The sequence below is a fragment of the Rhizobium sp. CCGE 510 genome (genome assembly GCF_000292525.1).
Taxonomy (GTDB): domain Bacteria; phylum Pseudomonadota; class Alphaproteobacteria; order Rhizobiales; family Rhizobiaceae; genus Rhizobium.
The window spans coordinates 1-56841 of the sequence record NZ_AEYF01000022.1 but is presented as its reverse complement, the minus strand read 5'-3'; the positions used below and the strand labels follow the sequence as shown (position 1 = coordinate 56841).

Here is a 56841-nt window from a genome sequence, read left to right as displayed (position 1 = left end):
CCTGGAACCGCGTCAATGTCGGCTTCGAGACGGTCCCCGGCTCGGCCGACAAGGCCTACGGCCTCGATAAGGCTGGTCTGAACTAACGCTCTCAATTCATTGAGAAGATTCAACTTTGACGCTGCCGCATGCCGGCAGCGAACGGAGAACTGTTATGAAAATCGTTATCATCGGCGGAACCGGCCTCATCGGTTCAAAGACTGTCGAACGCCTGCGCAAGCGCGGCCATGACGTGATTGCCGCCTCGCCGAACTCAGGCGTCAACACGATCACCGGAGAAGGACTGGCCGAGGCGTTGCCAGGCGCCGAGGTCGTGCTCGACCTTGCCAATTCGCCCTCCTTCGAGGACAAGGCGGTGCTCGAATTCTTCGAAACCTCGGGGCGCAACCTTCTCGCCGCCGAGAAAGTCGCCGGCGTGAAACACCATATCGCACTCTCCGTCGTCGGCACCGAGCGGCTGCAGGATAGCGGCTATTTCCGCGGCAAACTCGCTCAGGAAAAGCTGATCAAAGCGTCGGGCATTCCCTACACCATCGTGCATTCGACGCAGTTCATGGAATTCCTGAACGGCATAGCCCAATCCGGCACCGTCGGCCAGACAGTCCACCTGTCGCCGGCCTACGTGCAGCCGATCGCCTCCGACGATGTCGCCGACGCGATGGCGGATGTTGCGCTGTCTCCGGCCGTCAACGCCGCGATCGAGATATCAGGGCCGGAACGGGCGCGGCTCAGCGAACTCGTCGGCCGATATCTGAAGGCGATGAAGGACCCAAGAACCGTCGAAGCCGATCCGGAAGCCAAATATTTCGGCGTCCGACTCAACGACCAGTCGCTGGTTTCCGACGACAACCCGCGGCTCGGCTCGATCACCTTCGAACAATGGTTCGCAAAATCCGCCCAGCCCAAGTGATCTGCCCCAGGACGCGACCGCTCAGGCGCGTCCTGCTCATCCAAGCAACATGGAGATTCCAATGATCAGAGCATCAGTCCTCGCCGCCGTGGCCCTCGCCTTTCTGACTGCCACCGGCGCTACCGCCCACGACAGCAGCAACTCTGCCAAGGTCACCCTCGTCTATGAGCACGAGCTTCCAAACGTACCGGGCAAGAGCATAAAAGGCGTGCTGGTCGAATACGACCCAGGCGGCTCTTCGGAAGGCCATACCCATCCGGACTCGGCCTTCATTTATGCCACCGTGCTCGAAGGATCGATCCGCAGTCAGGTCAATGACGGCCCGGTCAAAGTCTATCATACCGGCGAGAGTTTCTCCGAAATGCCGGGCGACCGGCACGGCGTCAGCGCCAACGGCAGCAAAACGAAACCCGCCCGTCTGCTCGCCGTCTTCGTCGTCGACACCAACCAGAAAGAACTGACCTATCCCCTCAAGAAGTGAGCGGGCCGATGCTTGCGCGGGCGGCCGACATGCTGAATCATATGCCGCCCGCCCTCCGGAGACCAGGACAGATGATCTACGACACGCTCTTCGGCAAACCTCTGATATCGCTCATAACAGTCGGCTTTGCCGGGATCGTCGTCTGGCACCTGCTCTCCCGCCAACGGCCGACGACGCGGCTGGTGGTACAGATCCTCTTCTTCGCCGCGATGACTTTGATCCTCGTCGGCAGCGGTATCGAACCGCACCGGTTTCAAGGATATGATTCCGACGATCCGCAGGCCCTGCTCGTCATCGTCGCGAAAACGCTCTGGTGGATTCACCTAGCATGGGCAGTCATCGGTTTCATCAGGCTGTATCTGGTGCTGGAAGGCAGTCCGCGAGAGGCTCGCCTGCTCCAGGATCTCTTCATCGGCGTCGTCTATATCGGCATTGCCCTGTCGGTTCTGGCCTTCGTCTTCGGCGTGCCGATCGGAACCCTGGTTGCGACCTCCGGCGTCGTCGCCATCATCCTCGGCCTTGCATTGCAGAGCACGCTCGCCGACGTCTTCTCCGGCATCGCGCTGACACTCGGCCGGCCATACATCATCGGCGACTGGATTCTTTTGAGCGACGGCACCGAAGGGCGCGTCGTCGAAAGCAATTGGCGCGCGACGCACATCCTGACCAGCGCAAACAATCTCGTCGTTCTGCCGAACAGTTTTCTGGCCAAGCTCGCCCTGACCAATGTCAGCCGGCCGGACGAAAGCCATCTGCTGATCCTCACCATCCGCATCGCCCCGACACGGATGCCGGCATCGGTCCGCCAGGTCATGTTATCGGCGCTCGCGAGCTGCAATTCAATCGTGCGCGAACCGCCCCCGGTCGTCGCACTGAGGGGGCTGGATGCCACGGCGCTGGAGGTCGAGCTGCAATTTCGGGTGACGAGCCCCAGCCAGCGTGTGCCGGCGCGAAACGAAGTGCTCGATCTCGTCTATCGTCACTGCAAATCGGCCGGCCTGCTTTTGGCCGTTCCGGCGGCGGCCTCGATCGTGAAGGGCGATCTGCCGACCGAAGAAAGCGCAAAGCCGCCCCGTGTGACGCCGCTCGAACTGATCGAGGCCATTCCGATCTTTGCGACGCTGACGATCGATGAAAAGCAGAAACTCGCCGAGACCACCACTGTCCGGGAGTTCCGCAAGGGCGACGTGATCGTGCAGGAGGGCGAAATGCTCCCCTCACTGATGATGGTGCGCGCCGGTGTCATCGCGGCGCGGAACGCAGGCGAGGAACGTGGCCGGCTGGCGCCAGGCGATTTCTTCGGGGAAACCGGACTGCTCGCCGGCATGCAGGAAACCTGCACCCTGGAGGCTCTGACACCAGTGACCACCTATGAGATCGACCAGGAGGCCTTCGCGCCGTTGGTTGCCGAACGCGCCGCAATGGCCGAAGAAATAGCCGAACACCTTGCCGGCCGTGCCGAGCGTTTCCGCAACGGCGCCGCCCTGCCCCCGGAACATGCCCGCAGCGCACACGCCATCCTGAAAACCATCCGTACCATCTTCAAGGCGTAGAAATCGGCACGCCCCTCAGCCGGCGCGCTTCAGCACCCATTCGAATGTGGCTCGCCAAATGTCGGCCGGCACTTCCTCGGACAAGGTACCGACCAGGTCGGAAAGCCGGACGCGCCTCAGCGTATCGCGCCAGGCCTCATCGGCTTCCCACATCACGCGCGCAACCGCGCATGGCTTGCTGTCGCAAAAACCCTGCGGCCGGCACGGATTGTTCGCCCGGATGTTGGTGCAGGTGAAGCTGCGCGCCTTCCCCTCGACCGCCTCGACGATCTCGAGAAAATTGATCTCCGACGGGACCCTGGCCAGCCTGTAGCCGCCGCTCGGGCCGAGGGTTGTCTCGACGAGCGAGGCCTGCGAAAGACCCTGGAGCGCCTTGGAGAGATATTCCTTCGGCAGGCCATGAAGCTCTGCGAGCGCCTTGGTGGAGAGATACCTGCCCTCTGGCAGGCCTGCGAGAATGGCGCAGCAATGCAGCGCCCACTCGACCTGGCTTTTCAGGATCATTCAGCAACTCGCATGACGGCTTGTCCCGGAAAGAGAATTAAGGACACATTCTATCCGAAAACCAAGTTGATGTAAATAACGCGATAAAACAGTAGCTTGCTGTAGGTCCGGCGAGCGACTCCTTAACGCTCAGCCCGTACTGGACCCTTCCCCTTCAATCGGCGCCTGGTCGGTTTCAATTCCAGCAATCAGCTTGCGCAGCAGGCCTGCAAGCGCCTCGCGCTCCTTTGCGTCAAGGGGATGCAGAAATGACATTTCGCTCGTCATGTCGGTCCGGAAGGCCTTTTCGGCGAGTGCCGCGCCAGCTTCGGTCAACGCCACCTCGATGCTGCGTCCGTCACGCTGCGACCTCTCCCTTCGGATCAGCCCAGCCTTCTGCAGCCGGTCGAGCCTGTGGGTCAGGCCGCCCGAGGAGATCATCAGCGCAGAATACATGTCGGTCGGCGTCAACCGGTACGGCGGGCCGGACCGGCGAAGCGTTGCAATCACGTCAAATTCGCCACGGTCTAGGCCGAAACCGGCGAAGGTTTGCTCGATGCTCGGACGCACGAGGTTCGACAGCCGGTAGGCCCGACCAAGGATCGCCATCGGCTCCGTATCGAGGTCGGGCAGTTCGAGCGCCCACTGCCGCCGTAGCCGATCGACATGATCCTCTTTTTTGATTCCGTCCGTCATTCTTGCCTCGCGCTGGTGACAGCGCCGACACATACACTTTCCGCCGCAGCCAAGTCACGAAATATCTTGACGGGAAGATAGTTTTGAAAATATATCTTCTCACAAAGATAAATTGGGAACAGCATGAGGGAGGCACGTCATGTTCAGGATTCTTCGCCATCAGGAGCCACGCCTCGATCAGAGCCGCACGGTCCGTTTCGAGGGCCGCGATTATGGCGGCGAGATTTCGCTGTTCATCGTCGAGAACGAACCCGGCCAAGGGCCTGACCTGCATGTTCACCCCTATTCCGAGACATGGGCCATCAGGAAAGGCGAAGCCGAGTTCACCGTGGGTGACGCTAAAACTCGGGCCTTTCCCGGCGATATCGTCGTCGTGGCCGCCAACACGCCCCACCGCTTCCAGAATGTCGGCACCGGACGGCTCGAAATCGTCTGCGTTCATGCCAGCGATACGATCGTGCAGGAATTTGTGTGAGGCGAAGCCGCCGGCGCTAACGCCCCGGAAGGCAAAGGAACAGGAGAGAACAGCAATGCCCAAGATGATTTTCGTGAACCTGCCAGCGAAAGACCTGGCTGCCTCGACCCGCTTCTACGAAGCGATCGGCTGCAGCAAGAACGAACAGTTCAGCGATCACCAGGCCTCGAACATGGTCTGGTCCGAGGCCATTGTCTTCCACCTGCTGACACGGGACTTTTTCGCTACCTTCACACCGAAGCCCGTCGCCGAAGCGCAGAAGGCGAGTGAGGTGCTGATCGCCCTGACAATGGACGACCGCAAAGAGGTGGACGCCATCGTCGAGGCGGCAACAGGCGCCGGCGGCAGGGCCGATCCGCGCGCGCCGACTGATATGGGCTGGCTCTACAACCGCGCCTTCGAGGACCCCGACGGTCATATTTTCGAAGCCGTGTGGGTCGACATGGCGGCAGCCTCCGCCTCGGGGCAGTAGCGCGTTAGGCCCCCGGTGCGGCCGGGTGTGCGGTCGAGGCGGGCTCAGGCCGTACCAGCTACAAAAACTTTTCCCCGTGGGGGAATAAAACCGCCTCGTCTCGTGTCTCATCTCAGGCATCGCAAAATTGCGTGCCCAATTCTCAAGGAGAGACATCATGCAATCCGTGAAATTCCTGTCCGTCGTGGCGGCTGCCGCCCTTGCCGCGACCGCTGCTTTCGCAGCCACTCCTGTCAAGGAAGTCGAATCCGCCAAGGGCAAGGTTCTTGCCGGCGAAAACGGCATGACCCTCTACACCTTCAAAAAGGACGCCAAGGGCGTTTCCAACTGCAACGACGATTGCGCCAAGAACTGGCCGCCGCTGATGGCCGCTGGCGGTGCCAAGGCCGATGGTGCATATTCGATCATCGACCGTAAGGATGGCACGAAGCAATGGGCCAAGGACGGCATGCCGCTTTACTACTGGGTCAAGGACAAGAAGGCGGGCGACATCACCGGCGATGGCGTCGGCGGCAACTGGGATCTCGCCAAGCCCTGATCGCCCAGACCCTGATCGCAAGAAAGCTGCCGGCGTGAAAACACCCGCACCCGAAAGTTTCGAGGGCCAGATCCTGGCCCTCATGCCCTCGCTCAGGCGCTATTCGCGCAGCCTGGCGCGGTCGGATGCCGATGGCGAGGATCTGCTCCAGGATTGTGTCGAGAAGGTTCTCACGCGCCGCGGCCAATGGCGTGGTCTCAACCTGCGCGGCTGGGTCCTGACCATCATGACCAATCTCTATCGCAACGGCCGGCGCGGCAAGGCGCGCGACGGCCTCGTCGAGCTCGACGCCGCAGGCGACATCGCCACCCCAGAACCGCCGGCCGATCCGCTGGAGCGCGCCCGGCTCGACAATGCGTTAAACAGCCTTTCGGAGGAGCATCGCGCCGTGCTGATGCTCGTGGTCATCGAGGGATACACGTATAGCGAGGTTGCCGCAGCCCTCGACATCCCCATCGGCACCGTCATGTCCCGGCTGTCGCGCGCCCGCCAGCGCGTTACCGAGCGGCTGAAAGCCGATAACATCATTACGCTTCGGAGACCGAAATGAACGAGACCAACCCGATCGTCACCGAAGCCGATCTCCACGCCTATGCTGACGGCCAGCTGCCGCAAACGGCGCGCGCCCGCATCGAGGCTTATCTCGCCGATAATCCCGACGAGGCAGCAATGGTCACCGAATGGCAGGCGCAGAATAGCGGCATCCGGTCGCTGTTTTCAGGATATGAGAAGGCGAAGGACACGGACGCCCTGCTCATCACGCCGCCGCGCACAGCCTCGTCCATGCCTAAACGCTGGACGGTCGCTGCGGCGGCCCTCGTCGTCTTCGCGCTCGGCGCCGTCAGCGGCCATTATGGCCCGGCCCTTCTGCAAAAGCCGGAGCTGCAGCTTGCCGGCTCCGAAACTCTGCCGAAGCAGGCTGAGACCGCGTTCACGGTCTACGCCGCCGAGGTTCGCCATCCGGTCGAGGTCTTCGCCGACGAGGAGGCCCATCTCGCCACCTGGCTGGGCAAGCGCCTAGCCATCCAGAATCTGAAGATCCCCAATCTGCAGCCGCTCGGTTTCAAGCTGGTCGGCGGCCGCCTGCTGCCGGTCGACGGCAGGCCGGGCGCCATGTTCATGTACGAGAACCAGGCCGGCGAGCGCCTGACCGTCTTGGTCGGCCGCAACACCGAAAACCGCACGACGAGCTTCCGCTTCGCCTCATCGGGTAATCTCGAGACCTTCTACTGGATCGACGGCGAACTCGGTTATGCCGTCACCGGCGAAATCTCCAGGCAGACGCTGCGTGATGTTGCCGAGGAATGCTACCGGCAGTTTCCGTCCTAGAGCAACTCCAGGAAAAGTGCGAAGCGGTTTTCCTTCCGGAATTGCGTAAAAACAAAAGACTAGAGCGGTTCTGCGCTTCCGTTGAACCGCTCTACAGATCAGCGCAGCGGATCGTTGGTAAGTTCGATCGGCTGCCCGTGCGGCGTCGCCTCGGCGGCCCGCTGCCAGCTCTGCTGCAGGTCGAGGATGACCGATGCATCCGCTATATCGCGGCTGACCAGCAGCTCGGAAAGGGCCACCACCCAGCAGTCGAAATAATCGCTGCCATCTTCGGCACGGCCGGGCTTATGCAACTCCTTGGAGAGGGCTTCAGCCCATTCGCCCCAGGCGAATAACTCCTTCTCATGCAGATGCACGGTCATGGCGAAAGCTTCTGCCGCCCAAGGCTCGGGAAAGACCGGATGCCCCTCCGGCGACCTCGGCAAACCTGGCGATTGCGCCAGTTGAGACGGCATCTCACAAACGCTCAAGATAGCTCTCCCACGCATCGATGGAGACCGTCAGAGATGGATCCGCCCCCTCGCCCCAGATCTCGCGGCCGTCGAAGACGACGGTGTAGAGCCATTGCGGATTTTCGCCTCGGCCGTGTGCATTATCGTCGGGGAAGACGAAAGCCTCTTGCACCGCCTCGACGACGCCCATCTTGGCGCGCGCGTAACGCGGCAGCCGCGTATGCGTCGCCGGATTGAAACTCTTCGTCCTCACCGTCTCGCCGGCAGCAAAGAGCGGCGCGGTTCCGAGCGGACGATCGCAAGGCCCGCCCTTGGCCAGCGCCGCGGGCACCATCTCCGCCTTCAGCACCCGCTTCGGCACCGCGCCGCCCTGCAGCTTTCGCCCGGAGAGCAACTCCTCGCGCATTACAAAGCCGTGCCGTTCGAGCAGGGTCTCGACGCCGCGGATCCAGATCTCGTAATAGCTGGCGGCGAGATAATCGGCCGGGGGAATATTTTCGCGTGCATGCCGGCTTTCATCGATCGTCCATGCGCCGAAAGCGCCGCAGGAAAGCGTGACGCCGAGCGCCCGCTTTTCCCATTCGGCGTGAAAACAGGGTTCGTCTTTCTCAGGCGCGACAGGCCCAAAACCCATCTGCCCACCGAGATCGTGCGGTCCGTTCATGCGAGCGCCTCCGAGCTGCCGGCAGCTGAAATCTTCGAGCTGCCTGCAACCGCCGTGCCGATCATCGCATCACGGCTGACAAAGCCGGCAAGTGCTGCCTCATCCATTCCGTCCGTGCCGTCCGGCCGTTCGGGAATGACGAGATAGCGCAGCTCCGCCGTCGAATCCCAGACGCGGATCGTCTTGTCCTTCGGCAGCGTCAGCCCGAATTCGGCAAGCACACCGCGCGGATCGATCACCGCGCGCGAGCGATAGGCCGGCGCCTTGTACCACACCGGCGGTAACCCGAGCACCGACCAGGGATAACAGGAGCAGAGCGTGCAGACGATGAGGTTATGGGTCTCGGCCGTGTTGAAGACGGCGCGCATATGCTCGCCCTGCCGGCCGGTATAACCGAGACTGGCGATCGCCGCCGTCGCATCACGCTTCAGCCAATCGGCGAAATCGGCATCGCTCCAGGCCTTGGCGACGACATGCGCACCGTTCCTCGGCCCCACCTTGGTCTCATAGGTCTCGACAATCGCATCGATTGCTGCGGGGTCGATCAGACCCTTCTCGGTCAGCAGCGTTTCCAGCGCTTTCACGCGGGCCTGCATATCGGAGTAGTGGTTGTCGTGGTGATGGTCGCCGTGGTCATGATTGTGATGATGGTCGTGATCGTCGTGCAAGGTTATCTCCTCCAAAACGGCGGTCTAAGGATGGCAAGGTGGGCGGCTTGCTCCCTCTTCTCCCCCAGCGGGGAGAAGGTGGCCCGAAGGGTCGGATGAGGGGGCCGCACGGCATGCCCTTCATGTTGCCCTTCGCTTGCGCTACGTGCATTCGCGACCTTGTCGCTCACCCCCTCATCTGCCTGCCGGCATCTTCTCCCCGCTGGGGAGAAGGGGAATCGCAGCAACGTCTCGCCCAATCCAAAACATCAAGCCGTCTCCCTTCTTTCTATCACACCCCACGAGCCCGCCAAGCCCTTCTATCCCACTCAAACTTTTCCGCTAATCTCCCGCCATGAACATTCTGATTCTCGGTGCAACCGGCTTCATAGGCTCCGTCGTCGCAGCCCGGCTCGTCGCCGATGGGCATGCCGTGACCGGGCTCGGCCGCAACCCCATGCGTGCCCGCCTGAAACAGCCGGCGATCGACTGGCGTTGTGCCGACCTCTCCCGTATGACGAAAGCGGACGACTGGGACGAGATCCTCACAGACCAGCAAGTCGTCGTCAATTGCGCCGGCGCGCTCCAGGACGGGCCGGCGGACGATGTGGCCGCTACGCAAGCCGAGGCAATGCTGGCGCTCTATCTCGCCGCCAAACGCGGGTCCCGTCCTCTGATCGTGCAGATATCGGCAAGAACGGCGGGGGCGGCGAGAGCGCTGCCCTTCCTCGCCAGCAAGCGCCGGGCCGACGAGGCGCTGGCGGCAAGCGGCCTGCCTTGCCTCATCCTGCGCCCTGCCCTCGTTCTCGGCCGCAATGCCCATGGCGGTTCGTCGCTGCTCAGGGCGCTTGCCGCCCTCCCCCTGGCGCTGCCGCTCGTCCATGCCGAAAGCCCGATCGAAACGGTGTCGGTGGACGACGTGGCGGAAGCCGTATCACGGGCGGTCGCAGGCGGCCTCCGGGGTGATATCGATCTCGCCGCCGACGAGATCCTGACACTCGCCGATCTCGTCAGTCTTCACCGGCAATGGCTGGGCCTGCCGCCCGCCCGCGTCTTTTCCCTTGCCACGTGGCTTGCAAGGCCCGTGACGTGGCTCGCCGATATGGCCGGTCATCTCGGCTGGCGTTCGCCGCTACGCTCGACGGCGATGACTGTCATGTCGGAAGGCATACGAAGCGCGAAAGGAGAGAGCAGCATCGTCGCGACATCCGCTGCGGCAACCCTTTCGGCCAATCCCTCCGGCGTGCAGGACCTCTGGTTTGCCCGGCTCTATCTCCTGAAGCCGCTCGTCATATCAGGCCTCTCCGCCTTCTGGCTGCTCTCCGGCTTGATCCCGCTGCTTGCGATCGAGAAAACATCCGCCCATTTCCTGCCATTTATGCCGGAGGCAGCCGCAACGATGCTGACACTGGCCACCTGCCTGATCGACATCGCGCTCGGCGCCGCCGTCCTTCTCCGTCCGCTGGCCAAACGCGCTCTTCTCGGCATGCTGGCCGCGTCGCTCGCCTATCTCATTGGCGCCAGCCTCCTCGAACCGGCACTCTGGCTCGATCCGCTCGGGCCGCTCGTCAAGGTGCTGCCGTCGATCCTGCTGACGCTGACAGCGCTCGCCACCCTGGATGAACGCTGATGCTCGAGCAATGGCTGTTGCTTGCCCATGTCCTCGGCGCGACCGTGCTCTTCGGCACTGGCGCCGGCATCGCCTTCTTCATGGTGATGGCACACCGGACACGAGATCCTCGACTGGTCGCTCATGTCGCCGCCACCGTCGTCGTCGCCGACACCGTCTTTACCGCCACCGCCGCCATTCTCCAGCCGGTGACCGGCACTCTGCTGGCCCGCTCGATCGGCTGGGAGCTGTCGGAGGGCTGGATTGCGCTTTCGCTGCTGCTTTACATCGTCACCGGCCTGTTTTGGCTGCCGGTCGTTTGGATCCAGATCCGGTTGCGCGATCTCGCTCGTATCGCCGCGGCGTCGGGAAGCGCCCTGCCGCCGGCTTATTTCCGCCTCTACCGCATCTGGTTCGCCTGCGGTTTTCCGGCCTTCTCAGCCGTCGTCGGCATTCTCTGGCTGATGCTGACGAAGCCGGCAATCGCTCTATTTTAGCATCGGCCAGAGGCTCGCCACCAACAGCACCGCCATGCTGATATTGAACCATTTCAGCCGCACCGGATCGGAAAGCCATTCCCTGAGCGCCGAGCCGAAGCCTGCCCATGTCGAAACGCTCGGGACATTGACCGCCGCAAAGGCGAGGCCGACGAGAAGCACGCTGACCAGATAAAGCTCCGGATTGGTATAGGTCGCCATCGCGGTGACCGCCATCACCCAGGCTTTCGGATTGACCCACTGAAAGGCGGCAGCCGAAAAGAAGGACATCGGCTCGACGCCGCTCCTGCCTTCGGCGAGTGACCGCGAAGAGGCGATTTTCCAGGCAATCCAGACGAGATAGGCGCCGCCGGCAAATTTCAGCGCCGTATAGACGGCCGGCACCGTATGCAGCACCGCGCCCAGCCCGAGGCCGACGCCGATGAGCAGCGAGAAGAAACCGACACCGATGCCGAACATATGCGGTATCGTCCTGCGGAAGCCGAAATTCACGCCCGATGCAAAAAGCATCATATTGTTTGGTCCCGGAGTGATCGACGTCGTGAAGGCGAAGACAACGAGAGCCAGAAATGTGTCCAGCGGCATGAGACCTCCCAAACCGGCCTGTTACCAGCCTGATCATTTAGGTCAGCATAACTGTCCAAAACCACCCATGCCATTGCATCATTGTCATGGTGACAGGATTACTTGAAAGATGGCGATACGGCCCAATCTCTTGCCGAACGGAAGAAAACCCATGCAGGACGATCCGATCCCATCCATTACATTCCCGAATGGCGCACAAGTGCCGGCGCTTGGCCAGGGAAGCTGGGCCATGGGCGAGGATGCCGGGCATGCCAAGGCCGAGGTTGACAGCCTTAGGTCCGGCATCGATCTCGGCATGACGCTGATCGACACCGCCGAAATGTACGGCGATGGCGGCGCCGAAGAGATCGTCGGCCAGGCAATCAGCGGACGGCGTGACGAGGTCTTCATCGTCAGCAAGGTCTATCCCTGGAATGCCAGTCTGAAAGGCACGGTCGAGGCCTGCGAGCGCAGTCTCGAACGGCTCCGCACCGACCGCATCGATCTCTATCTCCTGCACTGGCGCGGCAGCCATCCGCTTGCCGAGACCGTCGCGGCCTTCGAAATACTGAAGGCATCCGGCAAGATCCGCGCCTGGGGCGTCTCCAACTTCGACACCGACGACATGGAGGAACTGCTCGGCGTGCCCGACGGCGCCAATGTCGCCGCCAACCAGGTTCTCTATAATCTCTCCCGCCGCGGCGTCGAATTCGACCTGCTGCCCTGGTGCCAAAGCCGCAAGATTCACGTCATGGCCTATTCGCCGATCGAGCAGGGACATATCCTGCACCATCCCGAGCTGATCCGCATCGCCAAGGCCTATCAGGCAACGCCCGCCCAGCTGGCGCTGGCCTTTCTGCTGGAACGCGACGGCGTCATCGTCATCCCGAAAACCTCGAATGCCGAACGCGCGGCCGAGAATCGCGACTGCGTTTCGCTCGAGATCACCGAAGGCGACTGGGATGCCCTCGACGCCGCCTTCCCGCCGCCCACAAAGAAAAAGCCGCTGGAGATGCTTTGATCTCCAGCGGCTTTCCCAATCACTACAGCGATGGGCTTACATGCCCGGGCTGTAATCTTTACATGCCCTGCGCACCGCGGTTCATCGCGGCGATGCCGGTGCGGCAGACCTCGATGAGGCCAAGCGGCTTCATGATCGCCACGAACTGATCGATCTTCGATGACTTGCCGGTTATCTCGAGAATAAAGTGACCGACCGCCGCATCCACCACCTTGGCATGGAAAGCATCGGCAAGGCGCAGTGTCTCGGCGCGCATTTCGCCCTCGCCGATCACCTTGACCAGCGCCACTTCGCGCTCGATCGGCCGATCCTGGCCGAGTTCGCGGGCGCGCACCGTCAGGTCGACGACGCGGTGCACCGGCACGATGCGCTCGAGCTGCGCCTTGATCTGCTCCAGCACCTGCGGCGTGCCGCGCGTGACGATGGTGATGCGGGACAGATGCGCCTGATGTTCGGTCTCGGAGACCGTCAGGCTCTCGATATTGTAGCCACGGCCGGAAAACAGGCCGATGACCCGGGCAAGAACGCCCGGCTCGTTGTCGACGAGAATGGAAAGCGTGTGGCTTTCGATTGCCGCCGTTTCCGGTGAGATGAAATAGGCAGAGCCCGTGGGCTGTAGATGTGCATTCATGGTCCTAGATTTCCTCTATTTTGTTCTCAGACGAGCGCGCGGCCTTTGGCATCGATCGCGTTGGCGACCGCCTCATCAGTGGCTTCGTCCGGCAACAGCATTTCGTTGTGCGCCTTACCCGAGGGGATCATCGGGAAGCAGTTGGCGAGATTGGCAACGCGGCAATCGAAGATGACCGGCTTTCTGACCTCGATCATCTCCAGAATATTGTCGTCGAGGTGCTCCGGCTTTTCGCAACGCAGGCCGACGGCGCCATAGGCTTCCGCCAGCTTGACGAAATCGGGCATCGCCTCGGTATAGGAATTCGACAGCCGATTGCCGTGCAGCAGTTGCTGCCACTGGCGCACCATGCCCATATACTGGTTGTTCATAATGAAGATCTTGATCGGCGCATCGTGCTGGATCGCCGCCGACATTTCCTGGATGCACATCTGGATCGAGGCATCGCCGGCAATGTCGATGACGAGGCTGTCAGGATGGGCGATCTGCACGCCGAGCGCTGCCGGCAGGCCATATCCCATCGTGCCTAGGCCGCCTGAGGTCATCCAGCGGTTCGGCTGCTCGAAGCCGAAGAACTGCGCCGCCCACATCTGGTGCTGACCAACCTCGGTCGTGATGTAGGTGTCGCGGTCCCTGGTATGCGCGTAGAGCCGCTCCAGCGCATATTGCGGCATGATAACGTCGTTGCTCCTTGTGTAGGCGAAGGAGTTACGCGCCCGCCAGCGAGCGATATCGGCCCACCAGTCCTCAAGGCGGCCCTTTTCCGGCTTCTTCGGCAGCGCCCGCCACAGGCGGACCATGTCTTCGAGGACGTGACCGACATCACCGCGGATGCCGATATCGACACGGACGTTCTTGTTGATCGAAGACGGATCGATATCGATATGGATCTTCTTCGAGTTCGGCGAAAAGGCGTTGAGACGGCCGGTGATGCGGTCGTCGAAACGGGCGCCGATGCAAACCATGACGTCGCAGTCATGCATCGCCAAATTGGCTTCATAGGAGCCGTGCATGCCGAGCATCTTCAACCAGTTCTTGCCCGAAGCAGGATAGGCACCGAGGCCCATCAGCGTCGAGGTGATCGGGAAATCGGTGAGCTCGACCAGCTCGCGCAGCAGCTTGGAAGCCTCGGGTCCGGAATTGACGACGCCGCCGCCGGAATAGATGACCGGACGGCGCGCATTCGCCATGAGCTCGATCGCCGCATGGATCTGGTTAAGGTCGCCTTGGATCTTCGGCTGGTAGCTCTTCTGGATCGCGTAATCGGCGGGCGGCGTGTAGGTGCCGGTCGCAAACTGCACGTCCTTCGGAATATCGACGACGACAGGGCCCGGACGGCCGGACTGGGCGATGCGGAAAGCTTCGTGAATGACGGCAGCGAGCTGGTTGACGTCCTTGACCAGCCAATTGTGCTTGGTGCAGGGCCGGGTGATGCCGACCGTATCGCATTCCTGGAAGGCGTCGGAGCCGATCAGCGGCGTCGGGACCTGACCGGTCAGGCAGACGAGCGGGATCGAATCCATCAGCGCGTCCTGCAGCGGCGTGACCGCATTGGTAGCGCCCGGGCCCGAGGTCACCAGCATGACGCCGACCTTGCCGGTAGAGCGGGCGTAACCTTCGGCCGCATGACCGGCCCCCTGCTCGTGGCGGACGAGGATGTGCTTGACGTCTTCCTGCTGGAATATCTCGTCATAGATCGGCAGAACCGCGCCGCCGGGATAGCCGAAGATATGTTCGACGCCGTTGTCCTTCAGCGCTTTGAGAACGATCTCCGCTCCCGTCATCCGATTGCCTGCCGCCTGATTATCCGTGCTCATCTGTCTGTTCCGTTTATGCTGGGATTTGCGTTTGTGGCCGGAAGCCCGAATTTCGGGCATAAAAAAAGGCCCCGGAGGAGCCTGTCATCTAGCGCATGGGTGGCTACCGCCGGATGGTTACACCATCCTGCCCATGCGCTTTCCCACCACGATAAGAGCCGTTGCGATTTTCATGGTCGGAAGTGATAGACAGAAAATTTCGCAGCGTCAACGCATGCCGCAATAAAAACTGCCCCACGCCTGCATCCCCCGAAAATCGATAGAGTGAAGGATTTGTTAAAGGATCGACTTTATTCTTCTACGCTTCTGCATGGAGTAACCCTTTGCTCAACAACGACTTGCACACGTCTGGCAAGGCAGGCGAGCATGACCGCCGCGATGGCCATGCACCGGGAAATCGCTTTCTCGGCCGCGTCGTTGCGTGCAGCGGCTCGCGGGCGACGGTTGCTGCCGTCGCCGAGCAGGGCGGCACCGATCTGACTGAACTCTGGTCCGTCGGCCGGCTGATTTCGATCAGTGTCGGCCGCAACCGTGTCGTCGCCCTCGTTTACCAGATGAACACCGGCAGCCATGCCTGGGGCGAAGGCGAGGACAATTATTTCAGGATCGAGACCGAGTTGCTCGGCGAAGTCCGTGTCGATGAGGACGGGCGCGAAGAATTCTCGACCGGCATCTCGTGTTATCCCTATCTCGGCGCCATCGCCCACCGCATCCGCGCTGCCGACCTGGTACGCATCTATGATGCCGGAGAGGGTACGACCGCCGTCATCGGCAAGCTGACTCAGGACGAAAGCATCGACGCGGCCATCCACATCCCCTCGATGCTCTCCAAGCATTTCGCCGTCGTCGGCTCCACCGGCGTCGGCAAGTCGACGGCCGTATCGCTGCTCCTGCACAAGGCGATTGCCGCCAACCCGAAGCTGCGGGTGTTGATCCTCGATCCGCATAACGAATTCGCCGCCGCCTTTCCCAACCACGCTGTCACCATCGATACCGACACGCTCGACCTGCCCTTCTGGCTGATGCGGCTGGAGGAATTCGCCGAGGTCGTCTTTCGCGGCCGCCCGCCGGTGCCGGAAGAGCTCGACATGCTGCGCGATATCCTGCCCGAGGCCAAGCGCGCCTTCCGCGGCAGCGACAATTCACTGGTGCGCCGCACGACGGAAAAGAGTTCCATCACCGCCGACACACCGGTGCCTTACCGCATGGCCGATCTGCTGGCGCTGATCGACGAGCGTATCGGCCGCCTGGAAGGCCGTACGGAAAAGCCCTTCCTGCGGTCGCTGAAGATGCGCCTCATCGCCGCGATCAACGATCCGCGCTACCACTTCATGTTCTCCAACAACACGATCAGCGACACGATCACCGAGACCATCGCGCAGATCTTCCGCGTCCCCGGCGAGAACCGGCCGATCTGCACCTTCCAGCTTGCCGGCATCCCCTCCGAGGTCGTCAATTCGGTCGCTTCCGTACTCTGCCGCATGGCCTTCGAGGTGGCGCTGTGGAGCGAAGGCGCCATCCACATGCTGGTCGTTTGCGAAGAAGCCCACCGCTACATCCCCTCCGATCCGAGCCTCGGCTTCGTGCCGACGCGCCAGGCAATCGCCCGCATCGCCAAGGAGGGACGCAAATACGGCGTCTCGCTCGGCATCATCACCCAGCGGCCCGGCGAGCTCGACCAGACAATCCTCTCGCAGTGCTCGACACTGTTTGCCATGCGCCTTGCCAACGACCGAGACCAGGAAATCATCCGCTCGGCCATCCCGAATTCGTCGATCTCGACGACGAGTTTCATCTCGTCGATCGGCAACGGCGAGGCGATCGCCTTCGGCGAGGCGATCAGCGTGCCGATGCGCATGCGCTTTTCGCGCGTCGACGAGAGCCTTCTGCCGAAGGCGAACAGCGCCAACAACAAAAACAGTGAGGAAGATCCGGATACGGTTGATCTGCGCAAGATCGTCACCCGCATGCGGGCGGTCAGTGTCGGACCCGACATCTCGAATTTCCAGGGGAGCTATACTGCGTCCGCCGCGGGCCCCGACGAGGCCGATGCAGCCGACGAGGATCTCGACGCAACGCCCTACGCGCCGCCTTCGCCGTCGTCCGCTCCGCTCGAATCCTACCGGCGCGAACTGCTGCCGCAGACGCCGCGACTGGACCCGGCCGCGCAGCCGGCGATTGATCCCCGGCTGGACGCACTCCGCCGCGAGATGCGCCGCGACGAGCCGGTCTTTCCCCGGCCGGCACCACCGACGGATCAGCCCGTGATCTCCCGCCGGGAGCCCGGCACGTCGCTGCGCGAAAGCATCCTGAAAAAACCGCTGAGCAGCCTCTACAACAAGGATTGACGCTTACGCTCGATCTCCGAAGAATGACCCGAAAAGCGGAGCGGTTTTCGGACTACATATGCCCTACCGTTCTAAGGCGATCAGAGGCTCGACAGCGTCGAGCACACGCTGCCGATCCATCGGCACAAGCGGCAAGAGAGGCCGCGGCAACTGTACCTGGGCGAGCGAAAGAACGTCGACCAGCGTATAGACCACACGGATGCTTCCGAAATCCTTGAACGTTTTCCAGAGCGGCTGCAGGAGCCCATCGAGCCGGTGCGTCTCAGCGCGGTCTCCGGCAATCGCGGCTGTGGTTAGCGCAAGAGCAATACGCGGAAACAAGCCGCCGACGACGCTGTACCAGCCGTCGGCACCGGAGAGGAGCGCCTCGGCAGCGCCCCAGTCGCCGCTGTAGCCGATCTCAAGGTTCGTCTTCTCACGCAATGCCGCCAGTTCGCTTTTGAAGTCGCTGTCAACCGGCAGAGGCATCTTCACCGCCCTGATCGTCTCGATATCGGAGAGCCGCTGCAGCAGGTCCCGGCTGAAGCTGAAGTGGGTCGTGCCGGGATTGTTGTAGATGCATAGCGGCAGCTTCGCCGCCTTGGTGACCGCGAGGAAGTGCTGGTAGGCTTCTTCCTGGGTCAACGGCGTATAGGAGACAGGCGCCAGCAAAAGCGCGTCTGCACCAGCGGCCTCGGCATCCTTGGCGAGATCGACAGCATGGTCCGTCCGGAGGGCACCGGCGCCGACAACGAGGGGAACGCGACCTGCGACGCACTCGACCGCAGCTTGAACGGCCCTCAGCCGCTCCTCACGCGTGAGAAAGGCATAGATTCCGGTGCTGCCCAGAAGGCCGATGGAGGCGACGCCTGCGTCACAAAGGCGATCCAGCAAGCGGCAGAGGGATTCGGTGTCCACGCGGCCATCCATATCGGCGGGGGTCGGCGGAAAGGCGGAGAGGCCATGAAACGGTGAAGCGACAGACATGATGCGATCCTAAAAAGACGGTCGATGGGAGAACAACAGGCACGATCCGGGCAGCGGCGAAGAACACGGGGAGATTTCCCTCGGTCGCCGATACAGCCTTTCGTATCGGCACCGGTATCGACTACCAATGACACTTATCAGATCTCCTACAATCGCGAAGCAGCGCTGATCAGATCGAAGCCGGATGATTCCGTCACATGTGCCTGATCGGATCGACCGGGAGCCGTCGACGAAGGCAGGCTCTCATGGTCACGAACAACCGCACGAATGAAAGAGGATCTTGCCCAATGCCCAACACAAGTGCGGCAGCTGAACGACTTCGCCGCCTTGCCTAGACGCTCAGCCGTTCCCAGCTGTCATCCATCTGGTTGCGGAACCAGGTCATTTGCCGCTTGGCATATTGCCGCGTTGCCGCAGCCCCCTTCTCCAGCACCTCGTCGCGCGTCATCTCGCCCTTCTGCATCGCCGCGATCTGCGACACTCCGATTGCCTTCATCACAGGCGCCTCGGCCGGCAGGCCGAGCGCCAGCAACGTCTTCACCTCGTCCTCCGCGCCTTGGCCCAGCATCTTTTCGAAACGCCCGTTGATGCGCTGATGCAGCACCGCCCTGTCCGGCAGCACGACAATCTTGCGGGCCTGGCCGCCGTCGATCACCACCGGTCCCGCCCGACCCTGGAAATCGGCGATCGACCGCCCCGTCGCCTTCATCACCTCCAGCGCCCGGACGATGCGCTGCCCGTCCTGGCGGTTGAGGCTTGCCGCCATGACGGGATCGGCCTCGGCAAGTTCGGCATAAAGCTCCTCCGGCCCCTCCTCCAGCAGCCGCGTCCTGAATTCCTCCCGCAGTGCCTCGGGTATCTCGGGCATATCGGAGAGGCCCCCAGTCAGCGCCTTGAAATAAAGCCCGGTGCCGCCGACGAAGACCGGCAGCCGGCCTGCGGCCTTGAGCGCCGGCAGCAGCGCGGCGACATCGCGCAGCCAGGCGCCAGTGGAATAGCCGGCACCTGCCGGCACATGACCGTAGAGATGATGCGGCACACCCTGCATTTCCTCCTCCGACGGGCGCGCGGTCAGCACTTGCAGCGTGTCGTAGACCTGCATGCTATCGGCGTTGACGACCGCGCCGCCATGGCGCTTTGCCAGTTCGACGGCGAGCGCGGACTTGCCGCTGGCGGTCGGCCCGGTTATCAGGATCGCGTTCACTGTGCTCAGAAGGTTTTCCATCATGGCTCTCGTTGCCACGCTTGTTGCCAATCCGTCAAATCCCGTGCTGACACCCGCGATCGCCGAACGGGCGGCCGAGGCGGTGAACGCTGCCGGCCTCTACTGGCTGGCCGACGGCATCGCCTGCGACATCGCGCTGCGTGACGGCATGGATGCGCAAGCGGCCGAGGCCGATATTCTTGCCGTCATATCAGGCGCGCCGATCGACCTCGTCATCCAGGAGCAGGATAGCCGCCGCAAGAAGCTGCTGATCGCCGACATGGATTCGACGATGATTGGCCAGGAATGCATCGACGAACTAGCCGCCGAAGTCGGCCTGAAGGAGAAGGTCGCGACCATCACCGCCCGCGCCATGAACGGCGAGATCGCCTTCGAGCCCGCTTTGCGTGAACGCGTCGCCCTCTTGAAGGGCCTGCCGATATCGGTCGTCGACGAAGTGATCGCCAAGCGCATCACGCTGACATCAGGCGGTCCGGAACTGATCGCCACCATGAAGTCGAAAGGTCACTACACCGCCCTCGTCTCCGGCGGCTTCACCGTCTTCACCAGCCGCATCGCCGCTACCCTCGGGTTTGATGAGAACCGCGCCAACACGCTGCTCGAAGACGGCGGCATTCTCTCCGGCTTCGTCGCCGAACCGATCCTCGGCAAGCAGGCCAAGGTCGATGCGCTGAACGAAATTTCAGCTCGTCTCGGCATTTCGCCGGAAGAAGCACTCGCCGTCGGCGACGGCGCCAACGACCTCGGCATGCTCCACCTCGCCGGCGCCGGCGTCGCCCTCCACGCCAAGCCGGCTGTTGCCGCCGAAGCGCAGATGCGCATCAACCACGGCGACCTGACCGCGCTGCTTTACATCCAGGGCTATCGGAAGACGGATTTCGTGACGGGTTGAATGTTTAGCTCACCGTCTCTGGACGGTTACTAAACCAAACCCAGTCACCATCCGACGCGTCGGCATGGAATTTGGCGCGAACGCTTACCCCAATCTCCCTCATCCCTGTGCTCGTCACAGGGATCCAGCGCGCCCAAGTCCTTGGGCGCGGGAGACTCCTTCTCCGTGCAGAAGCGTCATTCACGGCGCCGACGCGCCGTGGCTGGATTCCTGTGACGAGCACAGGAATGAGGGAGGAAAAGTTGCGCGAGAACAGGAAACGCGGCGGCTCGGCACCGCCGCAGTCCCCCTATTCCATCGGCACCGCCACAAACCGCAGATCGCCGTTTGCCGATGCGATCATCAGTTGGGCGTTGCGGCGGCCTTCCTGTTTCAGCGACTTCACCTTGGCGGCGACCGCGTCCGGCGACTTCATGAACTCCTGCGCCACCTCGACGATCACGTCGCCGGGCTTCAGCCCTTTTTCGGCCGAGGCTGAGCCGGGCGTCACCTCTGTCACGACGACACCGTCGACGCTCTCTGCGATGCCGAAAGCCTTGCGCGTTTCGGCGCTCAAAAGCGACAGCGACAGCCCGAGGACGTTCTTCGGCGTGGCCGCGTCCGGCGACACCTGGCCCTGGTGCTGGTCGGGCTTGCCCGGTGTGGGCTGAGCCTGATCGCCGGAATCCGGCTGGTCCATGTCGTTGTTCTCGCCGGGATCAGGGGTAATCACGCCGTCATCCTGCGAACCATCGGGCGCCGCATCGTCGGATGCCGCCGCCTGATCGCTATCCTCGAGCCGGCCAAGCTTGACCTTGACGGTCTGCTCCTTGCCGTCGCGCAGCACCACCACGTCGACTTCCTTGCCGACTGTGCTTTCCGCCACCACGCGCGGCAGATCGCGCATTTCGCTGACTGTCTTGCCGTCGAATTTCAAGATGACATCGCCCGCTTTGATCGAGCCGTCGTCGACGGGGCCACCCTTGATGACGCCGGCGACCAGCGCGCCTTTGGCGGTGTCGAGCCCGAGGCTGTCGGCGATATCGTCGGTCACCGGCTGGATGCGCACGCCGAGCCAGCCGCGCCGTGTCTCACCATATTCGCGCAATTGGTCGACGACGCCTGAGGCGAGCTCGGAGGGTACCGAGAAGCCGATGCCGATCGAACCGCCGCTCGGCGAAATGATCGCAGTGTTGATGCCGATCACCTCGCCCTTCATGTTAAAGAGCGGCCCTCCGGAATTGCCCTTGTTGATCGCCGCATCCGTCTGGATGAAGTTATCGTAGGGCCCGGCATTGATATTGCGGCCGCGCCCGGAAATGATGCCCACCGTCACCGAGCCGCCGAAGCCGAACGGATTGCCGATCGCCATCACCCAGTCGCCGATGCGCATCGTGCTGGAATCGCCGAACTTCACCGATTTCAGCGGCGCCTTAGGCTCGACCTTCAGCACCGAAAGATCGGTCTTCGTATCCGTGCCTATCAGCTTCGCCTTGAGCTTCGAACCATTGGCGAAATTGATCTCGATGTCGTCGGCGCCCTCGATCACATGGTTGTTGGTGACGATATAGCCGGCCGGGTCGATGACGAAGCCGGAGCCGAGCGAACTGACATTATGGTTCGGGCCCTTGTTACCCTGCTGCTTGTTGAAGAAATCGTTGAAGAATTCCTGGAACGGCGAGCCGTCGGGCGCCCGCGGTGCCGGGCCTGCGCCCTCATCGTCCTTCACATTCTGCGAGGTCGAGATGTTGACCACGGCGTCGAGCAGGCCCTCGGCGAGATCGGCGACAGAGGCCGGGCCATTGTTTGGCACTCCGGCCTGAATCGACGGGGCCTGAATCGACGGAGCCTGAACCGGCGGGGTCGGAGCTGGAGATGCGGGTGCAGGAGCGGCCGTTTCCGGAGTAGCGGGAGCCGGTTCAACAACCCCGGGCGCTGTCGTATCAGGCGCGGTTTGCGCATAGGCGACCCCGTTCATGCCGGCCTGCGCGAGAATTGCAGCGCTGGCCATAAGCGCGAGCGTTCGTCTGAAGGGCGAGCGAATCGTGGGGGCCATCAAGCGTCCTCATAAGCGGTAAATGCGCACATTGAGCACCAGCATAAGGCGGAATGATGGAGGGCGAAATCACCTTTTCGCGAAATCCCCGTGCAATATGACGTGCCCTCGCAAAAGCCTGATTATCTCCACCTTTCCACGAAAAAAGGGCCGGCGCTCGGGCCGGCCCTTTCAGGATTGTCGGGGATGCGAATGGCATCCCTTGGCGTCAGTTCGCTGGCTGGGCGGGTGCTGCAGGAGCAGCCGCGCCGGGAATTGCCGCAGTCGGATTTGTCGGCGCTGGCAGGGTGCCGGCGGCATTGTCGAAATAGCGGAAGAATTCCGAATTCGGCGACAACACCAGCGTCGTGTCCTGCGACGAGAGCGCAGAGGAATAGGCCGCCATCGAGCGATAAAACTCGAAAAAACCAGGATCCTTGCTGAAGGCGTCGGCAAAGACGCGGTTGCGTTCCGCATCGCCCTGACCGCGCAAGATTTCCGCATCGCGCTGGGCGCCCGCGGTGAACTCGACGACCTGACGGTCGGCGATGGCTCGGCGCCGCTGGCCTTCTTCATTGCCCTCGGCACGGATACGCTCGGCCTCGGCCAGGCGTTCCGAGCGCATGGCGTTATAGGTGTTGGGCGCAACCTCAGGGGAAAGGTCGGTGCGGCGGATGCGGACGTCATCGATATGCAGGCCGAGATTTTCGGCATCGGTTCGCAGGTCGTCGCGAATCTCCAGCATCATCGCGACACGCTCTTCCGAGAGCGCGGCATTATAATCGCGCAGACCGTAAACGCGGCGAAGCGATGAATCGAGCTGCGCCCTCAACCGCGCTTCCGCGGCCTCGCGATCGCCCGACACCGTTTCGCGGAAGCGGCGAACATCGGCGATGTTATAGATCACGAAGGCATCGACGTCGAAGGTCTGGCCGTCCTGGACCTGAACTCGGATATTGTCGAGATCGAGCCGCAACGCCTGCTTTTCGACCAGCTGGACACGGTCGGCATCCATGAAGCCGAAGGGCAGCTTGAAATAGATACCGGGCTCGGTCTTGACCGATTGGATCTGGCCGAAGCGGACGACGATGGCCTGCTCGCGTGCGTTCACCACGAAGATGGACGAATAGAGACCGACCAGAATGATGGCGAGGATGAGGAGAATGATGGGAAGTCTGTTCGATGTCATGGCTCAACCTCCCTGCTGCGCCGGCTTGCCGAGCTCATTGAGCGGCAGATAGGGCAGCACGCCCTGCTTCTCGTCGATGATGACCTTCTTCGAATTCTTCAATACCTGCTCCATCGTTTCGATGAACAGCCGCTTGCGGGTCACTTCGGGAGCCTTCGAATATTCGTCGTTGATCGCAGTGAACCGCTGCGCCTCACCTTCCGCCTCCTTCACGACACGGTTCTTGTAGGCGGCAGCATCTTCACGAATTCGCGCCGCATCGCCTCGCGCCTGGCCGAGTTTCTGGTTGGTGTAGCGATTGGCCTCTTCGATCGTGCTGTCGCGGTCGCGACCGGCACGCTGCACTTCTTCGAAGGCATCGGCGACTTCGCGCGGCGGCGCCACGTTTTGGATCGTCACGCCGGTGACGGTCACGCCGGCGCCATAGCGGTTCATCGTATCTTGCAGGATATTGAGCACATCCACTTCGATCGGCTGACGATTGCTGCGGAACGCGTCCTGCGCCGGACGACGCCCGACGATTTCGCGCATGGCGCTGTCGGAAACCTGCTGCAGGGTCTCTGCCGGATTTTCGACGTTGAAGAGATAGGCCTTCGGATCACTGACCGTGTAGAACACGGCGAACTGCACGTTGATGACGCTCTTGTCGCTGGACAGCATCAGGCCGTTCGAAGACGATGCCGAGGTCGCCCCGATATTCAGCTGTTGCACGGTCACCTTGACCGTCTCGACCGATTCCATCGGCCAGAGATGGAAATGCAGGCCGGGCATCGAAATCTCGTCCTTCGGCTTGCCGAACCGCAGTTCGACGCCGCGTTCGTCCGGCTGCACCACGTAGACGCACTGGATCAGCCAGAAGACGGCGACGATCGCCGCGACGATCACCGCCACGCCGCCGTTGAAACCGCCGGGAATGATGTTGCGCAGTTGGTCCTGGCCGCGCCGGATGATATCTTCCAGATCGGGCGGTCCGCCCTTGCCGCTGCCACCGCCGCGCGGGCGGTTCGGCCCCTGGCCCCATGGTCCCTGATTATTATTACCGCCGCCGCCGCCCCAAGGGCCGCCGCCGCCATTCTGATTGCTCCAGGGCATCAAAACCTCGTTGTTCGTTAAGTCTTCCACGCATCCGGAACCGTGGGGGCTGACCGGTGGATGCGTTGGTGACCGTTATAGGTATCGCCGCATCGGCTTTCAACGCAACGTGAGGAACTTGGTCAATTTAATTGGAAAATAGTTCATTTTCAGCCGTGTCGCCGCTCATAAACGATGAAGCGCGTGGGATAGCTGTCCTTCTCGCCGGCTGGAACCGCGATCATCTCTCCCGCCTGCCAGACGTCGGGATCGATCGCGGGGAACGAAGCGTCTCCATCGAGATCGGCCTCGACATGGGTGATGCACATCCGGTCGGCAAGGCCGATCGCCTGGGCATAGACCTGCCCGCCGCCGACAATGCAAATCTCGTCGACACCGGTTTCGAGCGCCAGCCTTTCGGCCGCCGTCATCGCCTCCGGCAGCGAATGCGCCATGGAGACATCAGCATGGTCGATGGCCGTTTGCCGCGAGATGACGATGTTCGGCCGCCCCGGCAGCGGCTTGCCGATTGAATCATAGGTCTTGCGGCCCATGACGACAGGCTTTCCCAATGTCAGCGCTTTGAAGCGCTTGAGATCGCTCGAAAGCCGCCACGGCATGTCCCCGTCGCGGCCGATGATGCCGTTGCGGGCGACGGCGGCGATGATGGTCCTGCGGATGTCAGCCATGAAATGTCCCGGATCAGACGGCGATCGGCGCCTTGATGCTGGCATCGGCCTCATAGCCGATCAGCTCGAAATCGTCGAAGGTAAAGCCGAAGATGTCGTTCACATCGGGATTGATCCGCATGAAGGGCAGCGGCTTGGGCCGGCGCCCCAGCTGCAGCTTCGCCTGGTCGAAATGATTGTGATAGAGATGAGCGTCGCCAAGCGTGTGGACGAAATCACCAGGCTTCAGCCCGGTTACCTCAGCCACCATCATCGTCAAAAGCGCATAGGAGGCGATGTTGAATGGCACGCCGAGGAAAATGTCGGCCGAGCGCTGATAGAGCTGGCAGGAAAGCTTGCCTTCGGCGACATAGAACTGGAACAGGCAATGGCAGGGCGGCAGAGCCATCTCGTCAACTTCGGCCGGATTCCAGGCCGAGACGATGTGACGGCGCGAATTCGGGTTGTTGACGATGCCTTTGACGAGATTGGCAATCTGGTCGATATGGCCGCCATCCGACGCCGGCCAGGAGCGCCACTGGGCGCCGTAGACCGGCCCGAGATCGCCGTTTTCGTCGGCCCATTCGTCCCAGATCGAAACGCCGTTCTCCTTGAGATAACGGATGTTCGTTTCGCCCTTCAAAAACCAGAGGAGCTCATGGATGATCGAGCGCAGATGCAGCTTCTTCGTCGTGAGGACGGGAAAACCCTCTTCGAGGTCGAAGCGCATCTGGTAGCCGAAGACCGAGCGCGTGCCGGTGCCGGTGCGGTCGCCCCGGTCGGAGCCCTTTTCCATCACGTGGTTGAGGAGATCGAGATATTGCTTCATGTCGCGCTGATTCCGTTTGCGTTAATTTAAGCCTCTCGCAGCAGGAAACCAATCACTCGCAGGCATTTTCCCAATATTTCTGATGGATGGCATAACGCTTTTATGACGTTTGCCCTTTCCATCGGCTGAGGAAACCACTATATCACCCGTGCCGGCTTTCGGGCCGGCTATGGCGATAAATGAGCGGTGTAATAAGCCTATTGGACCCGGGGGCGGTACCCGGCGCCTCCACCAAAAACCGGCGGCCTCGAAGGCCGGCTTTTGATGGGGGCGAAATAGGATCGACAAGGGTGTAAAGATCGTCTTTTTGCTCGGCATTGTACCGCCGTTATCGGGCTAAAATTGTAGTTGCAAACGACAACTATGCGGAAGCTCGTCTCGCTGCTTAATCGCGGTGTGACACTTCAATCAAAGTCCTAGTGGTTCGCACCTCTAGGCGGGGTCCGAAGGCACCTGGCAACAGAAGCCTTCACCTTCTCCCTGCCGCCGAAATCATGTATGCTGCTTAAAAACGTGACTCGGCTCCGGTCTTTCCCAAGGCGCCTGGACGTGGCATATAACCTTGTGAAAAGACTTCCGAACCGACGAAAGACAGGAAAAGCATGGGGCAGGATCATATCCGCTACGACATTCTGGCACAGGATGCACTTCGCGGCGTCATCCGCAAGGTTTTGGCGGAAGTCGGAGCGACTGGACGCCTGCCCGGCGACCATCACTTCTTCATCACCTTCCTCACTGGTGCTGCCGGCGTGCGCATCTCCCAGCACCTGAAGTCGAAATATCCCGAGCAGATGACCATCGTCATCCAGCATCAATTTTGGGAGCTGAAGATCACCGAGACGCATTTCGAGATCGGCCTTTCCTTCTCCGACGTTCCGGAAAAGCTGGTCATCCCGTTCAATGCGATCCGCGGCTTTTACGATCCCTCCGTCAATTTCGAACTCGAATTCGACGTGCCGCTCGCCGATGGCGAGGAATTGCCGTCCGGTGAAATCACCGCCTATCCGGTCGACGCGGCAGGAAAGCCCGATGAGGCCGCGGGCGCAAAACCCGCCGATGGCGAAGAGAAGAAACCGGGCTCGGTCGTCTCGCTCGACTCCTTCCGCAAAAAGCAGTGATTTGAAGGGAGGTCAGGCCTCCCTTTTTTCATAAGGATTCAGGCCCCGCATGAGTGCCGAAATCGTCAATCTGCGCCAATTCCGCAAGAAGCAGGCCCGCTCCGAAAAGGAGACGCAGGCCGAGCAGAACCGTATTTCCTTCGGCCGCACCAAGGCCGAAAAACAGCTCACCCGCAGCCTGAACGAAAAGGCTGACAGGGCGCATCGAGACGGCCGGATCGAGACGGATGACGACGGCGCGTGACGGATTCATGCAAAGCTTGAACAGCCGGAATGGAGTCTGAAGGCTTTGTTTTGTGCATGTCGTTGCCCGGAACCGCTGCGCACTTCCGGGCGACACGCATGGATATCAGGCACTTATGCGGTTTAATTGAATCGACATGACAATCCAATCAAGATGTGAAGCCGCTTCATGATCCGCAAGCATTCAGCGACATTGCACGGCCACCGCACCAGTTTCTCTCTGGAGGAGGAATTCTGGTCCGAACTGAAGACGATCGCCGGAAGCCGCTCTATACCGCTCGCCGCGCTGATTTCGGAGATCGATGATCAACGGCCGCCAGACAGCAATCTGTCCTCGGCGCTCCGGCTGCATGTGCTTGCTTGGGCGAAAGCCGGCGCTGCTGCATAACTCAAAGTGCTGCAGCGTCCTTTGCGCGTCTTTCAGATGCACGGCGTTGTAGCCGCAAGCTGAAATTAAATCCCATGCATTTTCATTGCGCCTGAACGCCTGGCACCTGGTCGAAATTGAGCGAACCGGGCAGCGGCCCGCTCCGCCGCGCGGCTTCCGCTTCGGCGGCAGCTCTCGCCTGCGCATCCGCCTTGGCCTTGGCTTCCGCCGCCCGTGCAGCCGCCGCCTCGGCAGCAGCCTTTTGCGCGGCCGCTGCCTGCGCCAATGCGCGCAGCCGCTCTTCTTCCGCCTGCCGTTGCCGCTCGATTTCAGCCGACTTGACGCGCTCGGCCTCGTTGAACCGGTAGAGTGCTGCCTCGCGCCGAAGCCGCTGCTTTTCGAGCACGATCGCCTGTAGCCGCTCGACGCGCCGGCGCTCGCGTTCAAAGGCGCGCAGCGACAGATAGCTGGTGATATCGGTGACATCCATCGTCTTGCCGGGCGACGGTAGCATGCCGGAAAAATTCAGCCTGAGTGCCGGCTCGGCGCCGGAAAGCGCTTCCGTGCCCGGATTGAGCCCGACGCCCAACGTCGCAGTGATCCGCTCTTCCGGCAGCGCGATCTGCGCATCGGCGGTGATGCGAGCCAGATCGTTGGCGACGGTGACGTTCTGCACGCGCAATGTCCCGTCGGTGATATTGAAGGGGATGCCGAGCGGCGGCAGCTTGGCCTCTCCGTTACTGAGCAGCGTCTCGACGATCGGATGCACCTTGCCGGCATTGATCTGCTCCTGCATCGTATCGGTCGCGGCAAGCAGCGGCGGAAGGATGGCAAGGTTCAGCCCGCGTATGCTGGTATCGCCGAGCCTCAGTTCGCCGGAGCCGTTCAGCGAACTGGCGATCTCGCCGATTGTCTTGCCCGAGGCCTCCATCGACAGCGACAATCCGAATTTGCCGTTGGCGATCGGCGCGCCGTCGCGCAGCCAGACGACGCCGGCAAGATCGGAATCGGCAAGTGCAAGCTTCGTCTGCAGGAAGCCTGTGCCATCGGCATTGGTGAACAGCAGATTGCCGGAGAGCTTTCCGCCGTCCCAGTTGCCGGCCATATCGTTGAGCTGCAGCTCGTCGCCCTTGTAGGCGACGTTGCTGGTAAAATCGGTGACCTCCGTTTCCGGCAGGCCGGGCCAGAACTGCTTGGCCGTCAGCTTCATGTTGACGTCGAGATCCTTGAAGACGGGCAGCCCGAGCGGTGCCGTTGTCAGCGCGCCATTGGCGGGATCGACAATCTGGCCGAACACCGCCTCGCCGAGCCAGCCGGCATCAGCCTTGGAAAGTGTCAGCTCGCCGGCCGCGGTCGTCTTCGCAGCCTTCCGGTCGAAGCTCAGCGCGCCTGAAAACTCGTTGTCGGCCGCATGGCCCTTGAGATCGGAAAAGACAATCTTGTCGCTATCGACGTCGGCATTGACCTGCAGGCCAAACGGCAGGCCGCTTCCCGTCTGCGGCAGGGCGATCCCGTTCATGATGAGGTAGGGGTCGATATCGGCGCTGTCGAGCGAAAGCGCGATCTGGCCGTTCATGAAAGTCTCCGGCCGGACATCGACCTTGCCATTGGCGGTGAACGAGGACCGGTCGGTCGCAAAGGTCAGCGCCGCATCGGCAGGATCGTTGCCCGATGCCTTCACCTTCAGCGTCAGCCGGCCATTGGCGCCGACATCGACCGGCAGTGGATCGAGCCCGGCCTGGCCGAACAAGACCGATGGCACGGCGTTTTCGAGCGTCGTCTCAAGGCTCGTCGTGCCGTTGCCGGTCAGCGCCAGGAGGTCGGACATGCGGTAATCGAGATTGACGCGGCTACCGTTCGAGACGCCGGCAAGCGTCACCGTCAGGGCGTTGCCTTCGTCGCCGCCTAGCGACAGCGCGCCGCGCAGCGCCGTATTGCCGTACCAGCCGGCGTTGCGCACCAGCCGGTCGAGCACCGGGTGATGCGGCAGGTGTTCGCGCAGCATGGTGAAGAAGCCGCCGGGATCTGCCGATTTAAAGGTGATCTCGCCCGCACCCTTGTAGTCAAGCAGCGACCCTTCTGCCCTGCCCGTCGCCGTCAGCTCGGCGCCTGCGAGATTCTTGATCGACAGCCGGTCGACGGCAAGCGCGCCGTCGGCGATGGTGAAAGTGGTCTCGACATTTTCGGCATCGACGCCGAAGGCGGTGAACCTATCGGCCTTGAGCTGGGCGGCGATCTTGTGGTCGAGCACGTTGTCGCCGGCATCCTGGCCGGTCATCAGCCCGCTCAGCGCCTGCAGCGCATCGAGATCGAGCGTATCGCCGTTCAGTGCCACCGACAGCGTCGGCGTCTGGCCGGAGATCGCCTGCCGCTCCAGCCGGCCCTTCAGCGTCGCCGCTCCAATAGCGATCTCAAGATTTTCGAAACGCTGCAATTCGTGTGTCAGGCTGACATTGGCGGAAAATCCCGCCTGCCGCAATTGCCGGATGGCCGGGTCGACCGAGCCGGCAAGCCAGGAGGCAAGTCCCGTCGGCTGGCTGGAGGCCACCACGATCTGGCCGTTGAACGAGGCTTCGCCCTGAAGCAGCAGCTTGCCCTTGCCTTCCACCTGCGTGCGCCCCGGCAGCGTACCGCTGGCGCTGTCGATCATCCAGCCGGTACCGGCCGGCTCCAACTCCAGCTGCACGTCGCGCAGCGTCGTATCGCCGGCGACGATCGCCGGCAGCTTGACACTCGCCTTGCCCGGCACCTGCGGGATCGGTACCTGGCCGATGACATCAATTAGCGAACTCAGGCGCTGGCGCCCCGAAACCGCCGCGTCGCGCGTCGTCTTGCCGGCCGCACCCTGGTTGCCGATGCGGTTCACATCGATCTGCTGCCCGTCGGCGGTCAACAGGAATTCCGGCGCATTGCCGGTATCGAGCGTCGCCTCGCCGGTTATGACGTAGGGATCGTCGGTTGGGCCGATCTCCATCCGGTATTCGGGAATGCGGATGCGTTCGTTGGTGAGTTCGAAGCGGCCCTTGACGCGCGGCGGCTGCTCTTTCTTGTTGGCGGGCTTGGCACTGTTGCGGTTTTCGATCGCCGCCGAAAGCTGCCCCTGATAGTTCGGTTTACTGTCGACGAGCTTCAGTTCGCCGTCGAGATCGACGCTGACGGGGTGCTTATCCGGCGAAAGCTTCGTGCGCATGCGCAGCACGCCCTTCTCGTCCGGCTGGCTGCTCGAGATCAAAAAGCTGCCGTGTTCGCCGTCGAGGGCCGCATCACCCTCGATGCGCCAGGGGCCGGCCAGCGACTTGGCCGACATTTCCGCGTTGAGGCCGGTGATGCGGCGTGAGCGGCCCGACTGATCGTCTATGAACTCGACTTCGCCGCCACTGACATGCACGTTTTCGAGAACGACGGTTTTCGCCGGTATTTCGGCGCGGCTGCCGCGCATCCAGTCGAGCGTGCCGTCCTTGAGCAGTCTGAGGCGCACTTTCGGATTGACGACGCGCATGTCGAAGATCAGCGCTTCACCCGACAGGAAAGGCGCGAGTTCGGCATCCATGGAGAACTGCTCGACCTTGACGATCGGCGTGCCGTCCGCCTCCTGGCCGACGCGCACATCGTGCAGCGTGACCGACGGAAACGGTAGGAGCCGCGCATCCACCGTCCCGTAGACAGTGACTTTCTTGCCGATGATGCGGCTCGCCTGATCCTCGAAATTCTTGCGGAAATCCGTCCAGTCGATGAATAGCGGCGCAAGCAGCGCCACAAACAGCGCTACGACGATCACTCCCCCCAGAAAGACGAGGAACCGGCCTACCAATTCAAGCATTCTCCATTCGGGATTCTGGTGTCGACACTAGAACACTTCCGGCAAAAGTGCCCAGCGGTTTTGCGGGGAAAAGTGCCAAGCGACTTTCCCGGCGAATTGCGGAAAAACAAAAAGATAGAGCATTTCCGGAGTGCAGACAAAAACGGAAATGCCCTGGCGCCGTTGGTGTCGGGGCGAAGGCCCAAGTTCATGAGAATATTCCGGTCAGCCATGGTGGAAAATCTTGCCGGGATTGAAGATATCATCCGGATCGAGCGCCTGTTTCACCTGTCGCATCAGATCCACAGCGCCTCCGAGTTCCTGTTTCAGAAACGCCATCTTGCCTTGGCCGATCCCGTGTTCGCCGGTGCATGTCCCGTCCATGTCGAGCGCCCGTTGGTTGAGCCGTTGCACGAAGCTCTCCGCCATGGCGATGTCTTCGGCGCGTCTGTCGTCGAACAACAACAGCACATGGAAGTTCCCGTCGCCGGCATGGCCGACGATCGGTCCGAGCAGCCCGTGCTCCTCGATATCCGCCTGCGTTTCGGAAACGCAATCGGCCAGCCTCGATATCGGAACACAAACATCGGTCGAAAGTGCGGCAAGCCCAGGCGCCAGCGCCCTTGCAGCCCAATAGGCGTCGTGGCGGGCCTTCCAGAGTTTCGTCCGCTCCTCGGCATTGGCGGTCCACAGGAATTCAGCCCCGCCGCACTCTGCTGCGATCTCGGCGAAGGCTGCCGATTGCAGCGGCACCGTCTCGTCGGTGCCGTGGAATTCGAGGAAGAGCGTTGGGCTTTCGGCATAGGAAAGCTTGGAATACGCATTGCAGGCCCGCATCTGCACCGTATCGAGCAGCTCGATGCGCGCCACCGGAATGCCCATCTGGATCGTCATGATGACGGCATCGCAAGCAGCCTTGACGCTCGGAAAGGCGCAGGCGCCACCGGCGATCTTCTGCGGGATTGCCTGCAGGCGCAGCGTCACCGAGGTCAGGATGCCGAGCGTACCCTCGGCGCCGACGAAGAGCCGCGTCAGGTCGTAGCCGGCGGAAGATTTGCGGGCGCGCCGGGCCGTGCGGATCTCCTCACCATTGGCGGTGACGGCGGTGAGGGCAAGCACATTGTCCTTCATCGTTCCGTAACGCACGGCATTGGTGCCCGACGCCCGCGTCGAGGCCATGCCGCCGATCGAAGCATTGGCGCCGGGATCGATCGGGAAGAACAGGCCGGTATCGCGCAGATGGATATTCAGCGCCTCACGCGTCACACCCGGCTCGACGGTGCAGTCGAGATCCTCCGGATTGACCTCGAGCACGCGGTTCATGCGGCTGAAATCGATGGAAATACCGCCATTGGCGGCATTGACCTGACCCTCCAGCGAGGTGCCGACACCGAAGCCGATCACCGGCACCTTGTGGGTCGCACACGCTCTGACCGCCGCCTTCACGTCCTCGGCGCTCTCGGCGAAGAGCACGCCGTCCGGCAATTGCGGCGGGATGTAGGTGGTCGTGTGGGCATGCTGTTCGCGGAAGGACTGGCCGGTCTGGAAGCGCTCGCCGAAGCTCTGTTTGAGAATGCCGAGCACGGTAGCTATCCCCGCCTCGTTGCGTGTGCCGGCCTTCGCGTCCTTCAGCGCCATCCCTTTAATCTCCCTGCCATTCCGCCGAAACCGTATCGTGTCCCGCAGGCTACAGCGCCGCGCGTCTTTTCAGATGCGCAAAGGACGCTGTAGAACTTTAAAATTGCTGCATAATTTCATCCCTAAATCGATTCCGATTTGAAGAATTATGCAGCAGGCTGGGTATGCGGCAAGTCAAAGCGGCTGTCCAGTTAAGATTGGCAGAAGATTTCATTCCCCCTTTGTTATAGGCCGGTTGCCATAGACAAACACCGCCGCCCCCGGCACCTCAGACGATTGGTGGGTTGAGCCGCGCAAAACCCTCCTGCCGCCGATAGGGGAAATAGGGATAGGGCACTGTTACGGCGCTGACGGCGTCGAGCCTTTCGATCTCATCTTTCGACAGCCTCCAGCCGACCGAGCCGAGGTTTTGCCTGAGCTGCTCCTCGTTGCGGGCGCCAATGATGACGCTCGATACCGTCGGCCGGCTGAGCAGCCAGTTGATGGCGATCTGCGGCACCGTCCGGCCGGTCTCGGCTGCGATGGCATCCAGCACATCGATGATGTCGAACAGCTTCTCGTCGTCGACAGGCGGGCCATATTGCGCCGTCTCGTGCAGCCGGCTTGACGCCGGCAGTGGCTGGCCGCGGCGGATCCTGCCGGTCAGCCGTCCCCAGGCAAGCGGGCTCCAGACAAGGGCGCCGACGCCCTGGTCGGCGCCGAGTGGCATCAGCTCCCATTCGTAATCGCGTCCCGCCAGCGAATAATAGACCTGATGGGCGACATAACGCGGATGGCCGTGGCGCTCGGCGGCGGCAAGCGATTTCATCAGCTCCCAGCCTGAAAAGTTCGAAACCCCGACATAGCGGATCTTGCCTGATGCCACGAGCCCGTTAAGCGTCGACAACACCTCCTCGACCGGCGTCGAGGCATCGAAGGCATGAAGCTGCAGCAGGTCGATATAGTCGGTCCCGAGCCGGCGCAGCGCATCTTCCGTCGCACGGATCAGCCGCGCCCGCGACGTTCCCCAGTCCTGCGGCCCCTCGCCCGTCGGCAGCGCCGTCTTCGTCGAGATCAGCACCGCATCGCGCCGGCCGCGGATCGCTTGGCCGAGCACCTCTTCGGACGCCCCGGCCGAATAGACATCGGCCGTGTCGAAGAGATTGACTCCGGCTTCGATGCATATGTCGACGAGCCTTCGCGCCTCCTGGGCATCGGTATTGCCCCAGGCGCCAAACAGCGGGCCGCTGCCGCCGAATGTGCCCGCACCAAAGCTCAACACCGGCACTCTGAGACCGGATGCGCCGAGATTTCTGTAGTCCATGGATCTGTCTCCTTCGTTTCCTCTGAGATAGACCTTGTCCAATTGGTGATATAGATTGCCTGCGAGCAAATCATCTGTGACTTGAATTCATCATGAGCCGTCAGGACATCAACCGCTCCGGCGAAATGGAAGTCTTCGTCAGCGTCGTCGAGCGCGGTGGCTTTTCCGCGGCCGCCGCGGCCCGGCGCATGACCCCGTCGGCCGTCAGCAAACTCGTCGCCCGGCTGGAGGCACGCCTCGGCGCCCGACTTGTCAACCGTTCGACCCGAAAGCTGCAGCTGACGCCGGAGGGCTGCGCCTTCTATGAGCGCAGCATCGCCATCCTTGCCGATATCGGCGAGGCGGAGCGCCATGCTTCAACCGGCGAAGAAGCGGCCGGGCGCATCCGCATCAATACCAGCGGCTCGTTCGGCAACCATGTGCTGGCGCCGCTCGTCCCCGCTTTCATGGCGCTTCATCCCGCCGTGACACTGGATATTTCCCATACCGACAGGATTATCGACCTGATGGAGGAACGCGCCGACGTCGCGATCCGCGCCGGCCCCTTGAAGAATTCCAGCCTGATCGCCCGCAAGCTTGGCACCACCGGCAAGATCATCGTCGCCTCGCCGGATTATCTCCGGCGTCACGGCGAGCCACGCACGGTCGCCGATCTCCATCGCCATTGTCGCATCGGATTTTCCTACGCCCGCGCCGTCGAGGGCTGGCCGCTACGCGAAGACGGCGAGACGGTGACGATGCCGATCACCCCAGGCGTGCAGGTGGGAGACGGCGAAGCCATGCGGCACCTGGCGCTATCCGGCGCCGGCCTTGCCCGCCTTTCAGCCTTCACCGTGCACACAGATATCGATGACGGCCGCCTGATGCCGGTGCTCGAAGAGCTCAATCCCGGCGATCGCGAGGAATTCCACGCCCTCTATATCGGCCAAGGCGGCCCGCTGCCGGCACGCGTGCGCGCGCTGCTCGATTTCCTCGCCAGCCACGTGCGGCTGTGATGTATCTCGGCCAAACCGTTCAGCAGTTGGCGACGATGACACGCATGAAAACAATGGCTTGAAGCGGCCGGATGAATCAATTTCGCAGTCCACGACGCCGAGACGCCAGATTTCGCAATTGACCGTCCGCCTCGCACCCGCCTATACCAGACCCGCGTTAGCCGGCCCTTGCCACCGGCCACTCTTTGTCGTGCCGGGGCATCCTCCCACCTTCAGCCTCATGGCTTGGCACCGGCCAGGAAAGGTACGGGGATTATGTCACCCAGCGACGCAAGCCGCCTGCTGCGCGATACCGGCCTGCCGAAATGGGCGCTGCTGCTGGCGCTTTCGCTCGCTCTCACCGTCTTCCTCGAACTCTTCGCCCTGCCTGCCTCGCTGCTGATCGGGCCGATGGTCGCTGCAATTCTGCTGGCGCTTACCGTCGGGAATGGAAAGCTTCATGTGCCCTTCTGGCCGCTGCAGCTCGGCCAGGTCTTCGTCGGCCTCATGATGGCGCGCACCATTACGCCCGACATTCTCGGCACCATGACAAAGGACGCACCGCTCTTTCTGCTGTTCATCTTCTCGGTCATCGCCATCGCCACCGGCCTCGGTTGGCTTCTGACACGCTGGCAGGTGCTGCCAGGAACGACTGCCGTCTGGGGCTCCTCGCCGGGCGGCGCGTCCGCCATGGTCATCATGTCGGAAGCCTATGGCGCCGATGCCCGCCTCGTCGCCTTCATGCAATATCTGCGCGTCGTCTTCGTTGCCGTCGGCGCCTCTGTGATCTCGCGCCTGTGGGTGGCGACAGACGGCGCCGAACCGCCGCCGCTCGTCCTCTTCCCCGAAGTCGATTGGCCGGCCTTTGCGGCGACGTTCGCTTTCGCAGCCATCTGTAGCTATGGCGTAAAACGTCTGCGCATCCAGGGCGGCACGATCATCGTCCCGCTCTTTCTCGGCGCCTTCCTGCAGGGCTTGGGCCTCTTGAAGATCGAGCTGCCGATGTGGCTGCTTGCCATCGCCTATGCGCTCGTCGGCTGGAGCATCGGCCTGCGTTTCACCCGCTCGATCCTTGAGCACGTGGCGCGCGCTCTGCCGCGGGTATCGGCCTGCATCATACTGCTGATGACGCTCTGCGGCTGCATGGCGGCTGCCCTTCATATCTTCGCCGGCATCGATCCGCTGACGGCCTACCTCGCCACCAGCCCAGGCGGCGCCGATTCCGTCGCCATCATCGCGGCCTCCAGCGATGTCGACGTGCCCTTCGTCATGGCGATGCAGACCGGCCGCTTCCTGGTAATCCTGATGATCGGCCCGATGCTCGCCCGCTTCATCGCCCGCCGTTCCGGCCTAGCGGAAAACCCCGTATAAAGCGCCGCGCAGAGTTGTGGGCGAGCGTTGCCCATTGGCCGGGCGTCATGCCATAGGCTTTCTTGAAATGCCGATTGAGATGGCTCTGGTCAGCGAAGCCCGTTGCCGCTGCTGTATCCGAAATCCCCTCGCCTGCGCCGATCATCGCCCGCGCCTGCTGCAGCCGCCGCATCAGCAGGTAGCGATGCGGGCTGGTGGCGAAGGCCGCCCGGAAATGCCGCGACAGCGCGAAACGGTCGAGCCCGGTCACCGCCTCGAGCTCGCCGGAGCGTACCGGCCGCGTCGTATGCGCCTCGAGATAATCCAGCGCCGCCCGCGCCTGCCGCCAGGCAACGCCCCCGAGCGGCCGGCGCGGCAACGACGCATGCCGGGACAGCCCACCCGCCACCTGCGACAGGAAATCGTCGACGAAAAGCTCGTCCAGTTCGCGGTCGAGTTCGCTGAGCGCGGCGAGCAGCACACCCCCAAGCGCCGGATCGCCGATGACGGGTTCGTCGACGAAAGGCAGGCCGACTCCATCCGCCTCCAGGCATTCGAGAAGCAACGACGGCTCCAGGTAAAGCATACGGTATTGCAGCCCGTCCTCGGTCCCTGCCCCGCCGTCATGCTCCTCGTCCGGATGCAGCACGATCACCTGCCCCGGCAGGCTGAACCGTTGCTCGCCGCGATAGCGAAAGGTCTGCACCCCCTTCAGCGTCACGCCGAGCGCATAGGTGTCGTGACGGTGCGGCTCGAAGGCATTGCCTGAGAATTGCGCCCCGATGCGCTCGATGCCGGGAAAAGCCGGCGCCGCCAGGATGGCGTTGCCGGATGGTCCTGCGCACAAACGTTCAAGACCTTCGAAGGCCTGCGGATGTAGATCCTGGCTCAACGCGCCCGATGCTCCATAACCGATACCAAATGAAAGACAGTCCCATGTTTGATACCAAAATCGCCGTCGTTCTGCGAAACAATCTTGCCGGCTGGCAGAAGCTGAATGTCACCGCCTTCCTGATGACCGGCATCGCCGGCGGGCATCCGGAGATTATCGGCGAGCCCTACAAGGACCGTGCCGGCAATCTCTACAATCCCCTATCGATCCAGCCGATCATTGTTCTCTCCGCTGACGAGGCGACGATGTCAGCGGTCCACCGCCGTGCGCTGGAGCGCGATATTACCGCCTCGCTGTTCATAGAGGAAATGTTTGCGACCGGCCACGACGCGGCCAACCGCGCCATCTTCGCCGAGTTTGCGCCAGACGATGCCAAGGTGGTCGGCATCGCGCTGCGCGCTGACAAGAAGATCGTCGACAAGATCACCAAAGGCGCGACGATGCAGCAGTAACAAAAACGGCCGGGCATAGCCCGGCCGCTTCAAAGACTGAAAAATCCGGCTCAGCCCTGGGTGATCGGCGCGATCTGGATTTCGACGCGGCGGTTTTGAGCGCGGCCGGCCTCGCTGGCGTTGGAGGCGACCGGCTGCGACGGGCCGAAGCCGACGGCGGAGACGCGGCGCTGGTCGATTCCCTGGCCGCCGAGATAATCGGCAACAGAAAGCGCGCGGCGCTGCGACAGATCCTGATTGTGCTGCAGGCTGCCGGTCGAATCCGTATGGCCGTTGACGTCGATCAGCGTGCGATTGAATTTGCGCAGCACGATCGCCACCGAATTCAGCGTTGGATAGAAGCCCGGCTTCACCGCGTCCTGGTCGACGTCGAAGGTGATGTTCGACGGCATGTTGAGGATGATGTTGTCGCCGTTGCGGGTCACCGAAATGCCGGTGCCTTCGAGCTGGGCGCGAAGCTCGGATTCCTGCTGGTCCATGTAGTTGCCGATCGCGCCGCCGGCGAGTGCGCCGACGCCCGCGCCGATCAGCGCTGCGTTGCGCTTGCCGTGGCCGCCGCCGCCGACAGCCACGCCGACGAGAGCGCCGCCGAGGGCGCCAAGCGCTGCGCCGCCCGCCGTATTGGAAACCTTCTGTTCACCGGTATAGGGATCGGTTGTCGTGCAAGCGCTGAGATAGCTTGCTGCAACAGCCAAAAGTAGGAATTTCTTGATCATGGACAGGACGGTCTCCGTTCAAAGCTGATGCGAGCAAATGGCAAGGATTGCGGCAAGAAAATGAAGATGCCCTCTTGATAGGGGAATTTCAGTCGCCGAAACAGCAGCCATGTTGCGGGAACGCGCTGATATCACCAGTTTTAATGGATCGGCCACGCCGACACCACTGAGCGCCGTTGGCCAGCCCGGTCCTTCGAGGGCCCTTAGGGGCGCCTAAGGATGAGGTCAGAGAGAGGTCGCTGGGTGATCACTTAGAAATTCTGGAACAGCTGCCTGACCGTATCATAAGTGGCATTGGCGATATTCAGCGATTGCAAGCCGAGCTGCTGCTGCGTCTGCAGCGCCTTGAGCTTGCTCGATTCCTCCTCCATGTCGGCATCGACGAGCCGGCCGATGCCGGCGGTGTTGTTATCGTGCAGTTTGGTGGCAAAGTCGTTTTGCAGGTTGATGCGTTTTTCCAGCGCGCCGAAGGCCGAACCGACTGTCGTCAGCTGCGTCAGCGCGGCATCGACGACGCTGATCATCTGCCCGATCTGGCCTTTCGTCATACCGGTTGCCACCGAGATCACCACTTGGCCGGCCGTGGTGCCGTTCTTGCTCGTCATCAACACGTAGTTCTGTGCGGCGCCGAGTTCGGTGGCGAAATTGGACGAGGTCAGGACGCCATATTCACCAGTACCGGTGGCACGGTCGTCGATCAGATAGCGCGCATCCTTGGAGGTCGTGGCTCCGACCGGCGTCGTGTCGATATGATAGCTCAGCATGCCGACGGAGACCGTCCCGTCGGCATTGCGGATGAAGGAGGCCGGGATCTGGCGCGGCTGCGTCGGCGTCGCGTCGTTGTTGAGGATCACCCAATTATCGCTATTGAAGGTCGCTGATTCAGAAACACTGCGCAGTTGCTCCTGCAACTGCTTGATCTCTTCATCGACCTTGTTCTTGTCGATACCGTCTTCGGTTGCAGCAACCAGCTTGGCCTTGATCTCCGAGACGACGTCGATGACGTTCTGAACGCCGGTATAGGCAGTGCCCATGGTCGCAGCCGCCATGCCGAGCGCATCCTGAATGGCCGAAACCGCCTTGTTGTCAGTCCGCGCGGTGGTGGCGACCGACCAGTAGACGGCATTGTCGGCGGCTTTTGCGACACGCATACCGGTCGTGATATGGTTCTGCGTGACCGTCATATTCCGGTTGATATCGCGCAGCACATGAAGCGCCGCGTCCACGGAGACGCGCTGATAAATACTCACGGGAACTAAACTCCAAAACGCAAACAGGACGCAAACTAAACAAGAAATGAACCGTTGCCGCGCGGACATTCATGTCCCGGGTCGCTGAAACGCCAGCGAATTGCAGCCTTCAAGAAATGACGAAGACCAGCGGGTTACTGGTGACGATCATTGCCGTTTATGCTTAACAAACGGCTAAACTTCGGAAGAAATTTATCTTGTTTCGTAAGGTTCATAACCCATGAAAATGCCGCCAGATGGGATCCGGCGGCGCTTGAGTCTGATGTGAACTCTATTCGGCGGCCTGAAGCTGCTCCTCGTCGGGTGCTGCGCGCGGCCGAGTGGCGACCGCCATCTCCTCGTGCAGGCGCGCTTCTTCATGAGCGTGCGGCTTGGCGAAGCGGGCAAGCAGCAGATAGGCGACCGGCGTGATGAATAGCGTCACTAGCGTCGCGAAGCCGAGACCACCAACGATCACCCAGCCAAGCGCGACGCGCGCTTCGGCACCCGCGCCATGGGCAAAGACCAGCGGCACGCCGCCGAGGATGGTGGCGATCATCGTCATCATGACAGGACGGAGGCGCAACGCGCAGGCCTTCTCAATCGACGAGCGCACGTCCTCGCCCCGGTCGCGCAGCTGATTGGCGAATTCGACGATCAGAATGCCGTTCTTCGCCATGACGCCGACGAGCAGCACCAGGCCGATCTGGCTGTAGATGTTGAGGCTGGAGCCGGTGATAACAAGCGCGAAGACGGCGCAGGCAAGGCCGAGTGGTACCGTCGACATGATGATCAGCGAGGAGAGCACGCTCTCGAACTGCGCCGCCAGCACCAGGAAGATGATGACGATGGCAAAGCCGAAGGTCAGCGCCATGCCGCTTGAATTTTCCTCCAGCGTCGCGGCTTCGGCGAGCGGCAGCAGACGTGCGCCAGCCGGCAGCAACGGCTGCGCAAGCTGAGTCACCTGCTTGACCGCATCGCCGAGCGACATGCCGTCTCTAAGGCCGGCGGTGATTGCGACCGAGGCCAACTGCTGCTCGCGGTTGAGCTGCGGCGCGACCGAACCTTCCTTCATCGTGGCGATCACCGACATCGGCACGATCTTGCCGTCGCCGGTTTTCAGGAACACGTTCTCGAGGTCGGTCGGATCGTCGATCGGCCGCGTCGTCGAAGTCAGAAGCACGGGATAGGATTCGCCGTCGACAAAGACATCGACCACCGAGCGCCCTTCGAGCAGCGACTGGATCGCCGTCGAAAGCCCGGTTATGTCGATGCCGAGATCGGAAGCGCGTTCGCGGTCGATCGCCACCGACACCTGGGCCTGGCTGGGCTCGTTGGTCAGGCGCGGCGTGTCGTACTGGCCGGTGGCGTCGAGTGCCTGGACCAGCTTGGCGGCGGCCGCCGTCAGCGCCTCGTGATCATTGCCGATCAACGCCATCTGCAAGCCGCTGCCAGCGCCGCGGATGCGCAGGCTGTTGGAGGAGATGGCGTTGCCGCGCAGCGCCGGCACCCTTGATGCCGCCTGGTTGATGTCGGCGACAATTTCCGCCTGCGTCCGATGGCGATCTCCCCAGGGAGCGAGCGTCAAAACCATAAAGCCGCTGTTCAGCGAACCACCCTGGCCGGAGATCGAGAAGACGTTGCGGATGTCGCCGTTATCGACCAGCGGCTGCAGATATTCCTCGACGAGCTGCATCTTGTCGCGCGTATACTCGAGGCTCGATCCTTGCGGCGTCGTCAGCCGCATCATCACCATCGACCGGTCCTCTTCGGGTGTCAGCTCGCTCTTGACTGTGGAAAAGGCGACGAGTGCCGCGCCGGCGAGGATTACCGAAAACAGGATGACGACGAAGGGGGCGTTGAGGCAGCCGTGCAGCGCCCATTTATAGAGGCGGGCGAGCGCCCCGCCGAAACGGCCGAGCGCGCCGTGATCCTCGATCATCGGCTTGGTCAGCATGCGCGAGGCAAGCATCGGGCAGAGCGTCAGCGCCACAATCGACGACAGCCCGACGGAGAAGGCGAGCACGAAGCCGAATTCACGGAACAGGCCGCCGACCTGTCCCGGCAAGAAGGATAGCGGTATGAACACGGCCGCCAGCGTCGCGGTCGTGGCGATAACAGCGAAGAACACCTCGCGTGTTCCAAGCACGGCGGCCGCGCGCGGCCCCATGCCTTCAGCGCGCCGCCGCACGATGTTTTCAAGCACCACGATCGCGTCGTCGACGACGAGGCCGGTCGCCAGCACGATCGCGAGCAACGTCAGAATGTTGATCGAGAAGCCGACCATGTAGATCGCCGCCAGCGTGCCGATCAGCGCCACCGGCATGCTGACCGCCGGGATCAGCGTCGCGCGCCAGTCGCGCAGGAAGAGATAGATGACAGCGGTGACGATGACGGCGGCGAGCACCAGCGCCAGCACTACCTCATGGATCGCACCCTGGATGAAGACGGCGTCGTCGCTGGTGATCGCGATCGTCGTGCCCTCCGGCAGCGTCTTCGACAGTTGCTCGACGGCAGCCTTGACGCCGGTCGAGATGTTCAGCGTGTTCGACTGTGCCTGACGGATGATGCCGAGGCCGATGCCCGGCTTGCCGTTGGAGCGCAGCGCTGTTTCGCCGTCTCGCGGCCCGAGCGTCACCGTCGCGACGTCGCCAAGCCTGACACGGTCCTGCAGCATGAGCTTGGAAAAATCTGCCGGCGTCTGCAGGTTGGCGGTGGCGCGAACCACGATATCCTGCGTATTGCTCTTCAGCGATCCCGCCGGCACGTCGAGTGCGGCATTGTCGAGCGCCTTCGTCAGGTCGCCAATGGTGAGCCCCCGGCTCGCCAGCGCGCCCTGGTCGACATCGACGCGGAAGACCTTCTCCTGGTCGCCGTATTCCTCGACGTCGGCGACGCCGTCGACTGAGGCGAGGCGATCGACCACCTCGTTTTCGACGAGTTGTGTCAGGTCGTCCATGTTGAGCTTGGTGGAGGTAACGGCAAGGCGCATGATCGCCGAGGAATCCGAATCCGCCTTGACGATCTGCGGCGCATCCGCCTCATCAGGCAGGTTCTGGGTGATGCGGCCGATCGCGTCGCGCACGTCGTTGGCAGCGACGGCGAGATCGATCGCATCGGAGAATTCCAGCGTCACCCGGCTCTGGCCGAAGGAAGAGGTCGATGAGATGGATTTCAGACCGCTGACGCGCGCCACCGCGCCCTCGATCACCTTGGTTAGCTCCTGGTCGATCGTCTGCGGCGATGCGCCGTCGAAGGTCGTGCGCACGGTGACGACGGGACGGTCGACATCCGGCAGTTCACGCACCTCGACACCGACGTAAGCCGCAAGGCCGGCGACGACCATCAGCGTGTTGAACACCAGCGCCAGGATTGGCCGGCGAACGAAAAGCGCGGTAAAGCTCTGCTTGCCCGACGGCCTGTCCTGATGGATCTCGGTCACGCTCACTGGGTGGCGACCTCCGCATTCGCTGCGGTATCGGCGCTCACACGCACCGCCCCGCCTTCACGCACGCGCTGCAGGCCCTGCGTCACGATCTTGTCGCCATCTTTGAGATCGGCTTTGACGAGCACGAAATCCGGATTGCGCTGCACGACACTGACCCGCACCTTGTGCGACTTGTCGTCGTTGACCTGCCAGACGAAGGAGCCCTGCGAATCCCACTGCACCGACACGGGATCGACTGCCGGATATTTGTCGCCGGCAAATTTCATGCTGACGCTGAAGGACATGCCGGCGCGCAGCTCATCCGAACTGTTGCCGATCTTGGCGCGCAGGCGAAGCGTGCGGCTTGCCGCGTCGATCCGGTTGTCGACGGCTTCGACCATGCCCGAAAATACCTGTCCGGGCTTTGCCACCGACATCGCCTCGACCGGTTGGCCGACCGACACCGTGTTGGCGAAGCGCTCCGGCACCCAAAAGTCGACGAGGATTTCCGAACGGTCGTCGAGCGTGACGATCGGGATGCTTGTCGTGACGTTGTCGCCGATGTTGACCGGTACGATGCCGACGATGCCGTCGATCGGCGCGATAATGTTACGCCTTGCGAGATTGAGTTCGGCGGCCTGCAGCTGCAGCCGCGCCCCCTGCTCGGCGATCTCGGAATCGAACACGTCCATGCGCGACACGCTGGACTTGATGTTGTGATAGAGATTGGATTTCTCGACGGCAGCTTTGACTGCCACATCAGCCTGGCCGCGGGCGATCACCTGCTCCTCGCTGTCGAGCGTGGCGAGCACCTGGCCGGCCTTCACCCTGTCGCCCGACTTGATGAGGATTTCGCGGATCGTGCCCGATGCCTGCGGCGTGACCGCGACCGAGCGGATGGCGTCACCGGTGCCGATGGCGTTCAGCCGGTCGTTGACGACGCCCTGGACGACGGCCTGCGTCGCAACGAGGATAGCGCTGTTGCGCCCGCCGCCATTGCGGCGGTTCTGCCCCTGTCCCTCGCCACGTTGCTGCCCTTGCGCCCGGGCGGCGGGAGCGTCGGCATCCGCCGTCCCCTCAGTCTTTGGCGCGATCTTGGAAACGATGCTGTTTGGTATGCCTGCATCGCGCATCGTATCGCCGGCACCGGGCACAAAGAAAACCCATGCGGCGAAGCCGGCAACAATGACGATCAGAGAAAGTATAAACTGCTTCCAAAAGGCCATTCACGTCTCCGGAGGGACTCGAGGTTGGACCAGGGTCGGTCGAAAGAGGCGCTGCGGGATCAAGATTCCGTCTGATGCGACAATATCGCGCGTTTACAGTCTACCGGCAAGCATAAGCAGCCGGCATTACCGATTTGTAATATCAGCAAAGAATGGAAATAACCCGGCCGCTCACTTTTGCTTGAACAAGCCCTTGCCATGTGTTTGACACCGCCGATTGTCGGGCGAGATGCCGTACAGAATCGCTGCCGATGTGGTTGGATTTCTAAAGCGCGTCGCGATCTCTCAGATTCGCCCCTCGCGCTTTAGCTCTTTGTTTTTACGCATGTCGTTGCGGCAAAAGCGCTTCGCACTTTGCCTGGGAAAACCGCTGCACACTTTTGCGCGACATGCTTTAGCGGCGCATCGACCACCGCAGGCCCATCACAGCCGCAATCCCCAGTATCGGCCACACCGCCCAGAACTGTCCCGTCCAGTTGAGGAGGTTGATGCCGGCAATGCCAAGCGCCACGATCGCCAGCGAGGCGATCCTGCGGTTGAACCGCGTCTGGTCGCGGTTCCAGGCGAGCGCCGCGACGACGGCGAGGCCGAGCACCGGAAAGCACGCCCAGAAAACGCCCTGCCACGACAAAAGATTGATGCCGATCAGAACAGCGGCGATGACACCGAGCACACCGAACAGCCTGCGTCTGCCAGGTACCGGTCTTGCCTCGGCGATCTCAGCCGCCGGCAGCAGTCGCGCCGGGCCGGATCGTTGAGGAGGCGGCGTCTCGTCCTTGGCGTCGCCGATCTTCACCGCGTAGCTCGGCACGCCTTCATCGACGTTCTTCACCATCAGCGGCCCGAGAAACTCGAAACCGACCGCGACCTTGTTGCGAACTTGGTCGTAGACGGTACTGGATATGACGATGCCGCCGGCCGCAGCCGAGGCCTGAAGTCGCGCGGCAATGTTGACACCGTCGCCATAGATATCGTCGTTTTCGACGATCACGTCGCCGAGATTGATGCCGATGCGGAACAGCATGCGCCCGTCCGTCGGGCGGCGGGCGTTGAAGCCGGCAAGTTCGTTCTGGGTATCGACAGCCGCGCGCACCGCTTCGACCACGCTCGGGAAATCGGCGATCAGCCCGTCGCCCCAGGTATTGATGACACGGCCGCCATGGCTTTCGATCAGGCGCCCCATCGCTTCCCGGCAACGCTTCAGCGCCGCAAGCGTCCCCTCCTCGTCAGCCCCCATCAGCCGGGTATAGTCCTGCACGTCAGCACAGAAGATCGTCGTCAGCTTGCGCCGCGTTTCACTCATGGTCTCTCGTCTCCGCCCTATCCACCCCCGGAAAGATCGCTGCAAAGGCTGAAACTGGTCGACTGGAGATCAAGTGGGCGATTGCAACGGCGGTAACCTACTAAGGCTTTGGCTTTGTCGCCACCGATAATTACTCATCATTGCCCGTCAGCATAACGGCCGATTATTGGATGATCTTGCGTGGGCTTGCTGAATGTTCTCTGGCCACGGTATTCGCGCCATCGATTTCCTGAAGCAACACGTCGTAGCCCCAGAGATCAGCGAGGTGTTGCAGGACGAGCCTGGTGTCGGCTTCCTGAAGATAGCTGCCATTCATCATGATATGTTGCAGCAATAGGCGGCGGTCACCGGCGAGGTCGACATCGACGATATCGATTGCCGGATCGGTCCAGCCGATATCGTATTCGCGGGAGAGCTGGCGGCGGATGCGCAGGTATCCGCGCTCATTGTGGATCGCCGAAACCAGCACCCCTTCGGTCTGCTCCGGATCATCGTAAAGATGGAACAGCCGTAACTGGCGGATCAGATTCGGGCTCAGGAATTGGCTGATGAAACTCTCGTCCCGGTAATTGGCCCAGATGTCGCGCAGGACCGCCATCGCATCGCCTCGCCCTGATATATCGGGGAACCATGCCCGGTCTTCTTCCGTCGGCGTCGTAACGATCCTCTCGATATCCTGCATCATCGCGAAACCAAGCGCATAGGGGTTGAAGCCCGAGAACCGCCGGTCGTCGTAGCTCGGCTGGAACACGACATTGGAGTGCGACTTCAAGAATTCGAGGAAGTTGCCGTCGCTGATCTGCCCCCGCTCGTGGAGCCGGTTCATGATCTGGTAATGGACGAAGGTGGCGGTTCCCTCGTTCATCACCTTGGTCTGCCGCTGCGGATGGAAATATTGTGCGACATGCCGGACGATGCGAAGGATCTCGCGCTGCCATGGCTGCAGCCGCGGCGCGGTTTTCTCGAGGAAATAGAGAATGTTGTCCTGTGGAAGGCCGAGCGCGGCGCGGCGCTTTTCCAAACCGCCGTCGCTCGCCTTTTTGGCCTTGCCGACGGGCACCGTTCGCCACAGATCGTTGAACATCTGCTCCTCGTGGGCGCGACGCTCCTGCTGCCGCTTCTCCTCCTGGCGAAGGTCGATGGTGGTCTTGCCCGCATATCGGTGCACCCCGTGCGACATCAGCGCATGCGCCGCATCCAGCGTCCGCTCGACCGCCGTCTCGCCATAACGTTCTTCGCAGCGGGTGATATAACCCTTGGCGAAGTCGAGATAATCGAGGATGCCCTCCGCATCGGTCCAGAGCTTGAAGAGATAATTGTTCTTGAAGAAGTGGTTGTGGCCAAAGGCGGCATGCGCGGTGACGAGCGTCTGCATCGTCGCCGTGTTCTCCTCCATCAGGTAGGAAATGCAGGGAGAGCTGTTGATGACGATCTCGTAGGCAAGGTCGCGCATGCCACGACGGTAGAAGGCTTCGTGATGCGCGAAGTGCTTGCCGAAGGACCAATGGCGATAAAAGAGCGGCATGCCGGTCGAGGAATAGGCATCGAGCATCTGTTCGGAGGTGATGACTTCGATCTGGTTGGGATAGACGTCCAGGCCGAGTTCGTTAAGCGCGATCTCCTCGCAGGCGTCGTGGATACGCTGGAGCGTTGAAAAGTCCCAGTCCGCCCCCTCGAACAACAGCCGCTCTCTTGGCCTCATCGTCATGGTCATGGCGTCACCCTCGACTGCGCATCACGCTTTTGGAAGAGATCGTGGAAAACAGGGAATATTTCGCCGCGCCGGCAGACCTTGCGCATCGAGAGCGGCAGCAGCTCTGAACGGATCCCGTCATAGAGCATCCAAAGCGGCGATCGGGATACGGAAGAGTCGCCGCCTTCTTCGCCGACCTCGATATAGGCGAAGTACTGGCACAGTGGCAAAATCTCGCGCAGCAGCTGACCGCTCAGGTTTCCGTCCGAATGGGCGTTGTCGCCGTCCGAGGCCTGGGCGCCATAGATGTTCCACTCTGCCGGATCGAAACGCGCCGCAATAATCCGACGCATGGCCGCAAGCGCGCTGGAGACCAGCGTGCCGCCGGTCGCCGGACCATAGAAGAAGGTTTCCTCGTCGACTTCCTCGGCCTTGTCGGTATGGCGGATGAAGACGATCTCCACTTTCTTGTAGCGCCTGGACAGGAAAAGATAGAGCAGCAGGTAGAACCGCTTCGCAAGGTCCTTCATGTGCTCCGACATGGAACCGGAGACGTCCATAAGGCAGAACATCACGGCTTTGGCCACAGGCTTCGGCTCGTTTTCGAAACGGCGATATCGCACGTCGAGCGGATCGATATAGGGGATGCGCCGGCTTTTCTCCGTCAAAGATTTAAGTTTCGCCTCAAGCGCCAAGCGGCTCTCGTCGTCCTCGCATTCCTCGATCTGCCGCTGCAGGGCTTCGAGTTCTTCGCGACGCGGACGGTGAAGCGCCACACGGCGCATCATCGCAAGCCTCGTCGTGCGACCGACGGCGATGTTGGACGGCGATCCGGAGACGGAATAGCCGGCCCGCGCCGGAGTTTCCTCTTCGGTTTCGGCTAGACGCCGTTTGGCAAGGTCGGGCAGTTCCAGGTCATCGAGAAACACATCAAGGAATTCCTCGCGGGTGAGCACGAAACGGAAGCCGTCCTCGCCATCGCCTTCGCCCGCATCCTTGGGTTTTCCCCCTCTGCTCCCCGGCGGGCGCGGAAGAATGTCGCCTTCGACGAAAGCCCTGTTTCCGGGCAGGATATGATCGCGGATGCCGCCATCACCCCTTCGCAAGTTCGGTTCGGCCATTCCGTCGATCGGCAGGCTGATTTCCCCGCCGTCGAGCACATCACGAATGTTGCGGTTTTGCAGAGAACGTTTTACCGCCTGCTGCACGGCGCCCTTCATGCGTCGAAGGAACCGCTGCCGATTTTCCAGACTTTTACCGCGCGGATTTAATCGCCGGTCGACAATGTGCATAATGGCTCCGCATTAGCTTGCCTGTTTGACGCGCATGTACCATTCCACAAGGCGTCGAACCTGCCTGTCGGTGTAACCCCGCGCGGCCATGCGCGAGACGAATTCGCTGTGCTTCTTTTCGGTTTCCGAATCCTTCTTCGATCCGAAGGAAATGACCGGCAAAAGATCCTCGACTTGCGAGAACATACGTTTCTCGATCACTTCCCGGATCTTTTCATAGCTCGTCCATGACGGATTTTTTCCGCCGTTGGATGCCCGCGACCGCAATGAGAATTTGACGATTTCGTTGCGAAAATCCTTCGGATTGGCAATTCCCGCCGGCTTTTCGATTTTCGTCAGTTCCTGATTGAGAAGCTCACGGTCAAGAAGCTGGCCTGTATCGGGATCCTTGAAGTCCACGTCTTCGATCCAGGCGTCGGCATAGTCGACGTATCGGTCGAACAAGTTCTGCCCGTAGTCCGCATAGGATTCAAGATAGGCCTTCTGAATCTCATTGCCAATAAACTCTGCATAACGTGGCGCAAGATCGGCCTTGATGAATTCCATATAGCGCTTCTCGACATCGTCGGAAAACTGCTCGCGGCGGATCGCCTGCTCCAGCACATACATCAAATGAACAGGATCGGCGCCGATATCCGTGGTGTCGTGATTGAAGGTGGAGGCGAGCACCTTGAAGGCGAAGCGGGTGGATATGCCGTCCATGCCCTCGTCGATGCCGGCCGCATCCCGATATTCCTGAACGCTGCGCGCGCGCGGATCGGTTTCTTTCAGGCTCTCGCCGTCATAGGTGCGCATCTTCGAAAAGAACGTCGAGTTTTCGTGCTTGCGCAGGCGTGACAGCACGGAAAAACGGGCCAGCATTTCGAGCGTTGCCGGGGCGCATGGCGTATCCGCGAGTTCCGATCCCTCAATCAGCTTCTCATAGATCTTCTGCTCTTCCATCACCCTCAGGCAATAAGGCACCTTGATCACACAAATGCGGTCGATGAAGGCCTCGTTGTTCTTGTTGGCTTTGAAGGTCTGCCATTCCGCTTCGTTCGAATGCGCAAGGACGATGCCCGAGAAGGGTATGGCGCCGATATTCTCGGAGCCGATATAGTTCCCCTCCTGCGTGGCAGTCAGCAGCGGATGCAGCATCTTGATCGGCGCCTTGAACATCTCGACGAATTCGAGGATGCCCTGGTTGGCTCGGTTGAGCCCGCCGGAATAGCTGTAGGCATCGGGATCGTTCTGCGAGTAGGTCTCCAGCTTGCGGATGTCGACCTTGCCGACCAGCGATGAGATATCCTGATTGTTCTCGTCCCCGGGCTCGGTCTTGGCAATGGCGATCTGGCGCAACCGCGACGGCTGAACCCTGACGACACGAAAGCGGGAAATATCGCCGCCGAAGTCGTCGAGCCGCTTCAGGCACCACGGGCTCATCAACCCGTTCAGGCGACGCAACGGAATGCCGTATTGCTCCTGGAGCAGCGACCCCATCGTCTCCGGATCGAAGAGGTTGAGCGGACTTTCGAAAACGGGGCTGATCTCGTCGCCCGCCTTCAGCACATAGATCGGGTGAACCTCCATCAATTGCTTCAGCCGCTCCGCTAAGGAGGACTTGCCGCCGCCGACCGGGCCGAGCAGATAAAGGATCTGCTTGCGCTCCTCGAGCCCCTGCGCCGCGTGCCGGAAGAAGGAAACGATGCGTTCGATCGTCTCTTCCATGCCGTGGAAACCGGTGAAGGCCGGATAGATCCGGATGGTCCTGTTCATGAAGATCCGGCCAAGCCGCGTATCCTTGGCGGTGTCGACCATTTGCGGCTCGCCTATCGCGGAGAGCAGGCGCTCCGTCGCATTGGCATAGGCGATCGGGTCCTTTTTGCAGAGATCGAGATACTCGGCCACCGACATATCGGTTTCGCGGCGCGCTTCGTAACTGCGCGTAAACGCATCGAATACGGATTCGTTCAGCATGGGCCCTCCATTAAGGTTATGCCGCAGGCTCAAAGTCGTATAACCATCGAGATGGCTACGACGTTCCTAAGAATCAATAATTTCGTAGGTATATTCGACGCTCACCGGCTGTTTCTTGCAACGCACAAAAACGTGCATGCACCGGTTATTTTTACTCTACGAAACTGTTTCTCACTATAGTTGAAAAAAGCACCCTTGTGGTATCAGCACATTTCGCGACGTGACAGAAAGATGAAAAAGGTGTGCAATGTCGCCCGTGATTCGAACTCTAGAAAAATCGACGATTGGCAGCCAAATCTGCGTAGAGTCGATGCTGGCCAGCACGTGCCGACCCGCTCCTGACATGATGGAAACGGGCGCACCCGGGCCGTGAACCAATCGTTGCGACCGTCCCCCCGCCGCGGCAACTCAGCCGTTGAAGGCCTTCTCCACCGTAGCGACATCAATCTTGACCATGCCGAGCATCACCTCGGTCACGCGCCTGGCCCGCTCGCGGTTGTGGTCGGCGATCATCTCGGCAAGCATGCGAGGCACGATCTGCCAGGACAGGCCCCAGCGATCCTTCAGCCAGCCGCATGCCTCCGGCGTGCCGCCATTGGCCAGGAATGCTTCCCATATCCGATCGATCTCGGCCTGGCCTTCCAGGAGAATCGCGATCGAGAAGGAATGGTTGAAGCTATCGAGCGGGCCGGCCTTCATTGCTAGAAACGCCTGATCACCGAGTGTGAACTCGATCAGTTCGACGCTGCCGGGAGGCCCGCTCGGCGTCTCCGCCGGCAATATGGTCGTGCGGCCGATCCTGGAGTCGGGAATAACAGACACGTAGAATTCGACAGCTTCACGGGCTTCCTCGGCGAACCAAAGATTTGAAACGACCTTCGCCATGCAACAGCCTCCTTGTTGTTGATGAGCATGTATCCGGACTGCTGTCCGATGATCCAAACCCGATCCAAGGACGTCCTGTCGGCGCCGAATCCGACAGACTGCGATTAGAAATTTTAGCCCCATCCCAGCCGACACGGCGAGCGCAGCCGTGCCGGGCGGCCGCGTTGCCGCCCCCGGTAACCCGCTTGGATTAGTGGTGGCTCGGGAATGAAAGCAGAACATCTTTTCTGGTCTTTCCTTCCCGAATCACTACATTACGCGCCATGAGCAACAGTTTCGACGATATTCCCTTCTTCGACGAAGAGCCGGACGAGATGGCGCGCAAGCCGCAGCCGCCTGCCGCGCCCGCCGGAAGAGCGCCCGCCGCGGGTGGCGGCATTGCCGCTCGCGCCATGGCGGCCCGCGATGGCGGCGCCCGGCCGGATTATCTCGCCGGGCTGAACCCCGAGCAGACCGAAGCCGTCGAAACCTTGGAAGGCCCGGTCCTCGTGCTTGCCGGCGCCGGCACCGGCAAGACGCGTGTGTTGACCACCCGCATTGCCCATATCCTCAATACCGGCCGCGCCTTCCCGTCGCAGATCCTCGCTGTCACCTTCACCAACAAGGCCGCCCGCGAGATGAAGGAGCGCATCGCGCTGCTCGTCGGCGGCGCCGTCGAAGGCATGCCCTGGCTCGGCACCTTCCACTCGATCGGCGTCAAGCTTCTGCGCCGCCACGGCGAACTCGTCGGCCTGCGCTCCGATTTCACCATTCTCGATACCGACGACGTCGTCCGCCTGATCAAACAGCTGATCCAGGCCGAAGGCCTCGACGACAAGCGCTGGCCGGCCAAGCAATTCGCCGGCATGATCGACACCTGGAAGAACAAGGGTCTCGGCCCTGCCGATATCCCTGAGGGCGATGCTCGCGCCTTCGCTAATGGCCGCGGCCGCGATCTCTATTTTGCCTATCAGGCGCGCCTGACGACGCTGAACGCCTGCGATTTCGGCGATCTGCTGATGCATCCGATCGCGATCTTCCGCAAGAACCCGGATCTGCTGAAAGAATATCACGGCCGCTTCCGCTATATTCTCGTCGACGAATACCAGGACACCAACACCGCCCAGTATATGTGGTTGAGGCTTCTCGCCCAGCGCTCCAAGGGCGAGCCGCAGAATGTCTGCTGCGTCGGCGACGACGATCAGTCGATCTATGGCTGGCGCGGCGCCGAGGTCGACAATATCCTGCGCTTCGAAAAGGATTTCCCCGGCGCCAAGGTCATCAAGCTCGAGCGCAATTACCGCTCGACCGAACATATTCTCGGCGCTGCCGCCCATCTGATCGCCCATAATGAAGGACGGCTTGGCAAGACGCTATTTACCGACCGCTCCGATCCAAACGACGTCAAGGTGCAGGTCCACGCATCCTGGGATTCGGAGGAAGAGGCCCGCGCCATCGGCGAGGAAATCGAGCAGCTTCAGCGCGGCAAGCATTTGCTGAACGACATGGCGATCCTCGTACGCGCCTCTTTCCAGATGCGCGAATTCGAAGACCGCTTCGTCACCCTCGGCCTCAACTACCGCGTTATCGGCGGCCCACGCTTCTACGAGCGCCTGGAGATCCGCGATGCCATGGCCTATTTCCGCATGGTCGCCCAACCCGCCGACGACCTCGCCTTCGAACGCATCGTCAACACGCCGAAGCGCGGCCTCGGCGATACGACGGTGCGCGCGCTGCATGACTACGCGCGCGCCCGCGATATCCCGATGCTTGCGGCAGCCGCCGACATCATCGAAACGGATGAGCTGAAGCCTAAGGCGCGAAAGGCCCTCTTCGATGTGATTCAATCTTTCCGCCGCTGGCAGGAACTGCTTGAAAATACACCGCATACCGAACTTGCCGAGCAGATCCTCGAAGAGTCCGGCTATACCGACATGTGGAAGAACGACAAGAGCGCCGAAGCCCCCGGCCGCCTCGACAACCTCAAGGAACTGATCCGCTCGATGGAAAGCTTCGAGTCGATGCGCGGCTTCCTCGAGCACGTTTCCCTGGTCATGGATGCCGAGACCAACGAGAACCTCGATGCCGTCTCGATCATGACGCTGCACTCGGCCAAGGGGCTGGAATTCGACACCGTCTTCCTCCCCGGCTGGGAGGAGGGTCTCTTCCCGCATCAGCGCGCGCTCGATGAAAGCGGCCGCGCCGGCCTGGAGGAGGAACGCCGCCTCGCCTATGTCGGCATCACCCGCGCCAAGCACCGCTGCCACATCTGGTTTGTCTCCAACCGCCGCATCCACGGCCTCTGGCAATCGACCCTGCCGTCGCGTTTCCTCGACGAACTTCCGGAAACCCATGTCGAAGTCGCCGAAATGGAGCAGAGCTATGGTGGGTACGGCCGCGGCGGCTACGGCCAGTCCCGCTTCGACAAGGCCGAACCCTTCGCCAATTCCTATTCCACCCCCGGCTGGAAACGCGCCCAGGCCAACAAGACCGACGCCACGCGCGACAATTGGGGCTCCCGCTCCGGCCACGCCGTCGAACGCATCGGCTATGGCGAAAGCGGCCCGAAGGGGCGCACGATCGAAGGCGAACTGGTGGCAAAATCCACCTCGTCGGAACCGTCGAGGTTCACGCTCGGTGACCGCGTATTCCATCTGAAATTCGGCAATGGCAACATCACCGGCATCGAGGGCAACAAGCTGACGATCGAGTTCGACCGGGCTGGACAGAAGCGGGTACTGGACGGGTTCGTCGAGCGCGTTTGACGTCGCCTGAGCCTGGCGGGAAAACGCTCACCCGAGCATCCGCATCCTTCCAAGACCCAGGATATCATTGACGAGGGCAATGCCGATCCCCGCGGCGACGACTCCCAATCCGATCAGAAAGAGCCGGCGCGACCGATCATATTTGACGGCGATGAGGGAATCGCGCGCCAGCAAATCGGCAAAGACCTTCACCTGAATGGCTATGCCGATGGTCAGAAACAGCATCGGTAGGATATCGATGCGGCTCCAGTCGTTGGGATTGGAAACCCAGACACTGATGAAATTAAGGGAAAAACCGAGGATGATCCCTGCCGCCGTCAGCGAGCCGTTGCGGAACGTCGAATCGATCTTTTCGTTTGGGTCCGCGTCGGACATGGCTTCGGTACCGGCTTGCGTTTGAGCAAGAAAGGCAGAAATCGCGGCCGAGAGCAAGATCGGGCCGGCATCGCCCTCCGGAAAGGTGGACGAAATGCCGCGGCGGCGGAGAGCCGACGCACCGCTCAATGCCCTTTCCGCAAGCCGTCCCGACGCGATCTGATGCAACCCCAGGGCACCCGGTTCCGTGCGACTGAACGCATCGACCACCAAAAAAGCCAACAATTCCAACGAAAACAGCTTTGGCAACCGAAAGGTTAACGTGCGTCGCCCTGCCGCGTCAATCGCACTTCTCCCCTGTCAAAACGTCGCTTTGACGCTTTCTGCAAATCAGCTTAGCCCGGAAGCCGCCCGTCCATGAAAGGCGGGCTTCACTACCAACTTTTCGAAGGAGGTTCCAGTGACCAGTGTTTCATCTCTCGGCAGCACATTGAGCCAGTACCAGTCTCCGCTTTCCAGTCTCGACAAGAATGGTGACGGCGTCATTTCGGCAGACGAGCTCGCCGCCGCATCGCCGTCCCCGAAATCAGGCACGACCGCGACCGACGGCGATAGCGACGATAGTAGCGCCGATATCGCCAAGAAGATCACCGCCGACATCCTGTCGCTGATGCTGTCCTTGCAGAAAACCGACGATCAGGGCGACGGCAGCAATCAAAGCGACGACGCTTCCAAGGGCGTCTTTGCCGCAATGGATACCAATGGCGACGGCAAGTTGACCGAGTCTGAATTCCTCGCCGCCGATCCAAGCAAAATCAATGCGTCAGGCGATAGCGATCCGCTCCTAACCAAGGTGTTGAGCGACATGCAGACAGCTCTCCAGGCCCACCGCAATACCTACGGCCCTTCCGCCGCAGCGAGTGATCCCGCCGAAGACGTGACCGCGGCGTAGTCGGCATGGGGCTCCGCCGGGGGAGCCTCGATCCACCAAGCGTCTGTCTTGCACCTTCCTCCATTTCGACACGAGAACCACCTCAGTCGCCCGCACTGATTGTATTAGGGCATTCTTTTTCAGTCGGTTTCTACCGCTAGTGCCAGAATTAGCACTTGCGCGTCCGCGCCTGGAAATCCACTAGTTGATGCATTCGGTGTGCTTAGCGTCGTACACTGCAATAAGCGAAGGGATTGGCCTTGATGAAAGCGCTGCTGCTCGTCGACATTCAGAACGGCTTCTGCCCGGGCGGCAATCTGCCGGTGCCGGATGGCGACAAGGTGGTTGCCGTCGCAAACAGCCTGATCGACAGCGGCAAATACGACCTGATCGTTGCCTCCCAGGACTGGCATCCGCCAGGCCACGGCAGCTTCGCCTCGGCCCATCCGGGCGCCGCGCCGTTCGAGATCGGCGAACTGTCAGGTAAGCCGCAGATGATGTGGCCCGACCACTGCATTCAAGGCACCCGCGATGCCGAACTGCATCCCGCGCTCAAATCCGCGGAGATCGACTTGATCCAGCAGAAGGGCGAGAATCCCGACATCGACAGTTATTCGGCCTTCCGCGACAATGACCGCGATGCCTCGACCGGTCTTTCCGATTTCCTTGAGGACCAGGGTGTCACCGATCTGGACGTCTGTGGGCTGGCAACCGATTACTGCGTCAAATTCTCCGCGCTCGACGCGTTGGAGATGATGCCGGGTGTCCGCGTCCGATTCATCGAAGACGCAAGCCGCGGCATCACTTCCGAAGGCGTCGCCGCAGCCGTCAGCGAGATGCGGACGCATGGCATCGCCATCATCGACAGCGCCGAAGTGCTGGTCGGCTAACACCGGTTTCGCATGCTGTTGCTAGCCATAGTTCTCTAGCTGTTTAGTCCCGGCATT

52 protein-coding genes and 1 other RNA gene (1 of these 53 only partly in view) are annotated in these 56841 nt (G+C 61.7%); 24 read left to right on the top strand and 29 right to left on the bottom strand.

All coding sequences use genetic code 11. From position 1 onward, the window contains the following. The 4 genes from RCCGE510_RS12025 to RCCGE510_RS12010 form a co-directional block, all read left to right on the top strand. Window positions 1-86, top strand: the 3' portion of a protein-coding gene (locus tag RCCGE510_RS12025; protein ID WP_007630250.1) for a carboxymuconolactone decarboxylase family protein. It extends 394 nt beyond the left edge of the window; only the last 86 of its 480 coding nucleotides appear in the window; the start codon falls outside the window, past its left edge; its stop codon occupies window positions 84-86. Window positions 87-154: 68 nt separating this feature from the next. Continuing rightward, on the top strand, window positions 155-910 hold the full coding sequence (locus RCCGE510_RS12020; RefSeq protein ID WP_007630249.1) for an SDR family oxidoreductase: 756 nt from the start codon (window positions 155-157) through the stop codon (window positions 908-910). Between the two features lie 61 nt (window positions 911-971). After that, entirely contained in the window at window positions 972-1391 is a 420-nt protein-coding gene (locus RCCGE510_RS12015; protein WP_007630247.1) for a cupin domain-containing protein, read from the top strand. A 71-nt stretch (window positions 1392-1462) separates the two neighbouring features. Continuing rightward, window positions 1463-2944, top strand: a complete 1482-nt coding sequence (locus tag RCCGE510_RS12010; protein ID WP_007630244.1) for a mechanosensitive ion channel family protein — start codon at window positions 1463-1465, stop codon at window positions 2942-2944. A gap of 15 nt (window positions 2945-2959) precedes the next feature. Here RCCGE510_RS12010 and RCCGE510_RS12005 read toward each other — a convergent pair whose 3' ends face one another. Further along, window positions 2960-3448, bottom strand: coding sequence for an Rrf2 family transcriptional regulator (locus RCCGE510_RS12005; protein ID WP_007630242.1), 489 nt, complete (start codon window positions 3446-3448; stop codon window positions 2960-2962). Window positions 3449-3577: 129 nt separating this feature from the next. Then, the gene (locus RCCGE510_RS12000; protein WP_007630240.1) at window positions 3578-4123 is read right to left on the bottom strand and encodes a MarR family transcriptional regulator; all 546 of its coding nucleotides are present in this window, start codon (window positions 4121-4123) and stop codon (window positions 3578-3580) included. 139 nt (window positions 4124-4262) lie between these two features. On the opposite strand from RCCGE510_RS12000, the gene RCCGE510_RS11995 reads away from it, so the two are divergent. The 5 genes from RCCGE510_RS11995 to RCCGE510_RS11975 all read left to right on the top strand — a co-directional run bounded on the left by RCCGE510_RS11995 (window position 4263) and on the right by RCCGE510_RS11975 (window position 6937). Beyond that, on the top strand, window positions 4263-4598 hold the full coding sequence (locus tag RCCGE510_RS11995; protein ID WP_007630238.1) for a cupin domain-containing protein: 336 nt from the start codon (window positions 4263-4265) through the stop codon (window positions 4596-4598). A 55-nt stretch (window positions 4599-4653) separates the two neighbouring features. Next, on the top strand, window positions 4654-5070 hold the full coding sequence (locus tag RCCGE510_RS11990) for a VOC family protein (RefSeq protein WP_007630237.1): 417 nt from the start codon (window positions 4654-4656) through the stop codon (window positions 5068-5070). A 157-nt stretch (window positions 5071-5227) separates the two neighbouring features. Beyond that, a complete protein-coding gene (locus tag RCCGE510_RS11985; protein WP_007630236.1) occupies window positions 5228-5608 on the top strand; it encodes a hypothetical protein in 381 nt (126 codons plus the stop codon). Window positions 5609-5642: 34 nt separating this feature from the next. Continuing rightward, window positions 5643-6158 carry an RNA polymerase sigma factor gene (locus RCCGE510_RS11980; protein WP_007630232.1) on the top strand — a complete coding sequence of 172 codons (516 nt, stop codon included), beginning with the start codon at window positions 5643-5645 and terminating at the stop codon, window positions 6156-6158. Continuing rightward, on the top strand, window positions 6155-6937 hold the full coding sequence (locus RCCGE510_RS11975) for an anti-sigma factor (protein ID WP_007630231.1): 783 nt from the start codon (window positions 6155-6157) through the stop codon (window positions 6935-6937). The genes RCCGE510_RS11980 and RCCGE510_RS11975 overlap by 4 nt, the downstream gene beginning before the upstream one ends. A 98-nt stretch (window positions 6938-7035) precedes the next feature. Here the strand turns inward: RCCGE510_RS11975 and RCCGE510_RS11970 are convergent, their stop codons facing one another. The 3 genes from RCCGE510_RS11970 to nthA are packed head-to-tail and all read right to left on the bottom strand — an operon-like array spanning window position 7036 to window position 8721. Next, entirely contained in the window at window positions 7036-7407 is a 372-nt protein-coding gene (locus tag RCCGE510_RS11970) for a nitrile hydratase accessory protein (protein ID WP_037078440.1), read from the bottom strand. Further along, window positions 7394-8053: a nitrile hydratase subunit beta gene (gene nthB, locus RCCGE510_RS11965; protein ID WP_007630229.1), complete on the bottom strand. Its 660-nt coding sequence runs from the start codon at window positions 8051-8053 to the stop codon at window positions 7394-7396. The genes RCCGE510_RS11970 and nthB overlap by 14 nt, the downstream gene beginning before the upstream one ends. Beyond that, the gene (gene nthA, locus RCCGE510_RS11960; protein ID WP_007630227.1) at window positions 8050-8721 is read right to left on the bottom strand and encodes a nitrile hydratase subunit alpha; all 672 of its coding nucleotides are present in this window, start codon (window positions 8719-8721) and stop codon (window positions 8050-8052) included. The genes nthB and nthA overlap by 4 nt, the downstream gene beginning before the upstream one ends. Before the next feature lie 334 nt (window positions 8722-9055). Between nthA and RCCGE510_RS11955 the strand changes: the two genes are divergently transcribed. Both RCCGE510_RS11955 and RCCGE510_RS11950 read left to right on the top strand, forming a co-directional pair. Beyond that, entirely contained in the window at window positions 9056-10330 is a 1275-nt protein-coding gene (locus tag RCCGE510_RS11955; protein ID WP_007630225.1) for an SDR family oxidoreductase, read from the top strand. Continuing rightward, a complete protein-coding gene (locus tag RCCGE510_RS11950) occupies window positions 10330-10806 on the top strand; it encodes a DUF2269 domain-containing protein (RefSeq protein WP_007630223.1) in 477 nt (158 codons plus the stop codon). The genes RCCGE510_RS11955 and RCCGE510_RS11950 overlap by 1 nt, the downstream gene beginning before the upstream one ends. Here RCCGE510_RS11950 and RCCGE510_RS11945 read toward each other — a convergent pair. Then, window positions 10798-11391 (bottom strand): LysE family translocator, encoded by a 594-nt coding sequence (locus tag RCCGE510_RS11945; protein ID WP_007630221.1) that lies wholly within the window; start codon window positions 11389-11391, stop codon window positions 10798-10800. The two genes, RCCGE510_RS11950 and RCCGE510_RS11945, sit on opposite strands and share 9 nt — an antisense overlap. 151 nt (window positions 11392-11542) lie before the next feature. Here RCCGE510_RS11945 and RCCGE510_RS11940 point away from each other — a divergent pair, with 151 nt between their 5' ends. After that, window positions 11543-12391 carry an aldo/keto reductase gene (locus RCCGE510_RS11940; protein WP_007630219.1) on the top strand — a complete coding sequence of 283 codons (849 nt, stop codon included), beginning with the start codon at window positions 11543-11545 and terminating at the stop codon, window positions 12389-12391. A 58-nt stretch (window positions 12392-12449) separates the two neighbouring features. Here RCCGE510_RS11940 and ilvN read toward each other — a convergent pair whose 3' ends face one another. Beyond that, complete coding sequence (gene ilvN, locus RCCGE510_RS11935) at window positions 12450-13022, bottom strand: acetolactate synthase small subunit (RefSeq protein ID WP_007630216.1); 573 nt, start codon at window positions 13020-13022, stop codon at window positions 12450-12452. Window positions 13023-13048: 26 nt separating this feature from the next. Next, entirely contained in the window at window positions 13049-14839 is a 1791-nt protein-coding gene (locus tag RCCGE510_RS11930) for an acetolactate synthase 3 large subunit (protein ID WP_037078436.1), read from the bottom strand. A gap of 323 nt (window positions 14840-15162) precedes the next feature. On the opposite strand from RCCGE510_RS11930, the gene RCCGE510_RS11925 reads away from it, so the two are divergent. After that, the gene (locus RCCGE510_RS11925; RefSeq protein ID WP_007630213.1) at window positions 15163-17187 is read left to right on the top strand and encodes an ATP-binding protein; all 2025 of its coding nucleotides are present in this window, start codon (window positions 15163-15165) and stop codon (window positions 17185-17187) included. A 63-nt stretch (window positions 17188-17250) separates the two neighbouring features. Here RCCGE510_RS11925 and RCCGE510_RS11920 read toward each other — a convergent pair whose 3' ends face one another. Further along, window positions 17251-18153, bottom strand: a complete 903-nt coding sequence (locus tag RCCGE510_RS11920; protein ID WP_007630212.1) for a dihydrodipicolinate synthase family protein — start codon at window positions 18151-18153, stop codon at window positions 17251-17253. A gap of 331 nt (window positions 18154-18484) precedes the next feature. Next, window positions 18485-19381, bottom strand: coding sequence for a tRNA (adenosine(37)-N6)-dimethylallyltransferase MiaA (gene miaA, locus RCCGE510_RS11915; protein WP_192815302.1), 897 nt, complete (start codon window positions 19379-19381; stop codon window positions 18485-18487). Here miaA and serB point away from each other — a divergent pair. Next, a complete protein-coding gene (serB, locus tag RCCGE510_RS11910; RefSeq protein WP_007630209.1) occupies window positions 19380-20270 on the top strand; it encodes a phosphoserine phosphatase SerB in 891 nt (296 codons plus the stop codon). The two genes, miaA and serB, sit on opposite strands and share 2 nt — an antisense overlap. 289 nt (window positions 20271-20559) lie before the next feature. Here serB and RCCGE510_RS11905 read toward each other — a convergent pair whose 3' ends face one another. The 5 genes from RCCGE510_RS11905 to RCCGE510_RS11885 all read right to left on the bottom strand — a co-directional run bounded on the left by RCCGE510_RS11905 (window position 20560) and on the right by RCCGE510_RS11885 (window position 26041). Then, window positions 20560-22305, bottom strand: a complete 1746-nt coding sequence (locus RCCGE510_RS11905; protein WP_037078433.1) for a Do family serine endopeptidase — start codon at window positions 22303-22305, stop codon at window positions 20560-20562. Between the two features lie 208 nt (window positions 22306-22513). After that, window positions 22514-23473, bottom strand: a complete 960-nt coding sequence (locus RCCGE510_RS11900; RefSeq protein ID WP_007630207.1) for a protease modulator HflC — start codon at window positions 23471-23473, stop codon at window positions 22514-22516. Between the two features lie 3 nt (window positions 23474-23476). Further along, entirely contained in the window at window positions 23477-24565 is a 1089-nt protein-coding gene (hflK, locus tag RCCGE510_RS11895) for an FtsH protease activity modulator HflK (protein WP_007630206.1), read from the bottom strand. Between the two features lie 149 nt (window positions 24566-24714). Then, window positions 24715-25233: a dihydrofolate reductase gene (locus tag RCCGE510_RS11890; RefSeq protein ID WP_007630205.1), complete on the bottom strand. Its 519-nt coding sequence runs from the start codon at window positions 25231-25233 to the stop codon at window positions 24715-24717. 13 nt (window positions 25234-25246) lie between these two features. Next, the gene (locus RCCGE510_RS11885; RefSeq protein WP_007630204.1) at window positions 25247-26041 is read right to left on the bottom strand and encodes a thymidylate synthase; all 795 of its coding nucleotides are present in this window, start codon (window positions 26039-26041) and stop codon (window positions 25247-25249) included. Between the two features lie 111 nt (window positions 26042-26152). On the opposite strand from RCCGE510_RS11885, the gene ssrA reads away from it, so the two are divergent. The 4 genes from ssrA (at window position 26153) to RCCGE510_RS11870 (ending at window position 27790) form a co-directional block, all read left to right on the top strand. Continuing rightward, window positions 26153-26515, top strand: a transfer-messenger RNA (tmRNA) gene (ssrA, locus tag RCCGE510_RS33345). A 128-nt stretch (window positions 26516-26643) separates the two neighbouring features. Continuing rightward, window positions 26644-27159, top strand: a complete 516-nt coding sequence (locus RCCGE510_RS11880) for an SspB family protein (protein WP_007630201.1) — start codon at window positions 26644-26646, stop codon at window positions 27157-27159. Window positions 27160-27208: 49 nt separating this feature from the next. Continuing rightward, the gene (locus RCCGE510_RS11875) at window positions 27209-27403 is read left to right on the top strand and encodes a DUF4169 family protein (protein WP_007630199.1); all 195 of its coding nucleotides are present in this window, start codon (window positions 27209-27211) and stop codon (window positions 27401-27403) included. Between the two features lie 168 nt (window positions 27404-27571). Continuing rightward, window positions 27572-27790, top strand: coding sequence for a ribbon-helix-helix domain-containing protein (locus RCCGE510_RS11870; protein ID WP_007630198.1), 219 nt, complete (start codon window positions 27572-27574; stop codon window positions 27788-27790). 82 nt (window positions 27791-27872) lie between these two features. Here RCCGE510_RS11870 and RCCGE510_RS11865 read toward each other — a convergent pair whose 3' ends face one another. From RCCGE510_RS11865 to RCCGE510_RS11855, 3 genes are all read right to left on the bottom strand, one after another. After that, the gene (locus RCCGE510_RS11865; RefSeq protein WP_007630197.1) at window positions 27873-31580 is read right to left on the bottom strand and encodes an AsmA-like C-terminal region-containing protein; all 3708 of its coding nucleotides are present in this window, start codon (window positions 31578-31580) and stop codon (window positions 27873-27875) included. A 213-nt stretch (window positions 31581-31793) separates the two neighbouring features. Continuing rightward, on the bottom strand, window positions 31794-33206 hold the full coding sequence (locus RCCGE510_RS11860; protein WP_007630196.1) for an FAD-linked oxidase C-terminal domain-containing protein: 1413 nt from the start codon (window positions 33204-33206) through the stop codon (window positions 31794-31796). A 268-nt stretch (window positions 33207-33474) separates the two neighbouring features. Beyond that, a complete protein-coding gene (locus RCCGE510_RS11855; protein ID WP_007630195.1) occupies window positions 33475-34509 on the bottom strand; it encodes an aldo/keto reductase in 1035 nt (344 codons plus the stop codon). A gap of 92 nt (window positions 34510-34601) precedes the next feature. Between RCCGE510_RS11855 and RCCGE510_RS11850 the strand changes: the two genes are divergently transcribed. Continuing rightward, window positions 34602-35504, top strand: a complete 903-nt coding sequence (locus tag RCCGE510_RS11850; protein WP_007630193.1) for a LysR family transcriptional regulator — start codon at window positions 34602-34604, stop codon at window positions 35502-35504. 255 nt (window positions 35505-35759) lie between these two features. Continuing rightward, a complete protein-coding gene (locus RCCGE510_RS11845; protein ID WP_007630191.1) occupies window positions 35760-36854 on the top strand; it encodes an AbrB family transcriptional regulator in 1095 nt (364 codons plus the stop codon). Here RCCGE510_RS11845 and RCCGE510_RS11840 read toward each other — a convergent pair. After that, window positions 36814-37725 (bottom strand): AraC family transcriptional regulator, encoded by a 912-nt coding sequence (locus RCCGE510_RS11840; protein WP_007630189.1) that lies wholly within the window; start codon window positions 37723-37725, stop codon window positions 36814-36816. The genes RCCGE510_RS11845 and RCCGE510_RS11840 overlap by 41 nt on opposite strands. A 44-nt stretch (window positions 37726-37769) precedes the next feature. Here RCCGE510_RS11840 and RCCGE510_RS11835 point away from each other — a divergent pair, with 44 nt between their 5' ends. Next, a complete protein-coding gene (locus tag RCCGE510_RS11835; RefSeq protein WP_007630186.1) occupies window positions 37770-38177 on the top strand; it encodes a DUF2000 family protein in 408 nt (135 codons plus the stop codon). A gap of 50 nt (window positions 38178-38227) precedes the next feature. On the opposite strand, the gene RCCGE510_RS11830 is transcribed toward RCCGE510_RS11835, so the two are convergent. The 9 genes from RCCGE510_RS11830 to RCCGE510_RS11790 all read right to left on the bottom strand — a co-directional run bounded on the left by RCCGE510_RS11830 (window position 38228) and on the right by RCCGE510_RS11790 (window position 51904). Then, the gene (locus RCCGE510_RS11830) at window positions 38228-38893 is read right to left on the bottom strand and encodes an OmpA family protein (RefSeq protein WP_003564977.1); all 666 of its coding nucleotides are present in this window, start codon (window positions 38891-38893) and stop codon (window positions 38228-38230) included. 251 nt (window positions 38894-39144) lie between these two features. Further along, window positions 39145-40143, bottom strand: coding sequence for a flagellin (locus RCCGE510_RS11825; protein WP_007630181.1), 999 nt, complete (start codon window positions 40141-40143; stop codon window positions 39145-39147). Window positions 40144-40414: 271 nt separating this feature from the next. Continuing rightward, a complete protein-coding gene (locus RCCGE510_RS11820; RefSeq protein WP_007630180.1) occupies window positions 40415-43570 on the bottom strand; it encodes an efflux RND transporter permease subunit in 3156 nt (1051 codons plus the stop codon). Further along, window positions 43567-44775, bottom strand: a complete 1209-nt coding sequence (locus tag RCCGE510_RS11815) for an efflux RND transporter periplasmic adaptor subunit (RefSeq protein ID WP_007630179.1) — start codon at window positions 44773-44775, stop codon at window positions 43567-43569. The genes RCCGE510_RS11820 and RCCGE510_RS11815 overlap by 4 nt, the downstream gene beginning before the upstream one ends. Window positions 44776-45169: 394 nt before the next feature. Next, a complete protein-coding gene (locus RCCGE510_RS11810; RefSeq protein WP_007630177.1) occupies window positions 45170-46078 on the bottom strand; it encodes an adenylate/guanylate cyclase domain-containing protein in 909 nt (302 codons plus the stop codon). A 163-nt stretch (window positions 46079-46241) separates the two neighbouring features. Continuing rightward, on the bottom strand, window positions 46242-47792 hold the full coding sequence (locus tag RCCGE510_RS11805; protein ID WP_007630175.1) for a SpoVR family protein: 1551 nt from the start codon (window positions 47790-47792) through the stop codon (window positions 46242-46244). Next, window positions 47789-49063 (bottom strand): YeaH/YhbH family protein, encoded by a 1275-nt coding sequence (locus RCCGE510_RS11800; RefSeq protein WP_037078428.1) that lies wholly within the window; start codon window positions 49061-49063, stop codon window positions 47789-47791. Before RCCGE510_RS11800 ends, RCCGE510_RS11805 begins: the two co-directional genes overlap by 4 nt. Before the next feature lie 12 nt (window positions 49064-49075). Then, window positions 49076-51019, bottom strand: a complete 1944-nt coding sequence (locus RCCGE510_RS11795) for a PrkA family serine protein kinase (RefSeq protein WP_007630171.1) — start codon at window positions 51017-51019, stop codon at window positions 49076-49078. Between the two features lie 408 nt (window positions 51020-51427). Beyond that, on the bottom strand, window positions 51428-51904 hold the full coding sequence (locus RCCGE510_RS11790; RefSeq protein ID WP_007630167.1) for a VOC family protein: 477 nt from the start codon (window positions 51902-51904) through the stop codon (window positions 51428-51430). Window positions 51905-52167: 263 nt separating this feature from the next. On the opposite strand from RCCGE510_RS11790, the gene RCCGE510_RS11785 reads away from it, so the two are divergent. Continuing rightward, complete coding sequence (locus RCCGE510_RS11785; RefSeq protein WP_007630165.1) at window positions 52168-54648, top strand: UvrD-helicase domain-containing protein; 2481 nt, start codon at window positions 52168-52170, stop codon at window positions 54646-54648. Between the two features lie 27 nt (window positions 54649-54675). On the opposite strand, the gene RCCGE510_RS11780 is transcribed toward RCCGE510_RS11785, so the two are convergent. After that, window positions 54676-55023 carry a hypothetical protein gene (locus RCCGE510_RS11780; RefSeq protein ID WP_037078471.1) on the bottom strand — a complete coding sequence of 116 codons (348 nt, stop codon included), beginning with the start codon at window positions 55021-55023 and terminating at the stop codon, window positions 54676-54678. Between the two features lie 400 nt (window positions 55024-55423). Between RCCGE510_RS11780 and RCCGE510_RS11775 the strand changes: the two genes are divergently transcribed. Both RCCGE510_RS11775 and pncA read left to right on the top strand, forming a co-directional pair. Continuing rightward, complete coding sequence (locus RCCGE510_RS11775) at window positions 55424-55915, top strand: EF-hand domain-containing protein (protein ID WP_007630162.1); 492 nt, start codon at window positions 55424-55426, stop codon at window positions 55913-55915. Between the two features lie 242 nt (window positions 55916-56157). After that, on the top strand, window positions 56158-56784 hold the full coding sequence (gene pncA / locus RCCGE510_RS11770) for a bifunctional nicotinamidase/pyrazinamidase (protein WP_007630161.1): 627 nt from the start codon (window positions 56158-56160) through the stop codon (window positions 56782-56784). Window positions 56785-56841: the final 57 nt, after the last annotated feature.

Coding starts and splice junctions, on each gene's coding strand:
- serB (WP_007630209.1), top strand. CDS start 19,380: ATGGCTCTCGTTGCCACGCTTGTTGCCAATCCGTCAAATCCCGTGCTG.
- RCCGE510_RS11900 (WP_007630207.1), bottom strand. CDS start 23,473: ATGACATCGAACAGACTTCCCATCATTCTCCTCATCCTCGCCATCATT.
- RCCGE510_RS11855 (WP_007630195.1), bottom strand. CDS start 34,509: ATGGACTACAGAAATCTCGGCGCATCCGGTCTCAGAGTGCCGGTGTTG.
- RCCGE510_RS11860 (WP_007630196.1), bottom strand. CDS start 33,206: ATGGCGCTGAAGGACGCGAAGGCCGGCACACGCAACGAGGCGGGGATA.
- RCCGE510_RS12005 (WP_007630242.1), bottom strand. CDS start 3,448: ATGATCCTGAAAAGCCAGGTCGAGTGGGCGCTGCATTGCTGCGCCATT.
- hflK (WP_007630206.1), bottom strand. CDS start 24,565: ATGCCCTGGAGCAATCAGAATGGCGGCGGCGGCCCTTGGGGCGGCGGC.
- RCCGE510_RS12000 (WP_007630240.1), bottom strand. CDS start 4,123: ATGACGGACGGAATCAAAAAAGAGGATCATGTCGATCGGCTACGGCGG.
- RCCGE510_RS12010 (WP_007630244.1), top strand. CDS start 1,463: ATGATCTACGACACGCTCTTCGGCAAACCTCTGATATCGCTCATAACA.
- RCCGE510_RS11870 (WP_007630198.1), top strand. CDS start 27,572: ATGATCCGCAAGCATTCAGCGACATTGCACGGCCACCGCACCAGTTTC.
- RCCGE510_RS11955 (WP_007630225.1), top strand. CDS start 9,056: ATGAACATTCTGATTCTCGGTGCAACCGGCTTCATAGGCTCCGTCGTC.
- RCCGE510_RS11920 (WP_007630212.1), bottom strand. CDS start 18,153: ATGTCTGTCGCTTCACCGTTTCATGGCCTCTCCGCCTTTCCGCCGACC.
- ilvN (WP_007630216.1), bottom strand. CDS start 13,022: ATGAATGCACATCTACAGCCCACGGGCTCTGCCTATTTCATCTCACCG.
- RCCGE510_RS11795 (WP_007630171.1), bottom strand. CDS start 51,019: ATGCTGAACGAATCCGTATTCGATGCGTTTACGCGCAGTTACGAAGCG.
- RCCGE510_RS11835 (WP_007630186.1), top strand. CDS start 37,770: ATGTTTGATACCAAAATCGCCGTCGTTCTGCGAAACAATCTTGCCGGC.
- RCCGE510_RS11945 (WP_007630221.1), bottom strand. CDS start 11,391: ATGCCGCTGGACACATTTCTGGCTCTCGTTGTCTTCGCCTTCACGACG.
- RCCGE510_RS11975 (WP_007630231.1), top strand. CDS start 6,155: ATGAACGAGACCAACCCGATCGTCACCGAAGCCGATCTCCACGCCTAT.
- RCCGE510_RS11875 (WP_007630199.1), top strand. CDS start 27,209: ATGAGTGCCGAAATCGTCAATCTGCGCCAATTCCGCAAGAAGCAGGCC.
- RCCGE510_RS11885 (WP_007630204.1), bottom strand. CDS start 26,041: ATGAAGCAATATCTCGATCTCCTCAACCACGTGATGGAAAAGGGCTCC.
- RCCGE510_RS11880 (WP_007630201.1), top strand. CDS start 26,644: ATGGGGCAGGATCATATCCGCTACGACATTCTGGCACAGGATGCACTT.
- RCCGE510_RS11950 (WP_007630223.1), top strand. CDS start 10,330: ATGCTCGAGCAATGGCTGTTGCTTGCCCATGTCCTCGGCGCGACCGTG.
- RCCGE510_RS11995 (WP_007630238.1), top strand. CDS start 4,263: ATGTTCAGGATTCTTCGCCATCAGGAGCCACGCCTCGATCAGAGCCGC.
- miaA (WP_192815302.1), bottom strand. CDS start 19,381: ATGATGGAAAACCTTCTGAGCACAGTGAACGCGATCCTGATAACCGGG.
- RCCGE510_RS11810 (WP_007630177.1), bottom strand. CDS start 46,078: ATGAGTGAAACGCGGCGCAAGCTGACGACGATCTTCTGTGCTGACGTG.
- RCCGE510_RS11985 (WP_007630236.1), top strand. CDS start 5,228: ATGCAATCCGTGAAATTCCTGTCCGTCGTGGCGGCTGCCGCCCTTGCC.
- RCCGE510_RS11785 (WP_007630165.1), top strand. CDS start 52,168: ATGAGCAACAGTTTCGACGATATTCCCTTCTTCGACGAAGAGCCGGAC.
- RCCGE510_RS11845 (WP_007630191.1), top strand. CDS start 35,760: ATGTCACCCAGCGACGCAAGCCGCCTGCTGCGCGATACCGGCCTGCCG.
- nthB (WP_007630229.1), bottom strand. CDS start 8,053: ATGAACGGACCGCACGATCTCGGTGGGCAGATGGGTTTTGGGCCTGTC.
- RCCGE510_RS11890 (WP_007630205.1), bottom strand. CDS start 25,233: ATGGCTGACATCCGCAGGACCATCATCGCCGCCGTCGCCCGCAACGGC.
- RCCGE510_RS11815 (WP_007630179.1), bottom strand. CDS start 44,775: ATGGCCTTTTGGAAGCAGTTTATACTTTCTCTGATCGTCATTGTTGCC.
- RCCGE510_RS11805 (WP_007630175.1), bottom strand. CDS start 47,792: ATGACCATGACGATGAGGCCAAGAGAGCGGCTGTTGTTCGAGGGGGCG.
- RCCGE510_RS11800 (WP_037078428.1), bottom strand. CDS start 49,063: ATGCACATTGTCGACCGGCGATTAAATCCGCGCGGTAAAAGTCTGGAA.
- RCCGE510_RS11790 (WP_007630167.1), bottom strand. CDS start 51,904: ATGGCGAAGGTCGTTTCAAATCTTTGGTTCGCCGAGGAAGCCCGTGAA.
- RCCGE510_RS12020 (WP_007630249.1), top strand. CDS start 155: ATGAAAATCGTTATCATCGGCGGAACCGGCCTCATCGGTTCAAAGACT.
- RCCGE510_RS11780 (WP_037078471.1), bottom strand. CDS start 55,023: ATGTCCGACGCGGACCCAAACGAAAAGATCGATTCGACGTTCCGCAAC.
- RCCGE510_RS11850 (WP_007630193.1), top strand. CDS start 34,602: ATGAGCCGTCAGGACATCAACCGCTCCGGCGAAATGGAAGTCTTCGTC.
- RCCGE510_RS11830 (WP_003564977.1), bottom strand. CDS start 38,893: ATGATCAAGAAATTCCTACTTTTGGCTGTTGCAGCAAGCTATCTCAGC.
- RCCGE510_RS12015 (WP_007630247.1), top strand. CDS start 972: ATGATCAGAGCATCAGTCCTCGCCGCCGTGGCCCTCGCCTTTCTGACT.
- RCCGE510_RS11905 (WP_037078433.1), bottom strand. CDS start 22,305: ATGGCCCCCACGATTCGCTCGCCCTTCAGACGAACGCTCGCGCTTATG.
- RCCGE510_RS11990 (WP_007630237.1), top strand. CDS start 4,654: ATGCCCAAGATGATTTTCGTGAACCTGCCAGCGAAAGACCTGGCTGCC.
- pncA (WP_007630161.1), top strand. CDS start 56,158: ATGAAAGCGCTGCTGCTCGTCGACATTCAGAACGGCTTCTGCCCGGGC.
- RCCGE510_RS11940 (WP_007630219.1), top strand. CDS start 11,543: ATGCAGGACGATCCGATCCCATCCATTACATTCCCGAATGGCGCACAA.
- RCCGE510_RS11930 (WP_037078436.1), bottom strand. CDS start 14,839: ATGAGCACGGATAATCAGGCGGCAGGCAATCGGATGACGGGAGCGGAG.